The sequence below is a fragment of the Pseudomonas sp. TYF_14 genome, assembly GCF_043105275.1.
Lineage (GTDB): Bacteria > Pseudomonadota > Gammaproteobacteria > Pseudomonadales > Pseudomonadaceae > Aquipseudomonas > Aquipseudomonas alloputida.
The window spans coordinates 112,202-166,641 of record NZ_JBICLK010000016.1 but is presented as its reverse complement, the minus strand read 5'-3'; the positions used below and the strand labels follow the sequence as shown (position 1 = coordinate 166,641).

The window sequence follows — 54,440 nt, the reverse complement described above, 5'->3', positions numbered from 1 at the left end:
CTTTACACAAGAGCTTCGCAAATATCGCATATCCGAATTCGCTGGGCTGTCCATCTGGACATTCCGGCAACAGAATTTCTTGACGACCATAGAGCATTGGAACCACCTGATCCCATCCCGAACTCAGTAGTGAAACGATGCATCGCCGATGGTAGTGTGGGGTTTCCCCATGTGAGAGTAGGTCATCGTCAAGATTCATTTCGCAAAACCCCTATCTGCGCACGCAGGTAGGGGTTTTGTCTTTGTGGGCTTAAAAATCCTGGCCTTGCCAATGCTCCTCCCTGTGATTGCGATACGCGGCCTCTCCTGCAGGCCCTTTTCCTATGCAAGCCAACAGCCCATGGCTATCATGCCTGCCTTATTCCAAGTCGAGACTGGCATGCTGAAGTTGTTGAATCTCCTCAAGGACGGTCGGTTCCATTCCGGAGAAGCTCTGGGGGCAGCCCTAGGGGTGAGTCGCAGCGCAGTTTGGAAACAGCTGCAGCATCTGGAAAGTGAGCTGAACCTCACCATTCACAAAGTTCGTGGGCGCGGTTACCAGTTGGCCGCGCCACTGGCGTTGCTTGAGGCGCAGGCAATCGCCGGATTCGCCGTGGGCGAACAGTGGCCGGTATTCATCCACGAAACCATCGATTCGACCAATGCCGAAGGCTTGCGCCTTGCCAGTGAAGGGCAGGCGGCTCCATTCCTGGTTCTGGCTGAGCGCCAGAGCGCCGGACGCGGTCGGCGCGGCCGGCAGTGGGTCAGCCCATTTGCTGAAAATCTCTATTACAGCCTGGTCCTGCGCGTCGATGGAGGCATGCGTCAGCTCGAGGGGTTGAGCTTGGTAGTGGGGTTGGCGGTAATGCGCACCTTGCAGGCGTTCGGTGTAAAGGATGTCGGGCTCAAATGGCCTAACGATGTGTTGGTACGTGGGCAGAAGATCACCGGGATTCTCCTGGAATTGGTAGGCGATCCTGCAGATGTCTGTCATGTGGTGCTAGGCATTGGTATCAATGTAAACATGCAGGTGAACGAACAGGTCGATCAGCAGTGGACTTCTATGCGGCGTGAGGTTGGTGCAGCCATAGATCGCAATCACTTGGTCGCGCTGCTCAGTCAGCAGCTACAGCACGAATTGGCGCGTCATCGTCGCTACGGCTTTGCCGCATTCCAGGAGGAGTGGGAGCAGGCGCACTTGTGGCAGGGGCGCAATGTATCGCTGGTTGCTGGTAGTACACGTATTGATGGCGTGGTTCTTGGCGTCGACGGGCAGGGTGGTTTGCGCCTTGAGGTGGACGGGATGGAAAAGAGCTTCAGTGGTGGTGAGCTCAGTTTGAGGTTGCGTGATGATTCTTGAGCTCGATTGCGGTAACAGCTTCATCAAGTGGCGGGTGATCCATGTTGCCGATGCTGTGATTGAAGGTGGTGGGATCGTCGATTCCGATCAGGCGCTGGTGGCGGAAGTGGCTGCGCTCGCTTCAGTGCGTCTCACGGGTTGCCGTATTGTCAGTGTGCGCAGCGAAGAAGAGACCGATGCGCTTTGCGCGTTGATTGCTCAGGCATTTGCCGTGCAGGCGAAGGTTGCCCACCCTGTCCGTGAAATGGCAGGTGTGCGCAATGGCTATGACGACTATCAGCGCCTGGGTATGGATCGTTGGCTGGCGGCGTTGGGGGCATTTCACCTGGCCAAGGGCGCGTGCCTGGTGATTGACCTGGGTACCGCGGCAAAAGCGGACTTCGTTTCTGCAGATGGCGAGCATCTTGGGGGCTACATCTGCCCAGGTATGCCATTGATGCGTAGCCAGCTGCGCACTCACACCCGTCGGATCCGCTATGACGATGCCTCCGCGGAGCGCGCATTGAGCAGCTTGTCACCAGGTCGCTCGACTGTCGAAGCGGTAGAGCGCGGTTGCGTATTGATGCTCCAGGGCTTTGCCTACACCCAGCTTGAGCAGGCTCGTGTGCTATGGGGTGAGGAGTTCACCGTGTTCCTCACTGGCGGTGATGCGCCACTGGTGAGGGCGGCCCTGCCACAGGCGCGGGTCGTGCCTGACCTGGTTTTCGTTGGCCTGGCAATGGCTTGTCCATTGGATTGAGGTGCCTATGCGCTGGTTGTTTCTGCTGTTACTGGTGCTCAACGTCTTTTATTACGTATGGCATCAGCAGGAAGCCCCGCTGAAGGTCAAGGAAGTCGCCCCGTTGTCGCTGTACAAGGGGAATCAGCAAGAAATCCGTCTGTTGCGTGAAACAGGTGTGTCGGCACCGCCCAAGCGTCGTGATGAATGCCTGGTGGTCGGTGGCGTGAAGGGGCAGGAGCAGTTGGATGCGCTGCGTCAACGCCTGCTGAGTCTGGATATTGCCACCTTGCCGGTATCAGGACAGCTGCCGGGGGCGGATGGTCGCTGGCTCAAGGTTGCTCCGGAAAGCGAGCGTTTGCTGGACCAAACGGTGCTCTTGGCTCTTTCCAATGATTTCAAAGACTTAAAACATAAAATTATTTTCTGCCAGGGTATTGCAACTGACGAATAGCTTGATAGAATGGCGCCCGCTTCACAGGGAACACCACTCAGGTGGTAGAACTGGAAGCGGTGTCAAAGCAGCTAAGTTTCAGATTTGATTGAAAAAATTTGAAAAAACGCTTGACACTAGGACGGCAGACAAATAGAATGCCGGCCACATCTGGAGGGATTCCCGAGCGGTCAAAGGGGACGGACTGTAAATCCGTTGCGAGAGCTTCGAAGGTTCGAATCCTTCTCCCTCCACCAGTTTTAGCGAGAGCCGCAAGCTCCGCGGGTATAGTTTAGTGGTAGAACCTCAGCCTTCCAAGCTGATGATGCGGGTTCGATTCCCGCTACCCGCTCCAAGTTTGCCGGATTTTGCACAAAGTGTTTCGCTCTTGTAGCTCAGTTGGTAGAGCACACCCTTGGTAAGGGTGAGGTCAGCGGTTCAAGTCCGCTCAAGAGCTCCATATAAACAAGGCAGATATGAAAATATCTGCCTTTGTTTTATCAGTGCAAGACTATTTCTTCTGCGGAGGATTGTATCGATGGCTAAGGAAAAGTTTGATCGTTCCCTTCCCCACGTTAACGTCGGCACTATCGGCCACGTTGACCACGGTAAGACCACTCTGACCGCAGCTCTGACTCGCGTTTGCTCCGAAGTTTTCGGTTCGGCAATCGTTGAGTTCGACAAGATCGACTCGGCTCCGGAAGAAAAAGCGCGCGGTATCACCATCAACACCGCTCACGTCGAGTACAACTCGACCATTCGTCACTACGCTCACGTTGACTGCCCAGGTCACGCTGACTACGTGAAGAACATGATCACCGGTGCTGCCCAGATGGACGGCGCGATCCTGGTTTGCTCGGCCGCCGATGGTCCGATGCCACAAACCCGTGAGCACATCCTGCTGTCCCGTCAGGTAGGCGTTCCGTACATCGTGGTCTTCCTGAACAAGGCTGACCTGGTAGACGACGCTGAGCTGCTGGAACTGGTCGAGATGGAGGTTCGCGACCTGCTGTCCACCTACGACTTCCCAGGCGACGACACTCCGATCATCATCGGTTCCGCTCGTATGGCGCTGGAAGGCAAAGACGACAACGAAATGGGCACTACCGCTGTCAAGAAGCTGGTAGAAACTCTGGACAGCTACATTCCTGAGCCAGTTCGTGCTATCGACCAGCCGTTCCTGATGCCGATCGAAGACGTGTTCTCGATCTCGGGTCGTGGTACCGTTGTTACCGGTCGTATCGAGCGTGGCATCGTCCGCGTTCAGGATCCGCTGGAAATCGTTGGTCTGCGTGACACCACCACCACCACCTGCACCGGTGTTGAGATGTTCCGCAAGCTGCTGGACGAAGGTCGTGCTGGCGAGAACTGCGGCGTTCTGCTGCGTGGTACCAAGCGTGACGACGTTGAGCGTGGCCAGGTTCTGGTCAAGCCAGGTTCGGTCAAGCCGCACACCAAGTTCACCGCAGAAGTCTACGTCCTGTCGAAGGAAGAAGGCGGTCGTCACACTCCGTTCTTCAAAGGCTACCGTCCACAGTTCTACTTCCGTACCACTGACGTGACCGGTAACTGCGAACTGCCGGAAGGCGTTGAAATGGTAATGCCAGGTGACAACATTCAGATGACTGTTACCCTGATCAAGACCATCGCAATGGAAGACGGTCTGCGCTTCGCTATCCGTGAAGGCGGTCGTACCGTCGGCGCCGGCGTCGTAGCAAAAATTATTGAATAAGTAGTTGATTTACTTGATCAGGCCGGTATAATGGCCGGCCTGATACAGCGTTACAGGTCAGTAGCTCAATTGGCAGAGCGACGGTCTCCAAAACCGTAGGTTGGGGGTTCGATTCCCTCCTGACCTGCCATTTCACCTCGGTGTGATGGCTTTCTTCTTACAGGATCCTCCTCGATGACCCCCAAAACTGAAGCCCAAGAATCGCGTTTTGATCTGTTCAAGTGGCTGGCTGTAGTGGCTTTGGTGGTTGTTGGTGTTGTGGGTAATCAATATTACTCCGGCTCTCCAATCCTGTATCGCGTTCTTGTACTTCTCGTCCTTGCTGCTGTCGCGGGCTTTGTAGCTCTGCAGACTGCGAAGGGCAAGTCGTTCTTTGCGCTGGCGAAGGAAGCTCGTACCGAGATTCGTAAAGTCGTGTGGCCGACCCGCCAGGAAACCACCCAGACCACGCTGATTGTCGTGGCTGTCGTGCTGGTTATGGCACTGCTGCTGTGGGGGCTCGACTCCCTGCTCGGCTGGGCGGTCTCCTTGATCGTTGGCTAAAGGTGTCCCGTGGCTAAGCGTTGGTATGTTGTGCATGCTTACTCGGGTTACGAGAAGCATGTAATGCGCTCCCTCATCGAGCGCGTCAAGCTGGCTGGCATGGAAGACGGTTTCGGCGAGATCTTGGTCCCGACCGAAGAAGTCGTCGAAATGCGCAACGGCCAGAAGCGCAAGAGTGAGCGTAAATTCTTCCCTGGCTATGTACTGGTCCAGATGGAGATGAATGAAGGGACTTGGCACTTGGTCAAGGACACCCCTCGCGTGATGGGCTTTATTGGCGGTACTGCTGACAAGCCTGCGCCGATTACCGATAAAGAAGCTGAGGCCATCCTGCGTCGCGTTGCTGACGGTAGCGATAAGCCGAAGCCCAAGACGCTGTTCGAGCCAGGTGAAGTGGTTCGAGTCATTGATGGTCCGTTCGCTGACTTCAATGGTAGTGTCGAAGAAGTTAACTACGAAAAGAGTCGCCTGCAGGTTGCGGTGCTCATTTTCGGTCGCTCTACTCCGGTGGAGCTCGAGTTCAGCCAGGTCGAAAAGGTCTAGGCGGACGAAGCATCCCATACCCCGCAGCCCTGTGTGCTGCGGGGTTTTGTCGTCACTGGGATAAAACGCAAGTCATCCGGGGAGCCATCAGGCGTTCGTACCCGATTTTGGAGTAGCTCATGGCTAAGAAGATTCAGGCTTACATCAAGCTGCAAGTTAAGGCCGGCCAGGCCAACCCAAGCCCACCCGTTGGTCCAGCACTGGGTCAACATGGTGTGAACATCATGGAATTCTGCAAGGCCTTCAACGCCCGTACCCAGGGTCAAGAAGCCGGCCTGCCGACTCCAGTGATCATCACTGTCTACAGCGACCGTAGCTTCACCTTCGAGACCAAGAGCACCCCTGCCTCGGTTCTGCTGAAGAAAGCTGCTGGCCTGACCAGTGGTTCGGCTCGCCCGAACACCGTTAAAGTCGGTACCGTTACCCGTGCTCAGCTGGAAGACATCGCGAAAGCCAAACAGGCTGACCTGACTGCCGCTGACCTGGACGCTGCTGTACGCACCATCGCTGGCTCTGCCCGCAGCATGGGCCTGAACGTGGAGGGTGTGTAATGGCTAAGCTGACCAAGCGCCAAAAGGCAATCGCCGAGAAAATCGAAGCAGGCAAGGCCTACAACTTCGAAGAAGCGGCAACTCTGCTGGCCTCGCTGCCTGCTGCCAAGTTCGTCGAGTCCTACGACATCGCCGTTAACCTCGGTGTTGACCCGCGTAAATCCGACCAGGTCGTACGTAGCGCTACCGTGCTGCCACACGGCACTGGCAAGACCGTTCGCGTTGCTGTCTTCACCCAGGGTCCAGCAGCTGAAGCTGCTCTGGCTGCCGGCGCTGATCGCGTAGGTATGGACGATCTGGCTGCCGAAATGAAAGGCGGCGACCTGAACTATGACGTCGTTATCGCATCGCCTGATGCCATGCGCGTTGTAGGTCAGCTGGGTCAGGTTCTGGGTCCTCGCGGCCTGATGCCTAACCCGAAAGTTGGTACCGTGACCCCAGACGTAGCCACTGCCGTGAAAAACGCCAAGGCTGGTCAGGTTCGCTACCGTACCGACAAAAACGGTATCATCCACACCTCCGTTGGCAAGATCGGCTTTGAAGCTGACAAGCTGAAGGAAAACGTTGAAGCCCTGATCGCTGACCTGAAGCGTATCAAGCCAGCTTCCTCGAAAGGTATCTACGTTAAGCGCGTTACCCTGAGCACCACCATGGGCCCAGGTCTGGTCATCGATCAGAGCTCGCTGAACGTGTAAGAACATGGCGGCGCGACCAGTCGCGCCGCCAGCAAAAATTGGGGTCCCTGCCTGGCGGGGGCTATCCAAGACCGTAGGCGGCGCAAGCCTTAAAACATCAGCCCACGCAGATGGTGCTCCCGATTCGTTACCGAATCAGACACCAAAACGACATCCGGCCTCGGCCAGATGAAACGGTAAAAACCAGGAGTAAACCCGTGGCAATTAAACTCGAAGACAAGAAGGCCATCGTCGCTGAAGTCAACGAGGCTGCCAAAGTCGCTCTGTCCGCTGTCGTGGCTGATGCCCGTGGTGTGACTGTAAGCGCAATGACCGGACTCCGTAAAGAGGCCCGCGAAGCTGGCGTATACGTACGTGTAGTGCGTAATACCCTGCTCAAGCGCGCTGTTGAAGGCACCGAATTCTCGATCCTCAACGACGCGTTCAAAGGCCCGACCCTGATTGCTTTCTCCAACGAACACCCGGGCGCTGCTGCTCGTCTGTTCAAAGAGTTCGCCAAGGGTCAGGACAAGTTCGAGATCAAGGCAGCTGCGTTTGACGGCAATTTCATTGCAGCGAACCAGATCGACGTGTTGGCTACCCTGCCGACCCGCGACGAAGCTATTGCACGACTGATGAGCGTTATTCAAGGCGCCACCAGCAAGCTGGCTCGTACTCTGGCAGCCATTCGCGACCAGAAAGAAGCTACCGCCGCCTAAGGCGCGCGAATTCTTTCAAAATCATACGTTTAATTTGATGGCTGCGTAGGCTGTCACCCCAATACAGGATTTAAGTCATGTCTCTGACTAACGAACAAATCATCGAAGCAATCGGCCAGAAAACCGTTCTGGAAGTTGTTGAGCTGATCAAAGCAATGGAAGAAACCTTCGGCGTTACCGCTGCTGTTGCCGCTGCTGGCCCAGCTGCTGCTGCTGCCGTTGTTGAAGAGCAGACCGAGTTCAACGTTGTTCTGGTTGAAGCCGGCGACAAGAAAGTGAACGTGATCAAGGCCGTTCGCGAACTGACCGGTCTGGGCCTGAAAGAAGCCAAAGAGAAAGTCGATGGCGCTCCTCAGGTTGTAGCTGAAGGCGTTTCGAAAGAAGCCGCTGAAGACGCTAAGAAGAAGCTGGAAGAAGCAGGCGCTAAAGTCGAGCTGAAGTAATCTCGACCTTGCGATGCCAGCCTGAGCGTTGAGCGAAAGGCTGATGGCTGGTGGCTTATGCCACCGGCCTTTTTCCGTTATTGGTGGCCGGTCAGGCCGGTCCCGATAACGAGCTGCAAGACACCCATGTGGGTGGCGCAAACCAAGGGGTTTGCACGATTTTCTGGCTGCTCCCGCCGGGAGAAGCCAAACAAGCAGGTGACCAAGCTGGGGAACGCTGATGGCTTACTCATACACTGAGAAAAAACGTATCCGCAAGGACTTTAGCAAGTTGCCGGACGTCATGGATGTGCCTTACCTCCTGGCCATCCAGCTGGATTCGTATCGCGAATTCCTGCAAGCGGGAGCATCCAAGGATCACTTCCGCGACGTCGGCCTGCACGCGGCCTTCAAATCGGTATTCCCGATCATCAGCTACTCCGGCAATGCTGCCCTGGAGTACGTAGGCTATCGCCTGGGCGAACCCGCCTTCGATGTGAAGGAATGTGTCCTGCGTGGCGTGACCTTCGCGGTCCCACTGCGGGTCAAGGTGCGCCTGATCATCTTCGACAAGGAATCGTCGAACAAAGCGATCAAGGACATCAAAGAGCAAGAAGTCTACATGGGTGAAATCCCCCTGATGACTGAGAACGGTACCTTCGTTATCAACGGTACCGAGCGTGTGATCGTTTCCCAGCTGCACCGTTCGCCTGGTGTGTTCTTCGACCACGACCGTGGCAAGACCCACAGCTCGGGCAAGCTGCTGTACTCCGCTCGCATCATCCCTTACCGCGGTTCCTGGCTGGACTTCGAGTTCGACCCGAAGGACTGCGTGTTCGTGCGTATCGACCGTCGCCGCAAACTGCCGGCCTCGGTGCTGCTGCGCGCCCTGGGTTACAGCACTGAAGAAGTGCTGAACACCTTCTACACCACCAACGTGTTCCACATTTCCGGCGAAAAACTCAGCCTGGAACTGGTACCGCAGCGTCTGCGTGGTGAAGTTGCAGTCATGGACATCCATGACGAAACCGGCAAAGTCATCGTCGAGCAAGGCCGCCGTATTACCGCGCGCCACATCAACCAGCTCGAGAAGGCCGGCGTCAAGCAACTGGACGTTCCAATGGAATACGTCCTGGGCCGCACTACCGCCAAGGCTATCGTGCATCCGGCTACCGGCGAAATTCTCGCCGAATGCAACACCGAGATGACTACCGAGCTGCTGATCAAGGTCGCCAAGGCGCAGGTTGTCCGTATCGAGACCCTGTACACCAACGACATCGATTGCGGTCCGTTCATCTCTGACACTCTGAAGATCGACACCACCAGCAACCAACTGGAAGCGCTGGTCGAGATCTACCGCATGATGCGTCCAGGCGAGCCGCCAACCAAGGACGCAGCCGAGACCCTGTTCAACAACCTGTTCTTCAGTGCCGAGCGTTACGATCTGTCCGCCGTAGGCCGCATGAAGTTCAACCGTCGTATCGGTCGTACCGAGATCGAGGGTTCGGGCGTGCTGAGCAAGGAAGACATCGTCGAGGTTCTGAAGACCCTGGTCGATATCCGTAACGGCAAAGGCATCGTCGACGACATCGACCACCTGGGTAACCGTCGCGTACGTTGCGTCGGCGAGATGGCCGAGAACCAGTTCCGCGTTGGCCTGGTGCGTGTCGAGCGCGCGGTCAAGGAACGCCTGTCGATGGCGGAAAGCGAAGGCCTGATGCCGCAAGACCTGATCAACGCCAAGCCGGTAGCGGCAGCGGTGAAAGAGTTCTTCGGTTCCAGCCAGCTGTCCCAGTTCATGGACCAGAACAACCCTCTCTCGGAGATTACCCACAAGCGCCGTGTCTCCGCACTCGGCCCTGGCGGTCTGACCCGTGAGCGTGCCGGCTTCGAAGTCCGTGACGTACACCCGACCCACTATGGCCGTGTGTGCCCGATCGAGACCCCTGAAGGTCCGAACATCGGTCTGATCAACTCCCTGGCGGCCTATGCCCGCACCAACCAGTACGGCTTCCTGGAAAGCCCGTACCGCGTGGTGAAGGAAGGCGTTGTCAGCGACGACATCGTGTTCCTGTCGGCAATCGAAGAGGCAGATCACGTCATCGCACAGGCTTCGGCCGCGATGAACGACAAGAAGCAACTGATCGATGAGCTGGTAGCAGTTCGTCACCTGAACGAATTCACCGTCAAGGCGCCGGAAGACGTCACCCTGATGGACGTTTCGCCGAAGCAGGTTGTTTCCGTTGCAGCGTCGCTGATTCCGTTCCTCGAGCACGACGACGCCAACCGTGCGTTGATGGGTTCGAACATGCAGCGTCAGGCTGTACCGACCCTGCGTGCCGACAAGCCGCTGGTAGGTACCGGCATGGAGCGCAACGTTGCCCGTGACTCCGGTGTCTGCGTGGTTGCTCGCCGCGGTGGTGTGATCGACTCGGTCGACGCCAGCCGTATCGTTGTTCGCGTTGCCGACGACGAAGTGGAAACCGGCGAAGCGGGTGTGGATATCTACAACCTGACCAAGTACACCCGTTCGAACCAGAACACCTGCATCAACCAGCGTCCGCTGGTGAGCAAGGGTGACAAGGTTCAGCGTGGTGACATCATGGCCGACGGCCCGTCCACCGACATGGGTGAGCTGGCTCTGGGTCAGAACATGCGCATCGCGTTCATGGCGTGGAACGGCTTCAACTTCGAAGACTCCATCTGCCTGTCCGAGCGTGTTGTTCAGGAAGATCGCTTCACCACCATCCACATTCAGGAACTGACCTGTGTGGCGCGTGACACCAAGCTCGGCCCAGAGGAAATCACTGCGGACATCCCGAACGTGGGTGAAGCCGCACTGAACAAGCTGGACGAAGCCGGTATCGTTTACGTAGGTGCTGAAGTTGGCGCTGGCGACATCCTGGTTGGCAAGGTCACGCCAAAAGGCGAAACCCAGCTGACTCCGGAAGAAAAACTGCTGCGCGCAATCTTCGGTGAGAAGGCCAGCGACGTTAAGGACACCTCCCTGCGTGTGCCAACCGGCACCAAGGGTACTGTCATCGACGTACAGGTCTTCACCCGTGATGGCGTGGAGCGCGATAGCCGCGCGCTGGCCATCGAGAAGATGCAGCTCGACGAGATCCGCAAGGACCTCAACGAAGAGTTCCGCATTGTTGAAGGTGCGACCTTCGAGCGTCTGCGTTCTGCCCTGAACGGCCAGGTAGTTGATGGTGGTGCGGGCCTGAAGAAAGGCACCGTGATCACTGACGAGGTGCTGGACGGTCTGGAGCACGGCCAGTGGTTCAAACTGCGCATGGCTGAAGATGCACTGAACGAGCAGCTGGAAAAGGCTCAGCAGTACATCGTCGACCGTCGCCGTCTGCTGGACGACAAGTTCGAAGACAAGAAGCGCAAGCTGCAGCAGGGCGATGACCTGGCACCGGGCGTACTGAAGATCGTCAAGGTTTACCTTGCAATCCGCCGCCGCATCCAGCCGGGTGACAAGATGGCCGGTCGTCACGGTAACAAGGGTGTCGTCTCGGTCATCATGCCGGTTGAAGACATGCCGCACGATGCCAACGGTACTCCGGTTGACGTCGTACTGAACCCGCTGGGTGTACCTTCGCGTATGAACGTTGGTCAGATCCTTGAAACCCACCTGGGCCTCGCGGCCAAGGGTCTGGGCGAGAAGATCGACCGCATGCTCGAAGAGCAGCGTAAAGCCGCTGAGCTGCGCGTGTTCCTGACCGAGGTCTACAACGAGATCGGCGGTCGTCAGGAAAACCTCGACGAGTTCACCGACGAAGAAATCCTGGCCCTGGCTAACAACCTGAAGAAAGGCGTGCCTATGGCTACCCCGGTCTTCGATGGTGCCAAGGAGCGCGAGATCAAGGCCATGCTGAAGCTGGCCGACCTGCCAGAGAGCGGCCAGATGGTGCTGTTCGATGGCCGTACCGGCAACAAGTTCGAGCGTCCTGTGACCGTTGGTTACATGTACATGCTCAAGCTGAACCACTTGGTGGACGACAAGATGCACGCGCGTTCCACTGGTTCCTACAGCCTGGTTACCCAGCAGCCGCTGGGTGGTAAGGCGCAGTTCGGTGGTCAGCGTTTCGGGGAGATGGAAGTGTGGGCGCTGGAAGCATACGGCGCGGCATACACCCTGCAAGAAATGCTCACAGTGAAGTCGGACGACGTGAACGGCCGTACCAAGATGTACAAGAACATCGTGGATGGCGATCACCGTATGGAGCCGGGCATGCCCGAGTCCTTCAACGTGTTGATCAAAGAGATCCGTTCGCTCGGTATCGATATCGATCTGGAAACCGAATAACACGTGACGCGAAGGGGAGTGGGGCAGGTAATGCCCGCTCCCTGCTCCGCCAGGAGGAAAGGCCTTGAAAGACCTACTGAATTTGCTGAAAAACCAGGGTCAAGTCGAAGAGTTCGACGCCATCCGCATCGGTCTGGCGTCGCCTGAAATGATCCGTTCGTGGTCGTTCGGTGAAGTTAAGAAGCCGGAAACCATCAACTACCGTACGTTCAAGCCTGAGCGTGACGGCCTGTTCTGCGCCAAGATCTTTGGCCCAGTCAAGGACTACGAGTGCCTGTGCGGCAAGTACAAGCGCCTCAAGCACCGCGGCGTAATCTGCGAGAAGTGCGGCGTTGAAGTTGCCCTGGCGAAGGTTCGTCGTGAGCGCATGGCGCACATCGAGCTGGCCTCGCCGGTTGCCCACATCTGGTTCCTGAAGTCGCTGCCGTCCCGTATCGGCCTGCTGATGGACATGACCCTGCGTGATATCGAGCGCGTGCTCTACTTCGAGAGCTATGTCGTTATCGACCCGGGCATGACTACCCTGGAAAAGGGCCAGCTGCTGAACGACGAGCAGTACTTCGAAGCGCTGGAAGAGTTCGGTGACGACTTCGATGCCCGTATGGGTGCCGAGGCTGTCCGCGAGCTGCTGCACGCTATCGACCTGGAGCACGAGATCGGCCGCCTGCGCGAAGAAATTCCGCAGACCAACTCGGAAACCAAGATCAAGAAGCTTTCCAAGCGTCTGAAGCTGATGGAAGCTTTCCAGGGCTCGGGCAACCTGCCTGAGTGGATGGTCCTGACCGTCCTGCCAGTGCTGCCGCCGGACCTGCGTCCGCTGGTTCCGCTGGATGGTGGCCGTTTCGCGACTTCCGACCTGAACGACCTGTATCGCCGGGTGATCAACCGTAACAACCGTCTGAAGCGCCTGCTGGATCTGTCGGCGCCGGACATCATCGTGCGCAACGAAAAGCGCATGCTGCAGGAAGCGGTTGACGCTCTGCTGGACAACGGCCGTCGTGGTCGCGCCATCACTGGCTCGAACAAGCGTCCGCTGAAGTCCCTGGCCGACATGATCAAAGGTAAGCAAGGTCGTTTCCGTCAGAACTTGCTCGGTAAGCGTGTTGACTACTCCGGCCGTTCGGTAATTACCGTAGGTCCGACCCTGCGTCTGCACCAGTGCGGTCTGCCGAAGAAGATGGCCCTCGAGCTGTTCAAGCCGTTCATTTTCGGCAAGCTGGAAATGCGTGGTCTGGCGACCACCATCAAGGCTGCCAAGAAGATGGTCGAGCGCGAGCTGCCAGAGGTGTGGGACGTTCTCGCTGAAGTGATTCGCGAACACCCCGTACTGCTCAACCGTGCACCGACCCTTCACCGTCTGGGTATCCAGGCGTTTGAACCCGTACTGATCGAAGGTAAGGCTATTCAGCTGCACCCGCTGGTCTGTGCTGCGTACAACGCCGACTTCGACGGTGACCAGATGGCCGTTCACGTGCCGCTGACCCTGGAAGCCCAGCTCGAAGCGCGTGCGCTGATGATGTCGACCAACAACATCCTGTCGCCAGCCAACGGTGAGCCAATCATCGTTCCGTCGCAGGACGTTGTACTGGGTCTGTACTACATGACCCGGGAAGCCATCAATGCCAAGGGCGAAGGTCGCGTGTTCGCCGACCTGCAGGAAGTCGACCGCGTATTCCGCGCCGGCGAAGCCGCCCTGCACGCGAAAATCAAGGTTCGTATCAACGAAACCGTGAAAGAGCGTGATGGCTCGGTGGTCAAGAACACCCGCATCGTTGACACCACCGTCGGCCGTGCGCTGCTGTTCCAGGTTGTGCCGGCAGGTCTGCCGTATGACGTGGTCAACCAGCCGATGAAGAAAAAGGCGATCTCCAAGCTGATCAACCAGTGCTACCGCGTGGTTGGTCTGAAAGAGACCGTTATCTTCGCCGACCAACTGATGTACACCGGTTTCGCATACTCGACCATTTCCGGCGTTTCCATCGGTGTTAACGACTTCGTTATCCCGGACGAGAAAGCCCGCATCATCGGTAACGCTACCGACGAAGTGAAGGAAATCGAGAGCCAGTACGCCTCCGGCCTGGTAACCCAGGGCGAGAAGTACAACAAGGTCATCGACTTGTGGTCGAAGGCGAACGACGAAGTGTCCAAGGCGATGATGGCCAACCTCTCGAAAGAGAAGGTCATCGACCGCGAAGGCAAGGAAGTCGAGCAAGAGTCCTTCAACTCGATGTACATGATGGCTGACTCGGGTGCGCGGGGTTCCGCAGCCCAGATCCGTCAGCTGGCCGGTATGCGTGGTCTGATGGCCAAGCCGGACGGTTCCATCATCGAGACGCCGATCACCGCGAACTTCCGTGAAGGTCTGAGCGTACTTCAGTACTTCATCTCGACTCACGGTGCTCGTAAGGGTCTGGCGGATACCGCACTGAAAACCGCTAACTCCGGTTACCTGACTCGTCGTCTGGTGGACGTTGCCCAGGATCTGGTAGTGACCGAGATCGACTGCGGCACCGATCAGGGCCTGGTGATGACGCCACACATCGAAGGCGGCGACGTTGTAGAGCCACTGGGTGAGCGTGTATTGGGTCGTGTCATCGCCCGTGACGTATTCAAGCCAGGCACCGAGGACGTTATCGTTCCGGCCGGTACCTTGGTCGACGAGCAGTGGGTCGAGTTCATCGAGCTGAACAGCATCGACGAAGTGATCGTGCGTTCGCCGATCAACTGCGAAACCCGCTACGGCATTTGCGCCAAGTGCTACGGTCGTGATCTGGCTCGTGGTCACCAGGTGAACATCGGTGAGGCTGTCGGCGTTATCGCTGCCCAGTCGATCGGTGAGCCGGGTACCCAGCTGACCATGCGTACGTTCCACATCGGTGGTGCTGCAAGCCGTACCTCGGCTGCCGACAGCGTCCAGGTTAAGAATGGCGGTATGGTGCGTCTGCACAACCTGAAGCAGGTTGAGCGTGCCGACGGTAACCTGGTTGCCGTATCGCGTTCGGGTGAGTTGGCGATTGCTGACGAGTTCGGTCGTGAGCGTGAGCGCTACAAGCTGCCTTACGGTGCGGTGATTTCGGTCAAGGAAGGTGAAAAGGTCGAAGCTGGCGCCATCGTCGCCAAGTGGGACCCACACACCCACCCGATCGTTACCGAGCTGAAAGGTACCGTGACCTTCGTGGGCATGGAAGAAAACATCACCATCAAGCGTCAGACCGACGAACTGACCGGCTTGACCAACATTGAAGTACTGGACGTCAAGGATCGCCCTGCCGCAGGCAAGGAAATCCGTCCGGCAATCAAGATGGTCGATGCTGCAGGCAAGGATCTGTACCTGCCAGGTACTGACGTACCTGCCCAGTACTTCCTGCCGGCCAACGCCCTTGTCGGTGTGGCTGACGGTGCTCAGATCGGTGTTGGTGACGTTATCGCGCGTATCCCGCAAGAGACGTCGAAGACCCGTGACATTACCGGTGGTCTGCCACGCGTTGCCGACCTGTTCGAAGCGCGTCGTCCGAAAGAAGCCTCGATTCTGGCTGAAGTCAGCGGCACCATCGCATTCGGTAAAGAGACCAAGGGCAAGCGTCGCCTGGTGATCACTCCGACCGACGGTAGCGAACCGTACGAAGAGCTGATTCCGAAGTGGCGCCACCTGAACGTCTTCGAAGGTGAACAGGTAAACCGCGGTGAAGTTATCTCCGACGGCCCGAGCGATCCGCATGACATCCTGCGTCTGCTGGGTGTGAGTGCGCTGGCGAAGTACATCGTCAACGAGATCCAGGACGTTTACCGTCTGCAAGGCGTGAAGATCAACGACAAGCACATCGAGACCATTCTGCGTCAGATGCTGCGCAAGGTTGAGATCTCCGAGTCGGGCGATTCCAGCTTCATCAAGGGCGACCAGATGGAACTGACCCAGGTGCTGGTAGAGAACGAGCGTCTCGCTAGCGAGGACAAGTTCATCTCCAAGTTCACCCGAGTGCTGCTGGGTATCACCAAGGCCTCGCTGTCCACCGAGTCGTTCATCTCCGCGGCTTCCTTCCAGGAAACAACCCGCGTACTGACCGAAGCGGCGGTAACCGGCAAGCGCGACTACCTGCGCGGCCTGAAAGAGAACGTGGTCGTGGGTCGTCTGATCCCGGCCGGTACTGGTCTGGCCTACCACAGCGAGCGCAAGCGTCGCCGTGATGCCGACAAACCGCTGCGTGTAAGCGCCAGTGAAGTGGAAGCTGCACTGACCGAAGCGCTGAATTCCAGCGGTAATTAAGTACAGGGCAAGGCCCCGGCAAGCCTCGGGCGATCATCGGCGACATGAAATGTTGCCGATGATCGGGCGGGGAGGGCCGGGGCCTCGTCTTGACTGGGTGCAAGATCCTCTTTAGACTTTTGTACCCTTAAATTTGGTGAGGCTCCGTCTCGCCAATTTTTGGCTTTCTTGCAAGACAATAGAGTCGCAAGACAATCAGTGGAGCTAGTAGATGGCAACTATCAACCAGCTGGTACGTCAGCCGCGTAAGCGTTCGGTCGAGAAGTCCGACGTTCCTGCGCTGCAGAACTGCCCGCAGCGTCGTGGCGTGTGCACCCGTGTGTACACCACCACGCCGAAAAAACCTAACTCGGCACTGCGTAAAGTATGCCGTGTGCGTCTGACCAACGGTTTCGAGGTTTCCTCGTACATCGGTGGTGAAGGCCACAACCTGCAAGAGCACAGCGTCGTCCTGATTCGTGGCGGCCGTGTAAAAGACTTGCCAGGTGTTCGTTACCACACCGTTCGCGGCTCTCTGGATACTTCGGGCGTTAAAGGCCGTAACCAGGGTCGTTCGAAGTACGGTACCAAGCGTCCGAAGTAATCGGTCGTTTGCAGACATCCATTTTTTTGAGTCGATAAGAGTAAGGTCGGGCAGGGGTCGAAGACCCACGTCCCGGGCTAACCTGAAGACCGTTTGAGGGCTTATCATGCCAAGACGTCGTGTAGCAGCAAAACGTGAGATCCTTGACGATCCGAAGTACGGATCCCAGATTCTCGCGAAGTTCATGAACCACGTGATGGAAAGCGGCAAGAAGGCCGTAGCCGAGCGCATCGTTTACGGTGCCCTGGATACCGTCAAAGCACGCAAGAACAGCGACCCCCTGGAAATCTTCGAGAAAGCTCTCGACGCCATCGCTCCGCTGGTCGAAGTAAAGTCCCGTCGTGTCGGCGGTGCCACTTACCAGGTCCCGGTTGAAGTTCGTCCATCCCGTCGTAACGCTCTGGCAATGCGCTGGCTCGTAGACTACGCCCGCAAGCGCGGCGAGAAGTCGATGGCTCTGCGTCTGGCCGGCGAACTGCTGGATGCTGCCGAAGGCAAGGGTGCTGCAGTCAAGAAGCGTGAAGACGTTCACCGTATGGCTGAAGCCAACAAAGCGTTCTCGCACTACCGCTTCTAATTCAAGCATCAATCTTTTTGCGAGGGCTTTATGGCTCGTACTACAGCAATTAACCGCTACCGTAACATTGGTATCTGTGCCCACGTTGACGCGGGCAAGACCACCACTACCGAGCGGATCCTGTTCTACACAGGTCTGAGCCACAAAATGGGCGAGGTGCATGACGGCGCCGCGACCACCGACTGGATGGTGCAGGAGCAGGAGCGGGGTATCACCATTACCTCCGCTGCCGTTACCACCTTCTGGAAAGGTTCCCGTGGTCAGTATGACAACTACCGCGTAAACGTTATCGATACCCCTGGCCACGTTGACTTCACCATTGAAGTAGAGCGTTCGCTGCGTGTACTCGACGGCGCGGTCGTTGTGTTCTGTGGCACCTCCGGCGTTGAGCCGCAGTCCGAAACCGTATGGCGTCAGGCCAACAAGTACGGCGTTCCGCGTGTTGTCTACGTGAACAAGATGGACCGTGCTGGTGCAAACTTCCTGCGCGTCGTAGGTCAGATCAAGAACCGTCTGGGTCACACTCCGGTTCCTGTTCAGCTGGCCATCGGTTCGGAAGATAACTTCCAGGGTCAGGTTGACCTGATCAAGATGAAGGCTATCTACTGGAACGACGACGACAAGGGTACTACCTACCGCGAGGAAGAAATTCCTGCGGATATGGTCGAGCTGGCTAACGAATGGCGCAACAACATGGTTGAAGCCGCCGCCGAAGCCACCGAAGAGCTGATGAACAAGTACCTTGAAGAAGGTGAGCTGTCCGTCGAAGAGATCAAGGCAGGCCTGCGCGCGCGCACCCTGGCCAGCGAGATCGTTCCGGCTGTCTGCGGTTCGTCGTTCAAGAACAAGGGTGTTCCCCTGGTTCTCGACGCCGTTATCGACTTCCTGCCAGCTCCGACCGAGATCCCTGCGATCAAGGGTATCCACCCTGACCTGATCGACGTGCCTAAGGACGAAGTCAAGCCAGAGCAGTTCGACGAGCGTCATGCTGACGACGACGAGCCGTTCTCGGCCCTGGCCTTCAAGATTGCCACCGACCCGTTCGTTGGTACTCTGACCTTCGTTCGCGTTTACTCGGGCTTCCTGACCTCCGGTGACTCCGTCATCAACTCGGTCAAAGGCAAGAAAGAGCGCGTTGGTCGTATGGTCCAGATGCACGCCAACCAGCGTGAAGAGATCAAAGAAGTACGTGCAGGCGACATCGCTGCTCTGATCGGCATGAAGGACGTCACTACTGGTGATACCCTGTGCAACGCCGACAAGCCGATCATCCTTGAGCGTATGGACTTCCCTGAGCCTGTGATTTCGCTCTCTGTAGAGCCGAAAACCAAGCAGGACCAGGAGAAGATGGGTATCGCACTGGGCAAGCTGGCTCAGGAAGACCCATCGTTCCGCGTCAAGACCGATGAAGAAACCGGTCAGACCATCATCTCCGGTATGGGTGAGCTGCACCTGGACATCCTCGTTGACCGCATGAAGCGCGAATTCAACGTCGAAGCCAACATCGGCAAGCCGCAGGTTTCGTACCGCGAGAAGATCACCAAATCCAACGTCGAGATCGAAGGCAAGTTCGTTCGTCAGTCGGGTGGTCGTGGTCAGTTCGGTCACTGCTGGGTTCGCTTCTCCGAGCCGGACGTGGACGACAAGGGCAACATCACAGAAGGTCTGGTGTTCTCCAACGAAGTCGTTGGTGGTGTGATTCCTAAGGAATACATCCCTGCGATCCAGAAGGGTATCGAAGAGCAGATGAAAAACGGCGTTGTTGCCGGTTATCCTCTGATCGGCCTGAAGGCCGCGGTATTCGACGGTTCGTACCACGACGTCGACTCCAACGAAATGGCGTTCAAGATCGCTGCTTCGATGGCGACCAAGCAACTGGCCCAGAAGGGCGGTGGCGTGGTTCTCGAGCCGATCATGAAAGTCGAAGTTGTAACCCCGGAAGACTACCTGGGTGACGTGATGGGTGACCTGAACCGTCGTCGTGGTCTGGTCCAGGGTATGGATGAGTCGGTCTCTGGCCGTGTCGTCCGTGCTGAAGTACCGCTCGGAGAGATGTTCGGTTACGCAACCGACGTTCGTTCCATGTCTCAGGGTCGCGCAAGCTACTCCATGGAATTCTCCAAATACGCCGAAGCTCCGTCGAACATCGTCGAAGCACTCGTTAAAAAACAAGGCTAATCCCCTTTAGGCAAGAGGTTCACTGTCGTGGCTAAAGAAAAATTTGATCGTTCCCTTCCCCACGTTAACGTCGGCACCATCGGCCACGTTGACCACGGTAAGACCACTCTGACCGCAGCTCTGACTCGCGTCTGCTCCGAAGTTTTCGGTTCGGCAGTCGTTGAGTTCGACAAGATCGACTCGGCTCCGGAAGAAAAAGCGCGCGGTATCACCATCAACACCGCTCACGTCGAGTACAACTCGAACATTCGTCACTACGCTCACGTTGACTGCCCAGGTCACGCTGACTACGTGAAGAACATGATCACCGGTGCTGCCCAGATGGACGGCGCGATCCTGGTTTGCTCGGCCGCCGATGGTCCGATGCCGCAAACCCGTGAGCACATCCTGCTGTCCCGTCAGGTAGGCGTTCCGTACATCGTGGTCTTCCTGAACAAGGCTGACCTGGTAGACGACGCTGAGCTGCTGGAACTGGTCGAGATGGAAGTTCGCGACCTGCTTTCCACCTACGACTTCCCAGGCGACGACACTCCGATCATCATCGGTTCGGCTCGTATGGCCCTGGAAGGCAAAGACGACAACGAAATGGGCACTACCGCTGTCAAGAAGCTGGTAGAAACTCTGGATGCCTACATCCCTGAGCCAGTTCGTGCCGTCGACCAGCCGTTCCTGATGCCGATCGAAGACGTATTCTCGATCTCGGGTCGTGGTACCGTTGTTACCGGTCGTATCGAGCGTGGTATCGTCCGCGTTCAGGATCCGCTGGAAATCGTTGGTCTGCGTGACACCACCACCACCACCTGCACCGGTGTTGAGATGTTCCGCAAGCTGCTGGACGAAGGTCGTGCTGGCGAGAACTGCGGCGTTCTGCTGCGTGGTACCAAGCGTGACGACGTTGAGCGTGGCCAGGTTCTGGTCAAGCCAGGTTCGGTCAAGCCGCACACCAAGTTCACCGCAGAAGTCTACGTCCTGTCGAAGGAAGAAGGCGGCCGTCACACTCCGTTCTTCAAAGGCTACCGTCCACAGTTCTACTTCCGTACCACTGACGTGACCGGTAACTGCGAACTGCCGGAAGGCGTTGAAATGGTAATGCCAGGTGACAACATTCAGATGACTGTTACCCTGATCAAGACCATCGCAATGGAAGACGGTCTGCGCTTCGCTATCCGTGAAGGCGGTCGTACCGTCGGCGCCGGCGTTGTGGCCAAAATCATCGAGTAATCACTCGACCGATTGAAAAAACCCCCGCTCAGCGGGGGTTTTTTTTATTGGGTTGACACTAATTGGGGGCGTCTATAGAATCACGCCTCCTTTTAGCGGGCGTAGTGCGTCCGTTGGGAACAGCCTGGAGTCTGAAATCCAATGCAAAATCAGCAAATCCGTATCAGGTTGAAGGCTTTCGACCATCGCCTGATCGACCAATCCACCCAGGAAATCGTGGAAACCGCGAAACGTACTGGTGCACAAGTGCGTGGTCCAATTCCACTGCCTACCCGCAAAGAGCGTTTCACCGTTCTGGTCTCCCCGCACGTCAACAAAGACGCGCGTGACCAGTACGAGATTCGCACTCATAAGCGTGTTCTGGACATCGTCCAGCCAACGGATAAAACCGTTGACGCGCTGATGAAGCTTGATCTGGCGGCAGGTGTGGAAGTACAGATCAGCCTCGGCTAAGACTTCGGTCTAGTCGTGTAACGCTCTGAAATGGGCGGCCATAGCGGGTGAAAGCCCCGTACACTCATGAGGTTTACAACATGACTATTGGTGTAATCGGTCGCAAGTGCGGTATGACCCGCATTTTCACCGAAGAAGGTGTCTCCATTCCGGTCACGGTCATTGAGATCGAGCCGAATCGCGTCACCCAGTTCAAAACTGAAGAAACCGATGGCTACCGTGCAGTGCAAGTCACTGTCGGCGAGCGTCGTGCTTCGCGTGTGACTGCCGCTCAGGCAGGCCACTTCGCCAAGGCCAACGTTGCCGCTGGTCGCGGTGTTTGGGAGTTCCGTCTTGAAGAAGGCGATTTCCAGGCTGGCGATCTGATCAAAGCTGAACTCTTCACTGCAGGCCAGCTGGTAGACGTTACTGGTCAGTCCAAAGGTAAAGGCTTCGCCGGTACCATCAAGCGCTGGAACTTCCGTGGTCAGGACAACACCCACGGTAACTCCGTGTCGCACCGTGTTCCTGGTTCCATCGGCCAGTGCCAGACTCCTGGTCGTGTGTTCAAGGGCAAGAAAATGTCCGGTCACATGGGCGCCGAGCGCGTGACTGTTCAGTCCCTGGAAGTAGTTCGCGTAGACGCTGAACGCAACCTGCTGCTGATCAAGGGTGCCGTACCTGGCGCTACTGGCGGCGACGTGGTTGTACGTCCAGCTGTCAAGGCTCGCGGTTAAGGGGAAACTGACATGCAACTTAATGTAAATGACGCTCAGGCGATCGAAGTTTCCGAACTGACTTTCGGTGGCGAATTCAACGAGACGCTGGTTCACCAAGCAGTCGTGGCCTACATGGCCGGCGGCCGTCAGGGCACCAAGCAGCAGAAGACCCGTTCCGACGTGGCTGGTGGCGGTAAGCGCCCATGGCGTCAGAAGGGTACTGGCCGTGCTCGTGCTGGTACCACTCGTGGTCCGATCTGGCGTGGCGGTGGTGTAACCTTCGCAGCTCGCCCTCAAGATCACTCGCAAAAGCTCAACAAGAAGATGTATCGCGCAGCTCTGCGCTCCATCCTCGCTGAGCTGGTGCGTAGCGACCGTCTGGTCGTGGTTCAGGACTTCGCTGTTGAAGCACCGAAAACCAAAGATCTGCTGAACAAGCTGAACGGCATGGGTCTGAGCGATGTACTGATCGTTTCCGACGCTGTTGATCAGAACCTGTACCTGGCTGCTCGTAACCTGCCGCACGTCGACGTACGTGACGTACAAGGTTCCGACCCGGTCAGTCTGATCGCATACGAGAAAGTGTTGATCACTGTCTCGGCCGTGAAGAAATTCGAGGAGCTGCTGGGATGAACCAGGAACGCGTATTCAAAGTCCTCCTTGGCCCGCACGTTTCCGAGAAGGCTACCGTTCTGGCTGAGAAAAAAGGCCAGTTCGTATTCAAGGTTGCTACTGATGCAACCAAGCTGGAAATCAAGAAAGCTGTCGAAGGCCTGTTCAACGTAAAAGTTGAAAACGTGTCGACTGTTAACGTTCTGGGTAAAACCAAGCGTACCGCACGTGGTCTGGGCAAGCGTAATGACTGGAAGAAGGCGATCGTCTCCCTTCAGCCAGGCCAAGATCTCGATTTCAGCAGCAGTGCTGAGTAAGGAAGGGGTGCATCATGGCAATCGTTAAATGCAAACCGACTTCCCCTGGCCGCCGTTTCGTGGTCAAGGTGGTCAACAAGGAGCTGCACAAAGGCGCTCCTCACGCACCGCTGATCGAGAAAAAATCGAAGTCTGGTGGTCGTAACAACAATGGCCGCATTACCACTCGTCACGTTGGTGGTGGTCACAAGCAGCATTACCGTCTGGTCGACTTCCGTCGCAACGACAAAGATGGCATTCCAGCCACTGTCGAGCGTATCGAATACGATCCAAACCGTACTGCTCACATCGCCCTGCTGTGCTACGCAGACGGTGAGCGTCGCTACATCATCGCGCCTAAAGGCGTGAGCGCTGGCGACCAGCTGATCGCAGGTGCCCTGGCCCCAATCAAGGCCGGTAACTCCCTGCAGCTGCGCAACATTCCAGTAGGTAGCACCATTCACGGCATCGAACTGAAGCCGGGTAAAGGTGCTCAGATCGCTCGTTCCGCTGGTGCTTCGGCTCAGCTGATCGCTCGCGAAGGTGTCTACGTGACCCTGCGTCTGCGCTCTGGTGAAATGCGTAAAGTCCTGGCTGAGTGCCGTGCGACCCTGGGCGAAGTCTCGAACTCCGAGCACAGCCTGCGTTCGCTGGGTAAAGCTGGTGCCAAACGCTGGCGCGGCGTTCGCCCAACCGTTCGTGGTGTTGCCATGAACCCGGTTGACCACCCACACGGTGGTGGTGAAGGTCGTACCTCCGGTGGTCGTCATCCGGTATCGCCATGGGGCTTCCCAACCAAGGGTGCTAAAACCCGTGGTAATAAGCGTACCGACAACATGATCGTCCGTCGTCGCAAGTAACTAGAGGGATACGACAGTGCCACGTTCTCTGAAAAAAGGTCCTTTTATCGATCTTCACCTGTTGAAGAAGGTCGAAGTGGCGGTGGAGAAGAACGATCGCAAGCCAGTTAAAACCTGGTCGCGCCGTTCGATGATCCTGCCACAAATGGTCGGTCTGACCATCGCGGTTCACAACGGTCGCCAGCATGTTCCAGTTCTCGTGAACGAAGACATGGTCGGCCACAAACTGGGCGAGTTCGCCGGTACCCGCACCTATCGCGGGCACGTGGCTGACAAGAAAGCCAAGCGTTAAGGGGTAAGGAAATGGAAGTAGCCGCTAAGTTGTCGGGCGCTCGCATCTCCGCCCAGAAAGCCCGCTTGGTCGCCGACCAGATCCGCGGGAAGAAGGTGGGCGAAGCGCTCAACCTGTTGGCCTTCAGCAGCAAAAAAGCCGCTGAAATCATGAAGAAAGTCCTCGAGTCGGCCGTAGCCAACGCCGAACACAACGAAGGCGCAGACGTTGATGACCTGAAGGTCTCCACCGTCTTCGTCAACGAAGGGCGTTCGCTGAAGCGCATCATGCCACGTGCCAAAGGCCGTGCTGATCGCATCGTCAAGCGGTCTTGCCATATCACTGTCAAGGTTGCGGACAAGTAACGGAGTCGATCAGATGGGTCAGAAAGTACATCCCACTGGCATTCGCCTGGGAATCGTCAAGGAGCACACCTCCGTCTGGTACGCAGACGGTGCTACTTACGCAGATTACCTGTTGAAGGATCTGAAAACGCGTGAGTACCTCCAAGACAAACTAAAAAGCGCGTCCGTAAGCCGTATCGATATTCATCGTCCGGCTCAAACTGCACGCATCACCATCCACACCGCTCGTCCCGGTATCGTTATCGGTAAGAAAGGTGAAGATGTCGAGAAGCTGCGTCAGGACCTGACCAAGCAGATGGGTGTGCCTGTGCACATCAACATCGAAGAGATCCGCAAGCCGGAACTCGACGCTATGCTGGTTGCGCAGAGCGTAGCTCAGCAGCTGGAACGCCGTGTAATGTTCCGTCGCGCCATGAAGCGCGCGGTACAGAACGCCATGCGTATTGGTGCCAAGGGCATCAAGATCCAGGTGAGCGGTCGTCTCGGCGGTGCTGAGATTGCTCGTACCGAGTGGTATCGCGAAGGTCGTGTGCCTCTGCACACCCTGCGTGCCGATATCGACTACAACACCTACGAAGCTCACACCACTTACGGTGTGATCGGTGTGAAGGTTTGGATCTTCAAAGGCGAAGTTATTGGTGGTCGCCAAGAAGAACTGAAACCACAAGCACCAGCGCCTCGTAAAAAAGCTGCTAAGTAAGGGGTACGCCAAATGTTGCAACCAAAGCGTACAAAATTCCGCAAGCAGATGACTGGCCACAACCGTGGTCTGGCACTGCGCGGTAGCAAAGTCAGCTTCGGCGAATTCGCCCTGAAAGCTGTTGCTCGCGGTCGCCTCACCGCTCGCCAGATCGAGTCCGCACGTCGTGCGCTGACCCGTCACGTTAAGCGTGGCGGTAAGATCTGGATCCGTGTGTTCCCGGACAAGCCGATCTCCAAAAAACCTCTTGAGGTTCGTATGGGTAAAGGTAAGGGCTCCGTGGAATACTGGGTTGCCCAGATTCAGCCAGGCAAAGTCCTGTACGAGATCGAGGGTGTTTCTGAAGAGCTGGCGCGCGAAGCTTTCGCCCTGGCTGCTGCAAAGCTGCCTCTCGCCACCTCCTTTGTTAAGCGGACGGTGATGTGATGAAAGCGAATGAACTTCGTGAAAAATCGGCACAGCAACTGAACGAGCAACTGCTCGGCTTGCTGCGCGACCAGTTCAATCTGCGTATGCAGAAAGCAACTGGCCAGTTGGGGCAGTCGCACCTGCTCTCGCAAGTTAAGCGTGACATCGCTCGCGTGAAAACTGTGCTCAACCAGCAGGCAGGTAAGTGATCATGGCTGAAGCTGAAAAAACCGTCCGTACGCTGACTGGCCGTGTCGTCAGCGACAAAATGGACAAGACCATCACCGTTCTGATCGAGCGTCGCGTAAAGCACCCGATCTACGGTAAATACGTTAAGCGTTCGACTAAGCTGCACGCGCACGACGAAGCCAACCAGTGCAAGATCGGCGACAAGGTTTCCATCCGTGAAACCCGTCCGCTGGCCAAGACCAAGTCCTGGGCACTGGTTGAAGTCCTCGAACGCGCTGTTGAAGTCTAAGGGCTAAGGGTCGGAGAAATTTTATGATTCAGACTCAATCCATGCTCGATGTGGCCGATAACAGCGGCGCTCGTCGCGTCATGTGCATCAAGGTACTCGGCGGTTCGCACCGCCGTTACGCCGGTATCGGTGACATCATCAAAGTAACCGTCAAGGAAGCAATTCCGCGCGGTAAGGTCAAAAAAGGCCAAGTGATGACCGCTGTCGTCGTACGTACCCGTCACGGTGTTCGTCGCGCTGACGGTTCCATCATTCGTTTCGACGGCAACGCTGCTGTTCTGCTGAACAACAAGCAAGAGCCGATCGGCACTCGCATCTTCGGGCCAGTGACCCGTGAACTTCGTACTGAGAAGTTCATGAAGATCGTCTCGCTCGCCCCTGAAGTGCTGTAAGGAGATCCGACATGCAAAAGATTCGTCGTGACGACGAGATCATCGTGATCGCCGGCAAAGACAAAGGTAAGCGCGGTAAGGTGCTGAAGGTTCTGGCTGATGACCGTCTGGTTATCGGTGGCGTGAACCTGGTCAAGCGTCATACCAAGCCTAACCCGATGGCGGGCGTACAGGGCGGTATCGTCGAGAAAGAAGCGCCTCTGCACGCTTCCAACGTTGCCATCTTCAACGGTGAAACCAACAAGGCTGACCGCGTTGGTTTCAAAGTAGAAGACGGTAAAAAAATTCGTGTCTTCAAGTCGACCCAAAAAGCGGTTGATGCTTGAACACTGCTAGGTAGAAGACCATGGCACGACTGAAAGAGATTTACCGGAACGAAATCGCTCCTAAGCTTAAGGAAGAACTTAAGCTGTCGAACGTGATGGAAGTTCCGCGCGTTACCAAGATCACCCTGAACATGGGTCTGGGCGAAGCGATCGGCGACAAGAAAGTCATCGAGCACGCTGTTGCTGACCTGGAAAAGATCACCGGTCAAAAGCCGGTCGTGACTTTCGCTCGCAAATCCATCGCTGGCTTCAAAGTCCGCGAAGGCTGGCCGATCGGCGTCAAGGTGACCCTGCGTAGCGACAAGATGTACGAATTCCTGGACCGCCTGCTGGCGATCTCCCTGCCTCGGGTTCGCGACTTCCGCGGCCTGAATGCCAAGTCCTTCGATGGTCGTGGCAACTACAGCATGGGCGTGAAAGAGCAGATCATCTTCCCGGAAATCGACTACGACAAGATCGATGCTCTGCGCGGTTTGGACATCACCCTGACCACCACTGCTCGTTCGGACGACGAAGGCCGCGCTCTGCTGCGTGCTTTCAAGTTCCCGTTCCGCAACTGATTGGAGTAGGAAAATGGCCAAGAAGAGCATGAAAAACCGCGAGCTGAAGCGTCAGCTCACGGTAGCAAAGTTCGCTAAGAAGCGTGCTGAGCTGAAAGCGACCATCGTCAACCTGAACGCCTCTCCAGAAGAGCGTTTCGCTGCCGTTGTCGCTCTGCAGAAGCAGCCACGCGACGCTAGCGCCTCGCGCCTGCGCAACCGTTGCCGCCTGACCGGTCGTCCTCACGGTGTATACCGTAAGTTCGGCCTGGGCCGTAACATGCTGCGTCAAGCTGCAATGCGCGGTGACGTACCAGGTCTGGTCAAGGCCTCCTGGTAATCGCTGCAGGCAAGGCGCGGGTGGAAGGGGAGCAATCTTCCGACCGCCGGTGACCTTGCCAACAAACAAGCCCCTATATGGGGCTTGTTTCGTTTCTGCCTTGTGTCTAGAATGACCGGCTCACCTGAGCCTGGGTTTTTGCCCAAACGGTTCGGGTGGTTGTCATAGCCGCAAGGCTAATAATTCTTGTATCAGGAGCATCTAGCCCATGAGTATGCAGGACCCGTTAGCGGACATGCTAACTCGCATCCGTAATGCCCAGATGGCTGAAAAGTCCGTCGTAAGCATGCCTTCCTCTACCCTGAAGGTCGCGGTTGCCAAAGTTCTGAAGGACGAAGGTTACATCGCTGGCTACCAGGTAACTGGTGAGGTCAAGCCTTCCCTGTCGATCGAACTGAAGTACTTCGAAGGCCGTCCGGTCATCGAGGAACTGAAGCGCTCCAGCCGTCCAGGCCTGCGCCAGTACAAGGCCGTCACCGATCTGCCGAAAGTACGTGGCGGTCTGGGCGTGTCTATCGTCTCCACCAACAAAGGTGTGATGACTGATCGCGCTGCGCGCGCTGCCGGTGTCGGCGGCGAAGTTCTGTGCACAGTGTTCTAAGGGGGGATAGACATGTCTCGCGTCGCTAAGAACCCCGTTAAGCTGCCATCCGGTGTCGAAGTCAAATTCGCCGGTCAGCAGCTTTCGGTGAAGGGTGCCAAAGGTACTCTCGAACTGAACGTTCACTCGTCTGTTGAAGTTACCGAAGAGTCTGGTGAGCTGCGTTTCGTCGCTCGCAATGGTGACCAGCAAGCTCGTGCCATGGCCGGTACCACCCGCGCTCTGGTCAACAACATGGTCCAAGGCGTAAGCCAAGGCTTCGAGCGCAAGCTCCAGCTGGTCGGTGTTGGTTACAAGGCACAGGCTAAAGGCACCGTCCTGAACCTGGCCCTGGGCTTCTCTCACCCAGTGGACTACGAACTGCCAGCCGGTATCACCGCTGAAACACCTAGCCAGACCGACATCCTGATCAAGGGTATCGACAAGCAGCTGGTAGGTCAGGTGGCCGCTGAAATCCGCGACTTCCGTCCGCCAGAGCCTTACAAAGGTAAAGGTGTGCGTTACGCGGACGAAGTAGTCCGTCGTAAAGAAGCCAAGAAGAAGTAGGGCCTAGTAAATGACCGACAAAAAAGTTATTCGACTGCGTCGCGCTCGCAAAGCACGTCTCAAGATGCACGAACTCGAAGTCGTGCGCCTGTGCGTGTTCCGCTCCTCGCAGCACATCTACGCCCAGGTCATTTCGGCCGACGGCAGCAAGGTTCTGGCAAGCGCCTCGACCTTGGACAAAGACCTGCGTGATGGCGCCACTGGCAACATCGACGCGGCCACTAAGGTTGGCAAGCTGGTAGCTGAGCGTGCGAAAGCCGCCGGTGTATCTCAAGTTGCCTTTGACCGTTCCGGCTTCAAGTACCATGGCCGCGTCAAAGCGCTGGCTGATGCTGCTCGTGAAGGCGGGCTGGAGTTCTAAGTTATGGCAAATAACGATCAAAAGCGCGACGAAGGCTACATCGAGAAGCTGGTTCAAGTTAACCGCGTTGCCAAAACCGTAAAAGGCGGCCGTATCTTCACCTTCACCGCGCTGACCGTGGTTGGTGATGGTAAAGGTCGTGTTGGCTTCGGCCGTGGCAAGTCGCGCGAAGTACCAGCCGCGATCCAGAAAGCCATGGAAGCTGCTCGCCGCAACATGATCCAGGTTGACCTGAAGGGCACCACCCTGCAGTACGCCACCAAGGCTGCCCACGGCGCCTCGAAGGTTTACATGCAGCCTGCCTCGGAAGGTACCGGTATCATCGCCGGTGGCGCAATGCGTGCTGTCCTGGAAGTTGCTGGTGTTCAGAACGTTCTGGCCAAGTGCTACGGTTCGACCAACCCAGTGAACGTGGTTTACGCCACCTTCAAGGGTCTGAAAGCCATGCAATCTCCTGAATCCATTGCCGCCAAGCGTGGCAAGAGCGTCGAGGAGATCTTCTGATCATGGCAACCGTAAAAGTAACGCTGATCAAGAGCGTCTCGGGCCGTCTGCCTAACCACAAGCTGTGTGTTAAAGGCCTGGGTCTGCGTCGCATCGGTCACACTGTAGAAGTCCAGGATACTCCCGAGAACCGCGGGATGATCAACAAGGCTTACTACATGCTGAAGGTCGAGGGCTAATCGATGAAACTCAATGATCTGAGTCCAGCGCCGGGTTCCCGTCGCGAGAAGCATCGTCCAGGTCGTGGTATCGGTAGCGGTCTGGGTAAGACCGGCGGCCGTGGCCACAAAGGTCAGACTTCCCGTTCGGGTGGTTCGATCGCTCCTGGCTTCGAAGGCGGTCAACAGCCGCTGCACCGTCGCCTGCCGAAGTTCGGCTTCGTTTCCCTGAAAGCCATGGACCGCGCTGAAGTGCGTCTGTCCGAGCTGGCCAAAGTGGAAGGCGACGTGATCTCCGTGCAATCCCTGAAGGATGCCAACGTGATCAACCAGCACATTCAGCGTGTGAAAATCATGCTGTCTGGCGAAGTTACTCGCGCAGTCACCATCAAGGGTATCGCAGCCACCAAGGGTGCGCGTGCGGCTATCGAAGCAGCTGGCGGCAAATTCGAGGAATAAATGGCTAAGCAAGGTGCTCTCTCTTCGCTCGGTAAGGGCGGGATGTCGGAACTCTGGGCTCGTCTGCGCTTTCTGTTCATGGCGATCATCGTCTATCGGATAGGTGCGCATATCCCGGTTCCCGGCATCAATCCGGACCGTCTGGCGGATCTGTTTCGGCAGAATGAGGGGACCATTCTTAGCTTGTTCAACATGTTTTCCGGTGGCGCGCTCGAGCGCATGAGCATCTTTGCACTGGGGATCATGCCGTACATTTCGGCATCGATCATCATGCAGTTGATGACGGCGGTCAGCCCGCAACTGGAGCAGTTGAAGAAGGAAGGTGAAGCTGGCCGTCGCAAGATCAGCCAGTACACCCGCTACGGCACCGTTATCCTGGCACTGGTCCAAGCCATTGGCATGTCCATTGGCCTGGCCAACCAGGGCGTGGCGTTTTCTGTAGGCCTGGGCTTCCATATCGTCGCTGTTTCCACTTTCGTGGCAGGCGCGATGTTCATGATGTGGCTGGGCGAGCAGATCACCGAGCGCGGTGTGGGCAACGGTATCTCGATGTTGATTTTCGCGGGTATCGTTGCCGGTCTTCCGAGAGCAATCGGGCAGTCTTTCGAGTCTGCACGCACAGGCGATATCAACATTTTCGCCCTGGTCGCCATCGGTCTGCTGGCAGTAGCGATTATCGGTTTTGTGGTGTTCATTGAGCGTGGTCAGCGTCGTATCGCCGTTCATTACGCCAAGCGTCAGCAGGGCCGTAAGGTCTTCGCTGCGCAGACTAGCCACTTGCCGCTGAAAGTGAACATGGCGGGGGTTATCCCGGCTATTTTCGCGAGCAGCATTCTGCTGTTCCCGGCTTCGCTGGGTGCCTGGTTTGGTCAGTCCGAAGGTATGGGCTGGCTGCAGGACATCTCGCAGTCGATCGCTCCTGGTCAGCCGTTGAACATTCTGCTGTTTAGTGCAGGGATCATTTTCTTCTGCTTCTTCTACACAGCGTTGATGTTCAACCCGAAAGACGTAGCGGAAAACCTGAAGAAGTCCGGTGCCTTTATTCCGGGTATCCGTCCTGGTGAGCAGTCGGCACGCTACATTGATGGCGTTCTGACCCGTTTGACCATGTTCGGTGCTCTTTACATGATGGCCGTCTGCCTTCTGCCCCAGTTCCTGGTGGTGGCAGCAAATGTGCCGTTCTACCTTGGCGGGACCTCGTTGCTGATTGTGGTAGTGGTTGTGATGGACTTCATGTCCCAAGTACAATCGCACCTCGTTTCGCACCAGTACGAATCCCTGATGAAGAAAGCCAACCTGAAAGGCTACGGTGGCAGCGGTTTGCTGCGCTGATACGCCCCTAAGGTTCGAGGAGTCGGTAATGAAAGTTCGTGCATCGGTGAAAAAGCTGTGCCGTAACTGCAAGATCATCCGTCGCGAAGGCGTCGTACGAGTGATCTGCAGCGCGGAACCGCGTCACAAACAGCGCCAAGGCTGATTGTGATCTGCGCTTCAAACCCAGCAGCTAGTGTGCTGCTGGGTTGATTATTCGTTTCTACAGCGATATTATCTCGCGCCCTATTTCTTGGCTTCCGGGGCGTAGGTAGCTGTCAATTGGAGTCCCACTGAATGGCCCGTATTGCAGGCGTCAACATTCCAGATAACAAGCATACTGTTATCTCGCTGACCTACATCTATGGTGTCGGTCGCACAACTGCACAGAAGATTTGTGCAGACGCTGGTGTAAACCCAGCCGCTAAGATCAAGGATCTGAGCGACGAGCAAATCGAAACCCTGCGTGGCGAAGTCGCGAAGTTCACCACCGAAGGTGACCTGCGTCGTGACATCAACATGAAGATCAAGCGCTTGATGGACCTGGGTTGCTACCGCGGCCTGCGTCATCGTAAAGGTCTGCCGGTTCGCGGTCAGCGCACCAAGACCAACGCACGCACCCGTAAGGGCCCGCGTAAGCCGATCCGCAAGTAATCGCCCAGGAATATAGACATGGCAAAACCTGCTGCTCGTCCTCGTAAGAAAGTCAAAAAGACAGTGGTTGATGGCATCGCCCACATCCATGCTTCTTTCAACAACACCATCGTGACCATCACCGACCGTCAGGGCAATGCTTTGTCCTGGGCGACCTCCGGTGGTTCGGGTTTCCGTGGTTCGCGCAAATCCACCCCGTTCGCAGCTCAGATCGCTGCTGAGCGTGCTGGTCAAGCTGCGCTGGAATACGGTCTGAAGAACCTCGACGTTAACGTCAAGGGTCCAGGTCCAGGTCGTGAGTCCGCCGTTCGTGCATTGAACAGCTGCGGCTACAAGATCGCCAGCATCACCGACGTGACGCCAATCCCGCACAACGGGTGCCGTCCGCCGAAGAAGCGTCGCGTGTAATCAGGAGACAGAAGAATGGCACGTTACATTGGTCCAAAATGCAAACTGTCTCGTCGTGAAGGCACTGATCTTTTCCTGAAGAGCGGCGTTCGCGCTCTGGAATCGAAGTGCAATATCGAAGCAGCCCCAGGTATCCACGGCCAGCGCCGTGGCCGTCAGTCCGACTACGGCACCCAGCTGCGTGAGAAACAAAAAGTCCGTCGTATCTACGGTGTTCTGGAGCGTCAGTTCCGCGGTTACTACCAAGCTGCTGCCTCGAAAAAAGGCGCAACCGGTGAGAACCTGCTGCAACTGCTCGAGTGCCGTCTGGATAACGTCGTTTACCGTATGGGCTTCGGCTCGACTCGTTCCGAGTCCCGTCAGCTGGTTTCGCACAAAGCGATCAGCGTCAACGGTAAGACTGTAAACATTCCATCCTACCAAGTTCGTCCGGGTGACGTGGTCGCAGTCCGCGAGAAATCGCTGGGCCAGTTGCGCATTGTTCAAGCCCTTGAACTGTGCGCCCAGCGTGGCCGCGTTGAGTGGGTTGACGTGGATGCTGCTAAAAAGTCGGGCGTTTTCAAGAACGTTCCTGCTCGCAGCGACCTGTCTGCCGACATCAACGAAAACCTGATTGTCGAGCTCTACTCCAAGTAAGGGCTAGAAAATAGGTGCATCCATGCAGATTTCGGTAAATGAGTTCCTGACTCCCCGCCACATTGATGTGCAGGTAGTCAGTCCGACCCGCGCCAAAATTACGCTCGAGCCTCTCGAGCGTGGTTTCGGCCATACCCTGGGCAACGCGCTGCGCCGCATCCTGTTGTCCTCCATGCCTGGCTGTGCAGTAGTCGAGGCCGAGATCGATGGCGTACTCCATGAGTACTCCGCGATCGAAGGTGTTCAGGAAGACGTAATTGAAATCCTGTTGAACCTGAAAGGTCTCGCTATCAAACTGCATGGTCGTGACGAAGTTACGCTGACCTTGTCGAAAAAGGGTTCGGGGGTGGTTACCGCTGCCGATATTCAGCTGGATCACGATGTCGAGATCGTCAACCCCGATCACGTAATCGCGAACCTGGCGTCGAACGGCGCTCTGAACATGAAGCTCACTGTAGCTCGTGGTCGTGGTTACGAGCCGGCCGACTCCCGTCAAACCGACGAAGACGAAAGCCGTAGCATTGGCCGTCTGCAGTTGGACGCCTCCTTCAGCCCGGTGCGTCGTATCGCCTATGTGGTCGAGAACGCCCGTGTTGAACAGCGTACCAACCTGGACAAACTGGTCATTGATCTGGAAACCAACGGCACCCTGGATCCTGAAGAGGCTATCCGCCGCGCTGCGACCATTCTGCAACAGCAGTTGGCCGCGTTCGTCGACCTCAAAGGTGACAGCGAGCCTGTCGTAGTCGAGCAGGAAGACGAGATCGATCCGATCCTGCTGCGTCCGGTTGACGACCTGGAACTGACTGTACGTTCGGCCAACTGCCTCAAGGCGGAGAACATCTACTACATCGGCGACCTGATTCAGCGTACCGAAGTAGAGCTGTTGAAGACTCCTAACCTGGGTAAGAAGTCCCTGACTGAAATCAAGGACGTTCTGGCCTCTCGTGGTCTGTCTCTCGGCATGCGCCTCGACAACTGGCCGCCTGCAAGTCTTAAGAAAGACGACAAGGCGACCGCCTGATCGTCGTAATCACCGAACGTAGTGTTTGGTAAGGAATGAATCATGCGTCATCGTAAAAGTGGACGTCACCTGAGCCGTACCAGCTCTCACCGCAAGGCTATGTTCCAGAACATGGCAGTGTCGCTGATCGAGCACGAGCTGATCAAAACCACCCTGCCGAAAGCCAAGGAACTGCGCCGCGTTGCCGAGCCGCTGATCACCCTGGCCAAGGAAGACAGCGTTGCTAACCGTCGTCTGGCCTTCGACCGTACCCGTTCGAAGTCCGCTGTTGGCAAACTGTTCAACGACCTGGGCAAGCGTTACGCCACCCGTCAGGGCGGCTACCTGCGCATCCTGAAGTGCGGTTTCCGCGCTGGCGACAACGCGCCTATGGCGTATGTCGAGCTGGTTGATCGTCCGGTCGGCGGTGCTGTAGAAGCTGCTGAGTAAGACGTTCTGTCTGCTACAGAAAACCGGGCCTAGTGCCCGGTTTTTTGTTTATACATCTATTGTTTATTTCTATTGATGTAAGTCATGTAATGAATTTGTCCCTGTAATCTTGCTCGTCAATACTCTCTCTACAGCCGATTAGCCGGCCCTTGAAGACCGAAATGGAGAGCCCATGAGCAAGATTCTCACCACCGCTAGCGGTGCACCTGTAGCCGACAACCAGAACTCCCGCTCCGCCGGCCCGCGCGGTCCGCTGCTGCTCGACGACTTCCACCTGATCGAGAAGCTCGCCCATTTCAACCGCGAGAACATTCCTGAGCGCCGCGTCCATGCCAAAGGGTCGGGCGCCTACGGTACCTTTACCGTTACTCACGATATCACCGGCTATACCAGCGCCAAGCTGTTCGAAGAGGTCGGTAAACAAACCGAGACTTTCTTACGCTTCTCCACCGTTGGTGGTGAGCGCGGTTCGGCTGATACCGAGCGTGACCCGCGCGGCTTCGCGGTGAAGTTCTACACCGAGGAAGGCAACTGGGACATTGTCGGTAACAACACTCCAGTATTCTTCATTCGCGACCCACTTAAGTTCCCGGACTTTATCCACACCCAGAAGCGCCACCCGCAGTCCAACCTGAAGAATGCTCAGATGATGTGGGACTTCTGGTCGCACTCTCCAGAAGCGCTGCATCAGGTCACCATCCTGTTTTCCGATCGTGGCATTCCGGACGGCTACCGTCACATGCATGGCTTTGGCAGCCACACCTACAGCCTGATCAATGCAAAGGGTGAGCGCACTTGGGTCAAGTGGCACTTCAAGACCCAGCAAGGCATCAAGAACCTCACCCCGGCAGACGCTGCACGCCTGGCAGGTACCGACCCGGACTACGCTCAGCGCGACCTCTTCGAGGCCATCGAGCGTGGCGACTACCCGCGCTGGACTGTCTGCATTCAGGTGATGAGCGAAGCCGAGGCTGCCAGCCGCGACGAGAACCCATTCGACGTGACCAAGACCTGGTCGCAGAAGGATTATCCACTCATCGAGGTGGGTGTGCTGGAGCTCAACCGTAACCCGCTCAACTATTTTGCGGAGGTCGAGCAGGCCGCGTTCGGGCCGAGCAATATGGTGCCCGGCGTCGGTCTTTCGCCGGACCGCATGCTGCAAGGCCGTGTATTCGCCTACGCCGACGCGCACCGCTATCGCGTGGGGACCAACCACCAGCAATTGCCAGTCAACGCGCCACGCTGCCCGGTGAACAGCTACCAGCGTGATGGCTCGATGGCCACCGGCAGTTACGGTAGTGCACCGAACTACGAGCCAAACAGCTACAGCGATGCCCCGAAACAGTCGCCACGTCATGCTGAGCCAGCATTGGCCATGAATGGTTCGGCTGATCGCTACGATCACCGCGAGGATACCGACTACTTCAGCCATGCCGGCGCTTTGTTCCGTTTGATGAACGATGAGCAGAAGGCCCTGCTGATCATTAACATCGCCGGTACCATGGCGGGCGTCAGCGAAGATGTCATTCAGCGTCAGCTACAGTACTTCTTCAAGGCGGATCCGGCTTACGGCGAAGGGATTGCAAAGGCTTTGGGCATCAATCTCGCCTAAGTCGAAGTGATAAGAAGAACCGCCCTCATTTGGGCGGTTTTTCAATGAATATCACTACTGTTTAACCGATTTTTTGCGTCTGATTGCGCGTTTTTCAGTGACCATAGACAAAAGCTGGTTCACACTATGTGGCATAGACGTTTTCACATGGAGAATCAGGGCGATGCAAGGCCACCCGGATGTAATCAACTATCTCGTCACGCTGCTGAAGGGCGAACTGGCGGCACGCGACCAGTACTTCATTCATTCGCGCATGTACGAAGACTGGGGCCTGTCCAAGCTCTACGAGCGCATCAACCACGAGATGGAGGAAGAGACGCAGCACGCCGATGCCCTGATGCGTCGTATCCTCATGCTCGAAGGCACCCCTGACATGCGTGCGGATGACCTGGAGGTTGGTAGCACCGTGCCGGAAATGATCGAGGCAGACCTCAAGCTCGAATACAAGGTGCGCGGTGCGCTTTGCAAAGGCATCGAGCTGTGCGAACTGCACAAGGACTACGTCAGTCGTGACATCCTGCGTGCGCAGCTGGCCGACACCGAAGAAGATCACACCTACTGGCTTGAGAAGCAGCAGGGCCTGATCAAGGCCATCGGGCTGGAAAACTACCTGCAGTCGCAGATGTAAGTTATCCACAGACTCAAGTAAAAGCCCCTGGCACCATCGGTACCAGGGGCTTTTTCATTGCGCCGGCAATACTCAGGCCCTATCCCGCTCCAGCAATGGTTTCAGGTAATGGCCGGTATATGACTGCTTCATCTCGCTCAGCTCTTCTGGTGTACCGCAGGCAATGATCTGCCCACCCTTGGAACCGCCCTCAGGCCCCAGGTCAACCAGCCAGTCGGCAGTCTTGATCACATCCAGGTTATGCTCGATCACCACCACGGTATTGCCGTGGTCGCGCAGGCGATGCAATACGTCCAGCAGTTGCTGGATATCGGCAAAGTGCAGGCCGGTGGTAGGTTCGTCGAGGATGTACAAGGTCTTGCCGGTATCGCGCTTGGACAGTTCGCGCGACAGCTTTACCCGCTGCGCCTCACCGCCGGACAACGTGGTCGCTGATTGCCCCAGTTTGATGTACGACAGGCCCACATCCATCAATGTTTGCAGCTTGCGCGCCAGCGCCGGCACCGCATCGAAGAACTCGCGGGCATCCTCGATGGTCATTTCCAGCACCTCGTGGATGTTCTTGCCCTTGTACTTGATCTCCAGGGTTTCGCGGTTGTAGCGCTTGCTCTTGCACACGTCACACGGCACGTAGATGTCCGGTAGGAAGTGCATTTCCACCTTGATCAGGCCATCGCCCTGGCAGGCCTCGCAACGGCCACCCTTGACGTTGAACGAGAAACGCCCCGGGCCATAACCACGCGAGCGTGACTCCGGGACACCGGAGAACAGCTCGCGGATCGGCGTGAAGATGCCGGTGTAGGTGGCCGGGTTGGAGCGTGGTGTGCGGCCGATCGGGCTCTGGTCGATATCCACCACCTTGTCCAGGTGCTGCAGGCCGTCCATGCTGCTGTGCGGTGCGGCTTCCAGGCTGCTTGCGCCATTGAGGGCGGTGGCGGCCAAGGGGTAAAGGGTATTGTTGATCAGCGTCGATTTACCCGAGCCGGATACACCAGTCACGCAGGTCAGCAGGCCGATCGGTACTTCCAGGTCGACGTTCTGCAGGTTGTTGCCACGTGCGCCCTTGAGCTTGAGCTGCAGCTTCTTGTTGCGCGGCGTGCGCTTGGCCGGCACGACGATCTTCTTGCGCCCGGACAGGTACTTGCCAGTCAGCGAATCGGGATGGTCCATGACCTCCTGGGGCGAGCCCTCGGCGACAATCTGCCCACCGTGAACACCGGCGCCCGGGCCGATATCGACCACGTAGTCGGCCAGCCGAATGGCGTCCTCGTCGTGTTCCACCACGATCACCGTGTTGCCCAGGTCGCGCAAATGGTTGAGGGTGGCCAACAGGCGGTCGTTGTCGCGTTGATGAAGGCCGATGGACGGTTCATCGAGGATGTACATCACCCCCACCAGACCAGCGCCGATCTGGCTGGCGAGTCGGATACGTTGCGCTTCACCGCCGGACAGGGTGTCGGCGCTACGATCCAGGGTCAGGTAGTCGAGACCGACATTGACCAGGAACTGAAGTCGTTCGCAGATTTCCTTGAGGATTTTTGCCGCGATTTCGCCACGCCGGCCAGTAAGGGTCAGTTGACCAAAGTAGTTGCTGGCTTCACCGATCGGCAAATTGGTTACCGCCGGCAGGGTTTTCTCGCCCACCCACACATGGCGCGCCTCGCGGCGCAGGCGCGTACCCCGGCAATCCGGGCACGGTTGCGTGCCAAGGAATTTGGCCAGTTCTTCACGCACGGTGGCCGATTCGGTTTCGCGGTAGCGGCGCTCAAGGTTCGGCACAATGCCTTCGAACGGGTGCGATCGCTTGACGATGTCGCCTCGGTCGTTGAGGTACTTGAAATCGACACTCTGCTTGCCGCTGCCCTGCAGGATCACTTTCTGGTGTTCGGCTGACAGCTCGCCGAAAGGCTCCTCCAGGCTGAAGCCGTAGTGCGCAGCCAACGAACCGAGCATCTGGAAGTAGTACACGTTACGCCGGTCCCAGCCGCGGATCGCGCCTTCGGCCAAGGTCAGTTCGGTGTTGACCAGGCGTTTGGTGTCGAAGAACTGCTTGACCCCCAGGCCGTCGCAGGTCGGGCAGGCGCCAGCCGGGTTGTTGAAGGAAAACAGCTTCGGTTCCAGCTCGCTGATCGCGTGGCCGCACACCGGACAGGCGAAGCGCGCGGAGAAGATCGTCTCTTCGCCTTGTTCGTCGTCCATCGGTGCCACCAGGGCAATACCGTCGGCCAGCTTCAACGCGGTCTCGAACGATTCGGCCAAGCGTTGTTGCAGGTCGGCGCGGACTTTGAAGCGGTCCACCACCACATCGATGCTGTGCTTCTTCTGTTTGTCCAGCTTGGGCAACTCATCGAGTTCGTAGAGCTTGCCGTTGACCCTGGCCCGCACGAAGCCCTGGGCGCGAAGCTCGTCAAACACCGCCAGGTGCTCGCCCTTGCGCTCGCGCACCACTGGCGCGAGCAGCATCAGCTTGCTGCCTTCCGGGCGCTCCAGCACCAGGTCGACCATCTGGCTGATCGTTTGCGCCTCCAGCGGGATATCGTGGTCCGGGCAGCGTGGAGTACCGACGCGGGCGTACAGCAGGCGCAGATAGTCGTAGATTTCGGTGATGGTGCCGACCGTGGAGCGCGGGTTGTGCGAGGTCGACTTCTGCTCGATCGAAATCGCCGGCGACAGGCCTTCGATGGTGTCGACGTCGGGCTTTTCCATCATCGACAGGAACTGCCGGGCGTAGGCCGACAGCGATTCCACATAGCGGCGCTGGCCTTCGGCGTACAAGGTATCGAACGCCAGGGACGACTTGCCGGAACCGGACAGGCCGGTGATCACGATCAACTTGTCCCGGGGCAGGGTCAGGTCGATGTTCTTCAGGTTGTGGGTACGTGCCCCACGAATCAGGATCTTGTCCACTGCGGCCTCGCTTGGCGGGCATAAACAAGGAAGTATACGGCGCGCCAGTATGACGCGGCAAAGCGTCGCGTAGATGCCGTCAAGCTGTCGGACTGATAGAATCGCCGCCGGTTCACACGAGGTTAATCCATGCACGACACCCACAACGAGCGCATGAGTGGCGGCGAAACCCGCGCCGCTGGCGGCCTTGCCTTGGTCTTTGCCTTTCGTATGCTGGGCATGTTCATGGTCTTGCCGGTACTGGCCACCTACGGCATGGACCTGGCTGGCGCCACGCCTGCCCTGATCGGCCTGGCCATTGGTGCCTATGGCCTGACCCAGGCGGTATTGCAGATCCCGTTCGGGATGATTTCCGACCGCATCGGTCGCCGGCCGGTGATTTATCTAGGGCTGGTGATCTTCGCCCTGGGCAGTGTACTGGCGGCCCAGGCCGACTCTATCTGGGGCGTGATTGCCGGGCGCATCCTGCAGGGCGCGGGGGCAATTTCTGCTGCGGTCATGGCACTGCTGTCGGACCTCACCCGCGAACAACACCGGACCAAGGCCATGGCCATGATCGGCATGAGCATCGGCCTGTCGTTTGCTGTCGCCATGGTCGTCGGTCCATTGCTGACAAGTGCCTTTGGTTTGTCAGGTTTGTTCCTGGTCACGGCTGGGCTTGCCCTGGTCGGCATGCTGTTGATCGCGTTTGTCGTGCCCAGCACCCACAGCATTTTGCAGCACCGCGAGTCGGGTGTGGCGCGCCAGGCCATCGGCCCGACCCTGCGCCATCCGGACCTTCTGCGCCTGGACGTCAGCATTTTCATCCTGCACGCCGTCCTCATGGCCAGCTTCGTTGCGCTGCCGCTGGCGTTCGTCGAGCGTGGCGGCCTGCCCAAGGAGCAGCATTGGTGGGTGTACCTGACCGCGCTGTTCATCTCATTTTTTGCAATGGTCCCGTTCATCATCTATGGCGAAAAAAAGCGCAAGATGAAACGTGTGTTGGCCGGCGCGGTCAGTGTCCTGCTGCTGACGGAGATATACTTCTGGGAGTGGGCTGACGGTTTGCGCGGACTGGTGATTGGCACCGTGGTATTCTTTACCGCATTCAACCTGCTGGAGGCTTCGCTGCCTTCTCTGGTGAGCAAGGTGTCGCCTGCCGGTGGCAAGGGGACGGCAATGGGGGTGTATTCCACCAGCCAGTTCCTCGGTGCAGCGTTAGGCGGGATTCTTGGCGGCTGGCTGTTCCAGCACGGCGGGCTGAACACGGTGTTCCTCGGTAGCGCGGTGCTGTGTGCTATCTGGCTGATCGTCGCCTTGCGCATGAACGAGCCGCCATATGTGACCAGCCTGCGCATGCCCTTGACGCCTGAGGCGGTCCGGGAAGCCGGCCTGACCGAGCGCCTGATGGCCGTGCCGGGTGTGACCGACGCTGTGGTGGTGGAAGAAGAAGCCGCCATCTATATCAAACTGGATACGAAAATTTTGGACCGTGCGACCCTCGAGCGACTGGTGAATCCAGCCTCTTCGGCGTGCGAAGCCTAGGAGAACGTTATGGCCCGTGGGGTTAACAAAGTCATTCTGGTCGGTACCTGTGGCCAGGATCCCGAAGTCCGCTACCTGCCCAACGGTAACGCCGTGACCAACCTGAGCCTGGCCACCAGCGAGCAGTGGACTGACAAGCAGTCGGGCCAGAAGGTCGAGCGTACCGAGTGGCACCGTGTGTCGCTGTTCGGCAAGGTTGCCGAAATCGCTGGCGAATACCTGCGCAAGGGTTCGCAGTGCTACATCGAAGGCAAGCTGCAGACCCGCGAGTGGGAAAAAGACGGCATCAAGCGCTACACCACCGAGATCATCGTCGATATCAACGGCACCATGCAGCTGCTCGGCGGTCGTCCGCAGGGCCAGCAGCAGGGCGGCGACCCGTACAACCAAGGTGGCGGCAATTATGGTGGTGGCCAGCAGCAACAGTACAACCAGGCACCGCCACGCCAGCAGGCCCAGCGCCCGCAACAGGCCCCTCAGCGCCCAGCGCCGCAACAGCCTGCGCCGCAGCCGGCGGCTGACTTCGACAGCTTCGATGACGATATTCCGTTCTGATCAGAGCGGTAGGGCGTTCAGCAAGACCAGAAACCCAGGGCAGTTGCCCTGGGTTTTTTTATGGGCAGCACCGCGTATCAGGCATCGCTTTCAGTAGAACAACCGGGGCTCCGGCGAATCCAGCAGGCTTGCCAGCTTGGTCAGGGCAAAGCCCAGTTCTTGGCGGCTGGGTGCCATCAGGGCGATGCGCACACCGCTGGTGGCGTGGCTGCGTTCAGGCAGGAACTGGCTGCCGCTGACCACCGTTACGCCGTTGTCACGCGCCAGGTTGGCAAACTCGTCGCTGGTCCACGGTTCTGGCAGCTCCAGCCAGATATGGAAGCTGTGGGGCTGACTGCGGATCTTGTATTGGCCAAGAATCTCCCGGGCCATGTGCTGGCGCGCGGCCGCCTCCTGCTGCTGCATACGCACCAACTGGTCGGCCTTGCCGCTGTTGATCAGGTTACTGGCCAATTGCGCCATCAGAGGCGATGGCATCCACACGCTGCTGCGTACCATCGATGATAACCGCGACAGGGTTTGCGGCGGGGCGTACAGGTAGCCGATGCGCAGCGCCGGCAGCACGCTTTTGGACAGGCTGGTGAGGTATACCGAGCGTTCAGGCGCATACGCTGCAAGCGGCTTGTAGTCCGGGCTGGGCTCGAGAAAACCGTAGATATCGTCATCCACGATGAACAGGTCGAACTCACGGGCGATCTCGGCGATAGCCTGGCGCCTTGCTGGGGGCATGATCGAGTTGGTCGGGTTCTGGTGCGTGGTGACGCACACCAGCAGGGAAGGGCGGTGTTCCAGGCAGGCCGCGCGCAATGCCTCCGGGATGAGCCCGTGTTCGTCCATGGCGACGCCGCGCAGGCGCCGGCCCAGGCTGTGGGCCAGGGATATGATGCCCGGGTAGCAGAGCGACTCGCACAGCACCACATCGTCACTCTTCGACAGGCTGCTGATGGCCACCAGCAGCCCATGTTGGGCGCCAGCGGTCAGTACTACCTGCTGCCAGCGAGCATCAGGCAGCCAGCGCTGTATCCAGGTCGCACCGGCTTGTTTGTGGGACGTGTGACCACCCTCTGTCACATAGTCGAGTACCTGCCCCAAGTCCGATGAGGCGGCCAGTTCGCTGATAGCCGTGCCTAGCCACTCGCTCATGTGAGCGTCGTTGGGCTTGATGATCGAGAGGTCGATCTGGCTACTCTCGCCGGCAACGGGTGTGGGCACCGACGGGGCGGGTAATGGCTGCCGCAGCTGCCTGACAAATGTACCTCGGCCTACCTCGCCAGCCACCAGACCACGCTTGGCTGCTTCGTCGTAGGCCCTGCCAACCGTGCCGGGGGTTACATTCAGCGCCTCGGCCAGGTCCTTGAGCGTGGGTAAGCGATCGCCTTCTGCAAGCCGACCACTTTCGATGTCCTGTTCAAGGGCATCAGCGATCATCAGGTAAACCGGCTGTGTTTGATGGCTGTATTGGGGGACCCACATGGAGATGGCACCAGGTTCTGCAAGAGCGCGAAAGCCTAGCATGAAAGCTCGGATGCAGGTAATGATGGTAATTGGTTAAATTGAGTTGAATTTATTTTAGATTGAATCGATTCAATTTTTGAAATTACAATCATCGCACCGATCAGGCCGGCCGCACTCGGGCTGCGCCTGGCATAACGCTCCACTGGATGGACATCGCTATGGAAATGTTGGGTTCTTACTGGGCGGAGCACTGGTTGCTGGCAGTCCTCATACTTGGCGCGATCGCCTTCGTTGCGGGCTTCGTCGACAGCATTGCCGGTGGTGGAGGTTTGTTTCTGGTGCCGGGTTTTCTGCTGGTGGGCATGCCGCCCCAGGTGGCACTGGGCCAGGAAAAACTGGTCAGTACCCTCGGCACGCTGGCGGCTATCCGCAACTTCCTGGCCAACAGCAAGATGGTCTGGCAGGTAGCGTTGGTTGGGGTGCCGTTTTCGCTGCTAGGCGCCTACCTGGGGGCTCACCTGATCGTGTCGATCTCGCAGGAAACTGTGGGCAAGATCATCCTGGCACTGATCCCGCTCGGTATTCTTATTTTCCTTACCCCCAAGGACCGCCCGGTCGAGGAGCGCGAACTGTCATCGCGCATGCTGTTCACCGTGGTCCCGCTGACCTGCCTGGCCATTGGCTTCTATGACGGCTTCTTCGGCCCCGGTACCGGCAGCATGTTCATCATCGCTTTCCATTACCTGCTGCGCATGGACCTGGTCTCCAGTTCGGCCAACTCCAAAACCTTCAACTTCGCTTCCAACATCGGTGCTTTGGTGGCGTTCGTCAGCGCAGGCAAGGTCGTCTACCTGCTGGCATTGCCACTTGTGGCCTGCAACATCCTCGGTAACCACCTGGGCAGTTCCCTGGCCTTGCGTAAAGGCAACGACGTGGTGCGCAAGGCGTTGGTGTTCTCGATGCTCTGTCTGTTCATCAGCCTGGGCGTGAAGTACCTGACCTGACCCATTGATAGGAGATAACCAATGAAAACCGCATTTGTAACCGGTGCTTCCTCAGGCTTTGGCCGCGCCATCTGCTGCACCCTGATCGGCAAAGGCTACCGGGTGATCGGTGGCGCCAGGCGCATGGACAAACTGAAAGCACTTGAGGCCGAACTGGGCGTCAATTTCATTCCGCTGGCGCTGGATGTCACTGACCCCGTATCGCTTGAGAAGGCGGTCGAGCAGATGCGTGAGGCGTCGCTGCAGATCGATCTGCTGGTCAATAACGCGGGGCTGGCGCTGGGCGTGGACCGTGCCCAAACCAGCAGTGCCGCAAACTGGCAGCAGATGATCGACACCAACATCACCGGCCTGGCCATGGTCACCCACAAGATCCTGCCGCAAATGGTGGAAGCCGATAGCGGCATGATCATCAACATCGGCTCGATCGCCGGCACTTACCCCTACCCGGGCGGTAACGTGTATGGCGCCAGCAAGGCGTTCGTCCGCCAGTTCAGCCTCAACCTACGTGCCGACCTGGCTGGCACCCGCGTGCGGGTGAGCAATATCGAGCCGGGGCTGTGCTCAGGCACTGACTTCTCGGTGGTGCGCCTCAATGGCGACATGGACGCCGTGCAGGCCTTGTATCGGGATGTAGAGGCCCTTCTGCCGGAGGACATCGCAGCAACGGTAGCCTGGGTTGCCGAGCAGCCGGCGCACGTGAATATCAATACCATCGAGATCATGCCTGTGGCGCAGAGCAGTGCGGCGCTGAATGTGGTGCGCAACCTGCCACGTGCCTGATCGGGGCCGCACCACTGACCCAGGTCATCGCACCTTCTGGATTCTTGACTAGTCTTAACCTTTGGCGGCCATCAATTGGCCGCCACCGTGACTACCAAGAGGCGCCGGCAATGTTCCGCGCGTCCACCACCTGATCAGGAGTGCACGATGGACCTGAACCGTCGGCAGTTCTTCAAGGTCGCCGCCATCGGCCTTGGAGGCTCGAGCCTTGCGGCGTTGGGCATGGCCCCAACGCCGGCATTCGCCGAGCAGGTGCGTCACTTCAAGCTGGCGCATACCAAAGAAACCCGTAACACCTGCCCCTACTGTTCGGTCGGCTGCGGCCTGATCCTGTACAGCCAGGGCGATGCGGGGAAGAACGTCAAACAGAACATCATCCATATCGAAGGGGACGCCGACCACCCGGTCAACCGCGGCACACTTTGCCCGAAAGGCGCCGGCTTGCTGGACTTTATCCACAGCCCGAGCCGCCTGCAGTACCCCGAGGTTCGTAAGCCGGGCAGCAAAGAGTGGGTGCGGGTCAGCTGGGACGAGGCGCTGGACCGCGTCGCCGACCTGATGAAGCAGGACCGCGATGCTAACTTCATAGAGAAGAACGCCCAAGGCCAAACGGTCAACCGCTGGCTCACCACCGGTTTTCTTGCCGCCTCCGCCGCTTCCAGCGAGGCTGGCTACCTGACCCACAAGGTCATCCGCGCAACAGGCATGCTGGGGTTCGATAACCAGGCACGTGTCTGACATGGCCCGACGGTGGCAAGTCTTGCCCCGACGTACGGCCGTGGCGCCATGACCAACCACTGGTCCGATATCGCCAACGCGAATCTGGTCCTGGTGATGGGTGGCAACGCAGCAGAAGCGCATCCGTGCGGCTTCAAGTGGGTGACCGAGGCCAAAGCGCACAACAAGGCGCGGCTGATTGTGGTCGACCCGCGGTTTACCCGTACCGCTTCGGTGGCGGATTACTACGCACCGATCCGTACCGGCACCGACATCGCCTTCATGGGCGGGCTGATCAACTACCTGCTCAGCAACGACAAGATCCAGCACGAGTACGTGCGCAACTACACTGACGTGTCGTTCATCGTCAAAGAGAACTATGGCTTCGAGGATGGGCTGTTCAGCGGCTACGACGAAGCCAAGCGTGTGTACGCCGACAAGTCCGGCTGGGGTTACGAGCTGGGTGAGGACGGCTACGCCAAGGTCGACCCGACACTGCAACACCCTCGCTGCGTGTTCCAGCTGATGAAGCAGCATTACAGCCGCTATACCCCGGAACTGGCGAGCATGACCTGTGGCATGCCACAGGACGCCATGATGAAGGTTTGGGAAGAGATCGCCTCATGCTCGGTTCCGGGCAAGACCATGACGATCCTTTATGCGCTAGGTTGGACGCAGCATTCGATCGGTGCGCAGATTATCCGCAGTGCGGCCATGGTCCAGTTGCTGCTCGGCAACGTCGGCATGCCCGGAGGCGGGGTCAACGCCCTGCGCGGGCACTCCAACATCCAGGGCCTGACCGACCTCGGCCTGCTGTCCAACTCGCTGCCGGGCTACCTGACCCTGGCCGGTGACGCCGAGCAGGACTACGCCGCCTACATCGACAAGCGCGCTTCCAAGCCGCTGCGGCCTGGGCAGTTGTCGTACTGGCAGAACTACGGCAAGTTCCACGTCAGCCTGATGAAGGCCTGGTACGGCGCCAACGCCACGGCGGAAAACAACTGGGGTTATGACTGGCTGCCCAAACTCGATGTACCGGCCTACGACGTGCTGCGCATGTTCGAGATGATGGGCCAGGGCAAAGTCAATGGTTATATGTGCCAGGGCTTCAACCCGATCGCCGCGCTGCCGGACAAAAACCGCGTCACTGCAGCACTGGGCAAGCTCAAGTGGCTGGTGATCATGGACCCCTTGGCCACCGAGACCTCGGAATTCTGGCGCAACGCCGGGCCGTTCAACGATGTCGACACGGCCTCTATCCAGACCGAAGTGATCCGCTTGCCCACGACCTGCTTCGCCGAGGAAGACGGCTCGCTGGTCAACAGCAGCCGCTGGCTGCAATGGCACTGGAAGGGCGCAGACGGCCCGGGCGAGACGCGTACCGACGTGCAGATCATGAGCGAGCTGTTCCTGCGCCTGCGCCAACGTTACCAGGCCGAAGGGGGGGCCTATCCTGACGCGATAATGAATATCAGCTGGCCGTACAAGATCCCTGAGGAGCCCTCCCCGGAGGAGCTGGCCAAGGAGATGAACGGCTGGGCGGTGGCCGATGTCACCGACCCGACTGGCGCGGTGATCAAGGCGGGCCAGCAACTGGCGGGCTTCGGCCAGCTCAAGGACGATGGCAGCACCGCGTCTGGCTGCTGGATCTTTGCCGGTAGCTGGACCGAACAAGGCAACCAGATGGCTCGCCGCGACAACAGCGACCCGTATGGCATGCACCAGGTGCAGAACTGGGCCTGGGCCTGGCCGGCCAACCGTCGCATCCTTTACAACCGTGCCTCCAGCGACCCGCAAGGCAAGCCGTGGGACCCGGAGAAAAAGCGCCTGGTATGGTGGAACGGCAAGGCCTGGACCGGCACCGACGTGCCGGACTTCAAGGTCGACTCGCCGCCCGAGGCGGGGATGAACCCCTTCATCATGAACCCCGAAGGCGTGGCGCGTTTCTTCGCCATCGACAAGATGGCCGAAGGCCCGTTCCCCGAGCACTACGAGCCCTTCGAAACACCGATCGGCATCAACCCGCTGCACCCGCAGAACAAGAAGGCCACCAGCAACCCGGCCGGGCGCATCTTCGATTCTGTGTGGGACACCCTCGGCACGCACGGCGAGTTCCCTTATGCGGCGACCACCTACCGGCTGACCGAGCACTTCCACTTCTGGAGCAAGCATTGCCGGCTCAACGCCATTGCCCAGCCCGAGCAGTTCGTCGAAATAGGCGAGGTGCTGGCCAACGAGAAAGGCATCAAGGCCGGCGACCGGGTACGGGTGTCGAGCAAGCGTGGGCATATCGATGCGGTGGCGGTGGTGACCAAGCGGATTCGCCCGCTGCAGGTCAACAATCAGACCGTGCACCAGATCGGCATTCCGCTGCACTGGGGCTTCACCGGCGCTACCCGGCATGGCTACCTGACCAATACCTTGGTGCCGTTCCTCGGTGACGGCAACACGCAGACGCCAGAGTCCAAGTCGTTCCTCGTGAAAGTGGAGAAACTCTGATGGCCAGCCAAGACATCATCGCCCGCTCGGCCACCACTACCGTGCCGCCCTCGGTGCGTCAGCAGGAGGAGGTCGCCAAGCTGATCGACACTACCAAGTGCATCGGCTGCAAGGCCTGCCAGGTGGCGTGCTCGGAGTGGAATGAACTGCGTGACGAGGTTGGCCACAACCACGGCACCTACGACAACCCCCAGGACCTCACTGCCGAGACCTGGACACTGATGCGCTTTACCGAGCATGAGCGCGACGACGGCAACCTGGAGTGGCTGATCCGCAAGGACGGTTGCATGCACTGTGCCGACCCAGGTTGCCTGAAGGCATGCCCGAGCCCGGGCGCGATCATCAAGCACGCCAACGGTATCGTCGACTTCAACCAGGACCACTGCATCGGCTGCGGCTACTGCATCACCGGCTGCCCGTTCAACATCCCGCGTATCTCGCAGAAAGACCACAAGGCGTACAAGTGCACCCTGTGTTCCGATCGCGTGAGCGTGGGGCTGGAGCCGGCATGCGTGAAAACCTGCCCGACCGGGGCGATCGTGTTCGGCAGCAAGGACGAGATGAAAGTGCATGCGGCCGAGCGCATCGTCGATCTGAAGTCGCGGGGCTACGACAAGGCCGGGCTGTACGACCCGGACGGCGTCGGTGGTACCCACGTGATGTACGTGCTGCACCATGCCGACACGCCGAAGCTGTATGCCGGCCTGCCGGACCAGCCAGTGATCAGCCCGTTGGTAGGGTTGTGGAAGGGCTTCACCAAGCCGCTGGCGCTGTTGGCCATGGGCGCGGCGGTGCTGGCGGGGTTCTTCCACTATGTGCGGATCGGCCCACAGCGTGTCGAGGAGGATGAACACCCGACACCGCCGGACGAAAGCGTGCATCAAGTGGACCCGTCGGTCCATGTCTATGATCCGAAGCAGCCCGGTGGGCAAGGGGAGCAGCGGCCATGAACGACAACAAACCCATCCTGCGCTACAACGCCAACGAGCGTAGCAACCACTGGGCGGTGGCGATCCTGTTCATCCTGGCTGGGCTGTCGGGGCTTGCGCTGTTCCATCCGGCGCTATTCTGGCTCAGCAACCTGTTCGGCGGCGGGCCGTGGACGCGCATTCTGCATCCCTTCATCGGGGTGGCGATGTTCGTGTTTTTCCTCGGCCTGGTATTACGCTTCTGGCGGGCCAACTTCATCACCGCCAATGACCGCCTGTGGCTGCGCCGGGTGGACCGGGTAATGCGCAACGAGGAGGAGGGCGTACCGCCGATCGGCAAGTACAATGCCGGGCAGAAGCTGCTGTTCTGGACCCTGCTGGTGTGCATGCTGGTGCTGCTGGTCAGTGGCGTGGTGATCTGGCGCGCATACTTCAGCCATTGGTTTGGCATCGATGCCATTCGCTTGTCTGCGCTGCTGCATGCGCTGGCGGCCTTCGTGCTGATTCTCAGCATCATCGTGCACATCTACGCCGGCATCTGGATCAAGGGCTCGATCGGCGCCATGCTGCATGGCTGGGTCAGCCGCGCCTGGGCCCGCAAGCATCATGAGTTGTGGTACCGCGAAGTGACCGGCGACAAGACGCCGGGTGATCACGGACGAAAAGAAGGATGAGCGCTTGAGCATCATACTTGAACCCGGGCAGATCGAAGCGTCGGCAGTCACGCCGCCATTTCTGCACCTGCCCGCCGCCAACCTGTTTGAACTGCGTGCCGCGCGCCTGGAGCAACTGGCAGAGGGCAACGCGCTTGGCGACTACCTGAGGTTGATTGCGCGGTTATGCCGCATCCAGCAGCAGCTTGTGGATAACCCGCCCGGCGGCATGCCGGTGGCCGAGGCGCGTCAGCGCCTGTGCATGGATCATGGTTTGCCGCCGCTGGCGGCTGACAGCCTGGTGCGTGAAGGGCCATGGCTGGTCTGGTTGCAGGCACTGCTAGAGCACCTCAGCGGCGAAACCCGTGGCCCGATGGGTGAGGCCCTGCAGGTGCTACGAGGCAGTGATGACAATCAGCGCAAGGGCTGGGGCATTGCTTTGCTGGCAGGCCAGTACGATGGTGTGCCTGCAGCACTGGTGCCGTTTCTCGGGGCCGCGTTGCAGGCGGCCTGGTCCAGCTGGTTGCTGGCGCTGCCCGCACACCAGCTCAAGCCTGCCGGTAGCCTGGCCCAATGTCCGGCTTGTGGTTCGCCGGCGATGGCCGGGGTGGTGCGCAACCGTGGAAAGCACAACGGCTTGCGTTACCTGGCCTGTTCGTTGTGTGCCTGTGAGTGGCATGTGGTGCGGGTCAAGTGTGTGTACTGCGAGTCGAGCAAGGATTTGCGTTACACCAGCCTTGAGGATGATCGCCATGCGCCAGGCAAAGCGCCGCTGCGCGCGGAATGCTGCCCCGGGTGCGACAGCTACCTGAAGCAGAACTACCTGGAGAACGATGCGGCGGCCGAGCCGCTGGCCGATGACCTGGCCAGCCTGGCCCTGGATATACGTCTGGACGGGGAGGGCTTCCATCGCCTGGCGCCCAACCTGATGCTCGCGCCCGGTGGCGGGTGAGTGTCTACACTGAAAGATCGACTTGCCTTCTTCGCGGTCAAACCCCTGCCTACAGGTAATTGCGCCAACCCGCTGTACTTGTAGGAGCGGGTTCACCCGCGAATGGGCCAGCACAGACAACGGATCAGTCCAAGGTAGTACCGCATGTCCAACAGCCTTGCCAGCGACACCCCACGCCTGCCGTCCATCGATACCCTCCTTCGCCACCCGGCTTGCCTCCCTCTGATCGATCGCCACGGCCGTGACGCCGTGCTGAATACCCTGCGCCAGCTGCTCGACGACCTGCGCGAGCCCGCCCGTAATGGCGAACTCGGCAGCGCCGAACTGGCTCCGGAAATCCTCCTTGGCCGCAGCGGCGAACGCCTCGCCCTCCAGCAACGCAGCCAGGTTCGCCGCGTGTTCAATCTCACTGGCACCGTGCTGCACACCAACCTGGGCCGCGCCTTGCTGCCGGATGAAGCCATCGAGGCCATGCAGACCGCCGCTCGTTACCCGCTCAACCTGGAGTTCGACCTGGCCACCGGCAAACGTGGCGACCGTGATGACCTGATCGAAGGCCTGATCCGCGAGCTGACCGGTGCCGAAGCCGTCACCGTGGTCAACAACAATGCCGCCGCCGTGCTGCTAGCGCTCAACAGCCTGGGCGCGCGCAAGGAAGGCATCATCTCTCGCGGCGAGCTGATCGAGATCGGTGGTGCGTTCCGTATTCCCGACATCATGGCCCGTGCCGGCGTCAAGCTGCACGAGGTTGGCACCACCAACCGTACTCACGCCCGCGACTACGAGGCCGCCATCGGCCCGCGCACTGGCCTGCTGATGCGGGTGCATTGCAGCAATTACAGCATCCAGGGCTTCACCACCCAAGTGCCTACTGCCGAGCTGGCACGTATCGCCCACCAACATGAATTACCACTGCTTGAAGACCTGGGCAGCGGCAGCCTGCTCGACCTTACCCGCTGGGGCCTGCCCGCCGAACCCACGGTACGCCAGGCCCTGGCCGATGGTGCCGATATCGTCACCTTCAGTGGCGACAAACTGCTGGGGGGGCCGCAAGCCGGGATCATCGTCGGCCACAAGGACTTGATCACCAGGATCAAGAAAAATCCGCTCAAGCGTGCGTTGCGCGTCGACAAGATCACCCTTGCTGCACTCGAAGCGGTGCTGGCGCTGTACCGCAACCCCGATCGCCTGGCCGAGCGCCTGCCCAGCCTGCGCCTGCTGACCCGCAGCCAGGCCGAGATCCAGGCCCAGGCCGAGCGCCTGGCGCCTGAGCTCCAGGCGCGTCTCGGTGAGCAATGGGCAATCAGCGTAGAGCCCGCGTTGGGCATGATCGGCAGTGGCAGCCAGCCGGTTGCGCGCTTGCCCAGTGCCGCTCTGTGCCTGCGCCCGCAAGTGTCGAAGAAGTTGCGCGGGCGCAGCCTGCATGTGTTGGAGCGCGCCCTGCGCGACCTGCCGGTGCCGGTGCTGGGCCGCATTGACGACGATGCCCTGTGGCTGGACCTGCGCCAGCTGGATGACGAAGCCCAGTGGCTGGCCCAGTTGCCAGCCCTGCAGCTGGGGCCGGTGCAGTGATCGTTGGTACCGCTGGCCACATCGACCACGGCAAGACCGCACTGCTGCTGGCGCTGACCGGCCAGGCCGGCGACCAGCGGCAAGAAGAGCGCGCCCGCGGCATGACCATCGACCTTGGCTACCGCTATGCGGCGCTGAGCGAAGGCGCGCCGCTGACCGGCTTCATCGATGTGCCGGGCCACGAGCGTTTTATCCACAACATGCTGGCCGGCGCCCATGGCATCGACCTGGTGCTGTTGGTAGTGGCGGCCGACGACGGGGTCATGCCGCAGACCCGTGAGCACCTGGCGATCATCGAGCTGCTGGGCATTCCCCAGGCCTTGGTGGCGATCAGCAAATGCGACCGGGTCGAGCCGTCGCGTCTGGCCGAGGTGCAGATGCAAGTCAGTGAATTGCTGGCGCCTGGGCCCTATGCCGGTGCGCGGCAGTTTCCGCTGTCGAGCATCAGCGGGGAGGGCGTGGACGCGTTGCGTCAGGCCCTGCTGGAGGCCGAAGCAGGTACACGGCAGCGTAGTGTCGTCGGTGGTTTTCGCCTGGCCGTCGACCGTGCGTTTGCGGTTACCGGCGCCGGTGTGGTGGTCACCGGCACGGCACTGGCCGGGCGGGTCAGTGCGGGTGATACGTTGTTGCTGGGCAAGGCCGGCAAGGTGGTGCGCGTGCGTGGCCTGCATGCACAGAACCAGGCTGCGTTGGTGGCAGAAGCAGGCCAACGGGTGGCGCTGAACATCGCCGCTGAGCGCCTGGCCGTGGAGCAGGTGCACCGGGGCGACTGGCTGGTGCCCGAATGGTTGCATGCGCCCAGTGTTCGGGTGGATATCGAGCTGTACCTGTTACCGGGCGAGAAGCGTACTTTCGAACATTTCAGCGCCGTGCATGTGCACCTCGGCACCCAGGATGTAACGGCCCGGGTCGCCTTGCTCGAAGGCGAAAGCCTGGCTGCCGGCCAACGCATGTTTGCCCAGTTGTTGCTCAACGCGCCGTTACAGGCCGTGCACGGCGACCGCCTGGTGCTGCGCGATCAGCGCGCCCAACGCACACTGGGCGGCGGCAAGGTGCTCGACCCGTTCGCCCCAAGCCGCCAACGCCGCAGCGATGCCCGTCTGCAGCAGTTGCAGGTGCTGCGCGATGCAGCGGATCTGGAGCAGGCACTGCCAGCACTGCTCGCCAGTGCACCTGGCGGCATTAGCCCGCAGCGACTCGAGCGGCAGTTCAACCGCCTGCGGGAAACCTGGCAGTTACCGGATGATGTGCGGGTGGTGGCCACCCGGCAGGGCCAACTGCTGTTCGCCAACGCTCAATGGCAGGCGCTCAAGCAGCAGGTTCTGGAGCAGTTGGCGCGCTTTCACGAGCAAGAGCCCGACCAGCTTGGCCCTGACCGTGATCGCTTGCGGCGCTTTGTAGCCTTGCCTCTGGAACGGCCGGCATTCGTCAGTTTGCTGGATGAACTGCTCGACGACAGCGCCATCGCCAGCAGCGGGCCATGGCTGCATCTGCCCGATCACAAGGTACAGTTGAGCGAAGCCGACAGTGCATTGTGGGCACGTCTGCAGCCGAAGTTGATCGCAGGGCAATTTGACCCACCCTGGGTCAGGACGCTGGCGAGTGAGGAGAACTGTGCCGAAGCCGATGTGCGCCTGTTACTGCGCAAGTTGGCCCGGCTGGGCCTGGTGCATCAGGTGGTGCGCGACTTGTTCTACCCCGAGGCGACGCTGCAGCGCATGGCAGCGTTGATGCTGGGGCAGGCCAGCGAAACGCAGATAGTGCAGGTTGCCGCGTTTCGCGATATGTTGGGCATCGGTCGCAAGCGCAGTGTGCAGATTCTGGAATACTTCGACCGCATCGGCCTGACCCGGAGGGTGGCCGACCAGCGTCACATCCGCGCCGACAGCGCCCTGGCTCAACAGCACGCCAGGCACTGAGTTCAAGGAAGGCAATCGCGCCCGGTGGCGCGGCCGGGCTTCAAACCCGGTTGGGGACGGCAGCCGTTCCCGGGCAGGTTCGACTCCCGC

Annotated in this window: 58 protein-coding genes, 5 tRNA genes and 1 rRNA gene (1 of these 64 cut by a window edge); 62 read left to right on the top strand and 2 right to left on the bottom strand. The window is 58.7% G+C overall.

What is annotated here, in order from left to right:
• Nucleotides 1–78: 78 nt before the first annotated feature.
• The 51 genes from rrf (at nucleotide 79) to bfr (ending at nucleotide 36,881) form a co-directional block, all read left to right on the top strand.
• Nucleotides 79–194 (top strand): 5S ribosomal RNA (gene rrf, locus ACF8O8_RS05235).
• 185 nt (nucleotides 195–379) lie between these two features.
• Nucleotides 380–1,339 (top strand): bifunctional biotin--[acetyl-CoA-carboxylase] ligase/biotin operon repressor BirA, encoded by a 960-nt coding sequence (gene birA / locus ACF8O8_RS05230; protein WP_010951770.1) that lies wholly within the window; start codon nucleotides 380–382, stop codon nucleotides 1,337–1,339.
• On the top strand, nucleotides 1,329–2,078 hold the full coding sequence (locus ACF8O8_RS05225) for a pantothenate kinase (protein WP_010951771.1): 750 nt from the start codon (nucleotides 1,329–1,331) through the stop codon (nucleotides 2,076–2,078). The genes birA and ACF8O8_RS05225 overlap by 11 nt, the downstream gene beginning before the upstream one ends.
• A 7-nt stretch (nucleotides 2,079–2,085) precedes the next feature.
• On the top strand, nucleotides 2,086–2,511 hold the full coding sequence (locus ACF8O8_RS05220) for a hypothetical protein (RefSeq protein WP_014589472.1): 426 nt from the start codon (nucleotides 2,086–2,088) through the stop codon (nucleotides 2,509–2,511).
• 152 nt (nucleotides 2,512–2,663) lie between these two features.
• Nucleotides 2,664–2,747, top strand: a tRNA-Tyr gene (locus ACF8O8_RS05215).
• Between the two features lie 24 nt (nucleotides 2,748–2,771).
• A tRNA-Gly gene (locus ACF8O8_RS05210) sits at nucleotides 2,772–2,845 on the top strand.
• A 29-nt stretch (nucleotides 2,846–2,874) separates the two neighbouring features.
• A tRNA-Thr gene (locus tag ACF8O8_RS05205) sits at nucleotides 2,875–2,950 on the top strand.
• 78 nt (nucleotides 2,951–3,028) lie between these two features.
• A complete protein-coding gene (tuf, locus tag ACF8O8_RS05200) occupies nucleotides 3,029–4,222 on the top strand; it encodes an elongation factor Tu (protein ID WP_003255489.1) in 1,194 nt (397 codons plus the stop codon).
• 54 nt (nucleotides 4,223–4,276) lie between these two features.
• Nucleotides 4,277–4,352: transfer RNA gene (locus ACF8O8_RS05195), tRNA-Trp, on the top strand.
• A 44-nt stretch (nucleotides 4,353–4,396) separates the two neighbouring features.
• Nucleotides 4,397–4,765: a preprotein translocase subunit SecE gene (secE, locus tag ACF8O8_RS05190; RefSeq protein ID WP_010951773.1), complete on the top strand. Its 369-nt coding sequence runs from the start codon at nucleotides 4,397–4,399 to the stop codon at nucleotides 4,763–4,765.
• A 9-nt stretch (nucleotides 4,766–4,774) separates the two neighbouring features.
• Nucleotides 4,775–5,308 (top strand): transcription termination/antitermination protein NusG, encoded by a 534-nt coding sequence (gene nusG, locus ACF8O8_RS05185; RefSeq protein WP_003255501.1) that lies wholly within the window; start codon nucleotides 4,775–4,777, stop codon nucleotides 5,306–5,308.
• Nucleotides 5,309–5,427: 119 nt separating this feature from the next.
• Nucleotides 5,428–5,859, top strand: a complete 432-nt coding sequence (gene rplK / locus ACF8O8_RS05180) for a 50S ribosomal protein L11 (RefSeq protein ID WP_003255500.1) — start codon at nucleotides 5,428–5,430, stop codon at nucleotides 5,857–5,859.
• The gene (gene rplA / locus ACF8O8_RS05175) at nucleotides 5,859–6,554 is read left to right on the top strand and encodes a 50S ribosomal protein L1 (RefSeq protein ID WP_003255499.1); all 696 of its coding nucleotides are present in this window, start codon (nucleotides 5,859–5,861) and stop codon (nucleotides 6,552–6,554) included. The genes rplK and rplA overlap by 1 nt, the downstream gene beginning before the upstream one ends.
• Nucleotides 6,555–6,751: 197 nt before the next feature.
• A complete protein-coding gene (gene rplJ, locus ACF8O8_RS05170) occupies nucleotides 6,752–7,252 on the top strand; it encodes a 50S ribosomal protein L10 (RefSeq protein ID WP_003255497.1) in 501 nt (166 codons plus the stop codon).
• Between the two features lie 77 nt (nucleotides 7,253–7,329).
• Nucleotides 7,330–7,695: a 50S ribosomal protein L7/L12 gene (gene rplL, locus ACF8O8_RS05165; RefSeq protein ID WP_003255496.1), complete on the top strand. Its 366-nt coding sequence runs from the start codon at nucleotides 7,330–7,332 to the stop codon at nucleotides 7,693–7,695.
• Between the two features lie 220 nt (nucleotides 7,696–7,915).
• Complete coding sequence (gene rpoB, locus ACF8O8_RS05160) at nucleotides 7,916–11,989, top strand: DNA-directed RNA polymerase subunit beta (RefSeq protein ID WP_003255495.1); 4,074 nt, start codon at nucleotides 7,916–7,918, stop codon at nucleotides 11,987–11,989.
• Between the two features lie 64 nt (nucleotides 11,990–12,053).
• Complete coding sequence (gene rpoC, locus ACF8O8_RS05155) at nucleotides 12,054–16,253, top strand: DNA-directed RNA polymerase subunit beta' (protein WP_010951774.1); 4,200 nt, start codon at nucleotides 12,054–12,056, stop codon at nucleotides 16,251–16,253.
• A gap of 211 nt (nucleotides 16,254–16,464) precedes the next feature.
• Entirely contained in the window at nucleotides 16,465–16,836 is a 372-nt protein-coding gene (gene rpsL / locus ACF8O8_RS05150) for a 30S ribosomal protein S12 (protein ID WP_003255492.1), read from the top strand.
• A gap of 106 nt (nucleotides 16,837–16,942) precedes the next feature.
• Nucleotides 16,943–17,413 (top strand): 30S ribosomal protein S7, encoded by a 471-nt coding sequence (gene rpsG, locus ACF8O8_RS05145; protein ID WP_003246741.1) that lies wholly within the window; start codon nucleotides 16,943–16,945, stop codon nucleotides 17,411–17,413.
• A gap of 30 nt (nucleotides 17,414–17,443) precedes the next feature.
• Nucleotides 17,444–19,591 carry an elongation factor G gene (fusA, locus tag ACF8O8_RS05140; protein ID WP_003255490.1) on the top strand — a complete coding sequence of 716 codons (2,148 nt, stop codon included), beginning with the start codon at nucleotides 17,444–17,446 and terminating at the stop codon, nucleotides 19,589–19,591.
• Nucleotides 19,592–19,618: 27 nt separating this feature from the next.
• Nucleotides 19,619–20,812, top strand: coding sequence for an elongation factor Tu (gene tuf, locus ACF8O8_RS05135; RefSeq protein ID WP_013970626.1), 1,194 nt, complete (start codon nucleotides 19,619–19,621; stop codon nucleotides 20,810–20,812).
• Between the two features lie 141 nt (nucleotides 20,813–20,953).
• The gene (rpsJ, locus tag ACF8O8_RS05130) at nucleotides 20,954–21,265 is read left to right on the top strand and encodes a 30S ribosomal protein S10 (protein ID WP_003186070.1); all 312 of its coding nucleotides are present in this window, start codon (nucleotides 20,954–20,956) and stop codon (nucleotides 21,263–21,265) included.
• Between the two features lie 80 nt (nucleotides 21,266–21,345).
• The gene (gene rplC, locus ACF8O8_RS05125; protein WP_003255486.1) at nucleotides 21,346–21,981 is read left to right on the top strand and encodes a 50S ribosomal protein L3; all 636 of its coding nucleotides are present in this window, start codon (nucleotides 21,346–21,348) and stop codon (nucleotides 21,979–21,981) included.
• Nucleotides 21,982–21,993: 12 nt separating this feature from the next.
• Complete coding sequence (rplD, locus tag ACF8O8_RS05120; RefSeq protein ID WP_003255485.1) at nucleotides 21,994–22,596, top strand: 50S ribosomal protein L4; 603 nt, start codon at nucleotides 21,994–21,996, stop codon at nucleotides 22,594–22,596.
• The gene (gene rplW, locus ACF8O8_RS05115; protein WP_003255484.1) at nucleotides 22,593–22,892 is read left to right on the top strand and encodes a 50S ribosomal protein L23; all 300 of its coding nucleotides are present in this window, start codon (nucleotides 22,593–22,595) and stop codon (nucleotides 22,890–22,892) included. Before rplD ends, rplW begins: the two co-directional genes overlap by 4 nt.
• A gap of 14 nt (nucleotides 22,893–22,906) precedes the next feature.
• A complete protein-coding gene (rplB, locus tag ACF8O8_RS05110; protein ID WP_003255483.1) occupies nucleotides 22,907–23,731 on the top strand; it encodes a 50S ribosomal protein L2 in 825 nt (274 codons plus the stop codon).
• Between the two features lie 16 nt (nucleotides 23,732–23,747).
• Entirely contained in the window at nucleotides 23,748–24,023 is a 276-nt protein-coding gene (rpsS, locus tag ACF8O8_RS05105; RefSeq protein ID WP_003255482.1) for a 30S ribosomal protein S19, read from the top strand.
• 11 nt (nucleotides 24,024–24,034) lie between these two features.
• Nucleotides 24,035–24,367, top strand: coding sequence for a 50S ribosomal protein L22 (rplV, locus tag ACF8O8_RS05100; RefSeq protein ID WP_003103908.1), 333 nt, complete (start codon nucleotides 24,035–24,037; stop codon nucleotides 24,365–24,367).
• Between the two features lie 13 nt (nucleotides 24,368–24,380).
• Nucleotides 24,381–25,067, top strand: a complete 687-nt coding sequence (gene rpsC, locus ACF8O8_RS05095; RefSeq protein ID WP_003255481.1) for a 30S ribosomal protein S3 — start codon at nucleotides 24,381–24,383, stop codon at nucleotides 25,065–25,067.
• Nucleotides 25,068–25,079: 12 nt separating this feature from the next.
• Nucleotides 25,080–25,493 carry a 50S ribosomal protein L16 gene (rplP, locus tag ACF8O8_RS05090; protein WP_003255479.1) on the top strand — a complete coding sequence of 138 codons (414 nt, stop codon included), beginning with the start codon at nucleotides 25,080–25,082 and terminating at the stop codon, nucleotides 25,491–25,493.
• A complete protein-coding gene (gene rpmC / locus ACF8O8_RS05085; protein ID WP_002555481.1) occupies nucleotides 25,493–25,684 on the top strand; it encodes a 50S ribosomal protein L29 in 192 nt (63 codons plus the stop codon). The genes rplP and rpmC overlap by 1 nt, the downstream gene beginning before the upstream one ends.
• A gap of 2 nt (nucleotides 25,685–25,686) precedes the next feature.
• Nucleotides 25,687–25,953: a 30S ribosomal protein S17 gene (rpsQ, locus tag ACF8O8_RS05080; protein WP_003255478.1), complete on the top strand. Its 267-nt coding sequence runs from the start codon at nucleotides 25,687–25,689 to the stop codon at nucleotides 25,951–25,953.
• A gap of 23 nt (nucleotides 25,954–25,976) precedes the next feature.
• Complete coding sequence (rplN, locus tag ACF8O8_RS05075) at nucleotides 25,977–26,345, top strand: 50S ribosomal protein L14 (RefSeq protein WP_002555479.1); 369 nt, start codon at nucleotides 25,977–25,979, stop codon at nucleotides 26,343–26,345.
• An 11-nt stretch (nucleotides 26,346–26,356) separates the two neighbouring features.
• A complete protein-coding gene (gene rplX, locus ACF8O8_RS05070; protein WP_003255476.1) occupies nucleotides 26,357–26,671 on the top strand; it encodes a 50S ribosomal protein L24 in 315 nt (104 codons plus the stop codon).
• Nucleotides 26,672–26,691: 20 nt separating this feature from the next.
• A complete protein-coding gene (gene rplE / locus ACF8O8_RS05065; RefSeq protein WP_003255474.1) occupies nucleotides 26,692–27,231 on the top strand; it encodes a 50S ribosomal protein L5 in 540 nt (179 codons plus the stop codon).
• A 13-nt stretch (nucleotides 27,232–27,244) separates the two neighbouring features.
• Nucleotides 27,245–27,550 (top strand): 30S ribosomal protein S14, encoded by a 306-nt coding sequence (rpsN, locus tag ACF8O8_RS05060; RefSeq protein ID WP_003255472.1) that lies wholly within the window; start codon nucleotides 27,245–27,247, stop codon nucleotides 27,548–27,550.
• Nucleotides 27,551–27,758: 208 nt separating this feature from the next.
• Nucleotides 27,759–28,151: a 30S ribosomal protein S8 gene (rpsH, locus tag ACF8O8_RS05055; RefSeq protein ID WP_350298349.1), complete on the top strand. Its 393-nt coding sequence runs from the start codon at nucleotides 27,759–27,761 to the stop codon at nucleotides 28,149–28,151.
• Nucleotides 28,152–28,163: 12 nt separating this feature from the next.
• Nucleotides 28,164–28,697 carry a 50S ribosomal protein L6 gene (gene rplF, locus ACF8O8_RS05050; protein ID WP_003255469.1) on the top strand — a complete coding sequence of 178 codons (534 nt, stop codon included), beginning with the start codon at nucleotides 28,164–28,166 and terminating at the stop codon, nucleotides 28,695–28,697.
• Between the two features lie 10 nt (nucleotides 28,698–28,707).
• A complete protein-coding gene (gene rplR / locus ACF8O8_RS05045; protein ID WP_003255467.1) occupies nucleotides 28,708–29,058 on the top strand; it encodes a 50S ribosomal protein L18 in 351 nt (116 codons plus the stop codon).
• Nucleotides 29,059–29,061: 3 nt separating this feature from the next.
• Entirely contained in the window at nucleotides 29,062–29,562 is a 501-nt protein-coding gene (gene rpsE / locus ACF8O8_RS05040; RefSeq protein WP_003255465.1) for a 30S ribosomal protein S5, read from the top strand.
• A gap of 2 nt (nucleotides 29,563–29,564) precedes the next feature.
• Nucleotides 29,565–29,741, top strand: a complete 177-nt coding sequence (rpmD, locus tag ACF8O8_RS05035) for a 50S ribosomal protein L30 (protein ID WP_003255463.1) — start codon at nucleotides 29,565–29,567, stop codon at nucleotides 29,739–29,741.
• A 3-nt stretch (nucleotides 29,742–29,744) separates the two neighbouring features.
• Nucleotides 29,745–30,179, top strand: coding sequence for a 50S ribosomal protein L15 (gene rplO, locus ACF8O8_RS05030; protein WP_003255461.1), 435 nt, complete (start codon nucleotides 29,745–29,747; stop codon nucleotides 30,177–30,179).
• A complete protein-coding gene (gene secY, locus ACF8O8_RS05025) occupies nucleotides 30,180–31,511 on the top strand; it encodes a preprotein translocase subunit SecY (protein WP_010951776.1) in 1,332 nt (443 codons plus the stop codon). It begins immediately after the preceding gene.
• Nucleotides 31,512–31,539: 28 nt separating this feature from the next.
• On the top strand, nucleotides 31,540–31,656 hold the full coding sequence (rpmJ, locus tag ACF8O8_RS05020) for a 50S ribosomal protein L36 (RefSeq protein ID WP_002555468.1): 117 nt from the start codon (nucleotides 31,540–31,542) through the stop codon (nucleotides 31,654–31,656).
• Between the two features lie 131 nt (nucleotides 31,657–31,787).
• Nucleotides 31,788–32,144 (top strand): 30S ribosomal protein S13, encoded by a 357-nt coding sequence (gene rpsM / locus ACF8O8_RS05015; protein ID WP_003255457.1) that lies wholly within the window; start codon nucleotides 31,788–31,790, stop codon nucleotides 32,142–32,144.
• Between the two features lie 18 nt (nucleotides 32,145–32,162).
• On the top strand, nucleotides 32,163–32,552 hold the full coding sequence (rpsK, locus tag ACF8O8_RS05010) for a 30S ribosomal protein S11 (RefSeq protein ID WP_003255454.1): 390 nt from the start codon (nucleotides 32,163–32,165) through the stop codon (nucleotides 32,550–32,552).
• A 15-nt stretch (nucleotides 32,553–32,567) separates the two neighbouring features.
• Nucleotides 32,568–33,188: a 30S ribosomal protein S4 gene (gene rpsD, locus ACF8O8_RS05005; protein WP_003255453.1), complete on the top strand. Its 621-nt coding sequence runs from the start codon at nucleotides 32,568–32,570 to the stop codon at nucleotides 33,186–33,188.
• A gap of 22 nt (nucleotides 33,189–33,210) precedes the next feature.
• Nucleotides 33,211–34,212: a DNA-directed RNA polymerase subunit alpha gene (locus ACF8O8_RS05000; RefSeq protein ID WP_003255452.1), complete on the top strand. Its 1,002-nt coding sequence runs from the start codon at nucleotides 33,211–33,213 to the stop codon at nucleotides 34,210–34,212.
• A gap of 42 nt (nucleotides 34,213–34,254) precedes the next feature.
• Nucleotides 34,255–34,641, top strand: coding sequence for a 50S ribosomal protein L17 (gene rplQ, locus ACF8O8_RS04995; protein ID WP_003255451.1), 387 nt, complete (start codon nucleotides 34,255–34,257; stop codon nucleotides 34,639–34,641).
• A 172-nt stretch (nucleotides 34,642–34,813) separates the two neighbouring features.
• A complete protein-coding gene (locus ACF8O8_RS04990) occupies nucleotides 34,814–36,253 on the top strand; it encodes a catalase (protein WP_350298348.1) in 1,440 nt (479 codons plus the stop codon).
• 163 nt (nucleotides 36,254–36,416) lie between these two features.
• A complete protein-coding gene (gene bfr, locus ACF8O8_RS04985; protein WP_003255449.1) occupies nucleotides 36,417–36,881 on the top strand; it encodes a bacterioferritin in 465 nt (154 codons plus the stop codon).
• Between the two features lie 72 nt (nucleotides 36,882–36,953).
• Here the strand turns inward: bfr and uvrA are convergent, their stop codons facing one another.
• Nucleotides 36,954–39,788 carry an excinuclease ABC subunit UvrA gene (gene uvrA / locus ACF8O8_RS04980; protein WP_010951778.1) on the bottom strand — a complete coding sequence of 945 codons (2,835 nt, stop codon included), beginning with the start codon at nucleotides 39,786–39,788 and terminating at the stop codon, nucleotides 36,954–36,956.
• Between the two features lie 129 nt (nucleotides 39,789–39,917).
• Here uvrA and ACF8O8_RS04975 point away from each other — a divergent pair, with 129 nt between their 5' ends.
• Both ACF8O8_RS04975 and ACF8O8_RS04970 read left to right on the top strand, forming a co-directional pair.
• Nucleotides 39,918–41,312: an MFS transporter gene (locus ACF8O8_RS04975; RefSeq protein WP_104960690.1), complete on the top strand. Its 1,395-nt coding sequence runs from the start codon at nucleotides 39,918–39,920 to the stop codon at nucleotides 41,310–41,312.
• A gap of 9 nt (nucleotides 41,313–41,321) precedes the next feature.
• Nucleotides 41,322–41,867, top strand: a complete 546-nt coding sequence (locus ACF8O8_RS04970) for a single-stranded DNA-binding protein (protein ID WP_003255446.1) — start codon at nucleotides 41,322–41,324, stop codon at nucleotides 41,865–41,867.
• 90 nt (nucleotides 41,868–41,957) lie between these two features.
• Here ACF8O8_RS04970 and ACF8O8_RS04965 read toward each other — a convergent pair whose 3' ends face one another.
• Entirely contained in the window at nucleotides 41,958–43,340 is a 1,383-nt protein-coding gene (locus ACF8O8_RS04965; RefSeq protein ID WP_020192246.1) for a PLP-dependent aminotransferase family protein, read from the bottom strand.
• 200 nt (nucleotides 43,341–43,540) lie between these two features.
• Between ACF8O8_RS04965 and ACF8O8_RS04960 the strand changes: the two genes are divergently transcribed.
• From ACF8O8_RS04960 to ACF8O8_RS04920, 9 genes are all read left to right on the top strand, one after another.
• The gene (locus ACF8O8_RS04960; protein WP_350298347.1) at nucleotides 43,541–44,326 is read left to right on the top strand and encodes a TSUP family transporter; all 786 of its coding nucleotides are present in this window, start codon (nucleotides 43,541–43,543) and stop codon (nucleotides 44,324–44,326) included.
• Nucleotides 44,327–44,347: 21 nt separating this feature from the next.
• Complete coding sequence (locus tag ACF8O8_RS04955; protein ID WP_019750297.1) at nucleotides 44,348–45,109, top strand: SDR family NAD(P)-dependent oxidoreductase; 762 nt, start codon at nucleotides 44,348–44,350, stop codon at nucleotides 45,107–45,109.
• A gap of 147 nt (nucleotides 45,110–45,256) precedes the next feature.
• Nucleotides 45,257–48,325 (top strand): formate dehydrogenase-N subunit alpha, encoded by a 3,069-nt coding sequence (gene fdnG, locus ACF8O8_RS04950; protein WP_392509327.1) that lies wholly within the window; start codon nucleotides 45,257–45,259, stop codon nucleotides 48,323–48,325.
• Nucleotides 48,325–49,275, top strand: coding sequence for a formate dehydrogenase subunit beta (fdxH, locus tag ACF8O8_RS04945; protein WP_003255436.1), 951 nt, complete (start codon nucleotides 48,325–48,327; stop codon nucleotides 49,273–49,275). Before fdnG ends, fdxH begins: the two co-directional genes overlap by 1 nt.
• Nucleotides 49,272–49,928 carry a formate dehydrogenase subunit gamma gene (locus ACF8O8_RS04940; protein ID WP_010951783.1) on the top strand — a complete coding sequence of 219 codons (657 nt, stop codon included), beginning with the start codon at nucleotides 49,272–49,274 and terminating at the stop codon, nucleotides 49,926–49,928. Before fdxH ends, ACF8O8_RS04940 begins: the two co-directional genes overlap by 4 nt.
• 4 nt (nucleotides 49,929–49,932) lie before the next feature.
• Nucleotides 49,933–50,859: a formate dehydrogenase accessory protein FdhE gene (gene fdhE, locus ACF8O8_RS04935; protein ID WP_047605320.1), complete on the top strand. Its 927-nt coding sequence runs from the start codon at nucleotides 49,933–49,935 to the stop codon at nucleotides 50,857–50,859.
• A gap of 144 nt (nucleotides 50,860–51,003) precedes the next feature.
• Nucleotides 51,004–52,431 carry an L-seryl-tRNA(Sec) selenium transferase gene (selA, locus tag ACF8O8_RS04930; RefSeq protein ID WP_010951785.1) on the top strand — a complete coding sequence of 476 codons (1,428 nt, stop codon included), beginning with the start codon at nucleotides 51,004–51,006 and terminating at the stop codon, nucleotides 52,429–52,431.
• Nucleotides 52,428–54,350 (top strand): selenocysteine-specific translation elongation factor, encoded by a 1,923-nt coding sequence (gene selB / locus ACF8O8_RS04925; RefSeq protein WP_392509326.1) that lies wholly within the window; start codon nucleotides 52,428–52,430, stop codon nucleotides 54,348–54,350. The genes selA and selB overlap by 4 nt, the downstream gene beginning before the upstream one ends.
• A 6-nt stretch (nucleotides 54,351–54,356) precedes the next feature.
• A tRNA-Sec gene (locus tag ACF8O8_RS04920) sits at nucleotides 54,357–54,440 on the top strand (it continues 12 nt past the right edge of the window).

Coding starts and splice junctions, on each gene's coding strand:
- rplX (WP_003255476.1), top strand. CDS start 26,357: ATGCAAAAGATTCGTCGTGACGACGAGATCATCGTGATCGCCGGCAAA.
- rpsJ (WP_003186070.1), top strand. CDS start 20,954: ATGCAAAATCAGCAAATCCGTATCAGGTTGAAGGCTTTCGACCATCGC.
- rplQ (WP_003255451.1), top strand. CDS start 34,255: ATGCGTCATCGTAAAAGTGGACGTCACCTGAGCCGTACCAGCTCTCAC.
- rpsQ (WP_003255478.1), top strand. CDS start 25,687: ATGGCTGAAGCTGAAAAAACCGTCCGTACGCTGACTGGCCGTGTCGTC.
- ACF8O8_RS04940 (WP_010951783.1), top strand. CDS start 49,272: ATGAACGACAACAAACCCATCCTGCGCTACAACGCCAACGAGCGTAGC.
- ACF8O8_RS04970 (WP_003255446.1), top strand. CDS start 41,322: ATGGCCCGTGGGGTTAACAAAGTCATTCTGGTCGGTACCTGTGGCCAG.
- fusA (WP_003255490.1), top strand. CDS start 17,444: ATGGCTCGTACTACAGCAATTAACCGCTACCGTAACATTGGTATCTGT.
- rplV (WP_003103908.1), top strand. CDS start 24,035: ATGGAAGTAGCCGCTAAGTTGTCGGGCGCTCGCATCTCCGCCCAGAAA.
- rplA (WP_003255499.1), top strand. CDS start 5,859: ATGGCTAAGCTGACCAAGCGCCAAAAGGCAATCGCCGAGAAAATCGAA.
- ACF8O8_RS04990 (WP_350298348.1), top strand. CDS start 34,814: ATGAGCAAGATTCTCACCACCGCTAGCGGTGCACCTGTAGCCGACAAC.
- rplL (WP_003255496.1), top strand. CDS start 7,330: ATGTCTCTGACTAACGAACAAATCATCGAAGCAATCGGCCAGAAAACC.
- rpsG (WP_003246741.1), top strand. CDS start 16,943: ATGCCAAGACGTCGTGTAGCAGCAAAACGTGAGATCCTTGACGATCCG.
- ACF8O8_RS04975 (WP_104960690.1), top strand. CDS start 39,918: ATGCACGACACCCACAACGAGCGCATGAGTGGCGGCGAAACCCGCGCC.
- rplD (WP_003255485.1), top strand. CDS start 21,994: ATGCAACTTAATGTAAATGACGCTCAGGCGATCGAAGTTTCCGAACTG.
- rplO (WP_003255461.1), top strand. CDS start 29,745: ATGAAACTCAATGATCTGAGTCCAGCGCCGGGTTCCCGTCGCGAGAAG.
- rplP (WP_003255479.1), top strand. CDS start 25,080: ATGTTGCAACCAAAGCGTACAAAATTCCGCAAGCAGATGACTGGCCAC.
- ACF8O8_RS05225 (WP_010951771.1), top strand. CDS start 1,329: ATGATTCTTGAGCTCGATTGCGGTAACAGCTTCATCAAGTGGCGGGTG.
- rpsN (WP_003255472.1), top strand. CDS start 27,245: ATGGCCAAGAAGAGCATGAAAAACCGCGAGCTGAAGCGTCAGCTCACG.
- fdxH (WP_003255436.1), top strand. CDS start 48,325: ATGGCCAGCCAAGACATCATCGCCCGCTCGGCCACCACTACCGTGCCG.
- rpsE (WP_003255465.1), top strand. CDS start 29,062: ATGGCAAATAACGATCAAAAGCGCGACGAAGGCTACATCGAGAAGCTG.
- rpsM (WP_003255457.1), top strand. CDS start 31,788: ATGGCCCGTATTGCAGGCGTCAACATTCCAGATAACAAGCATACTGTT.
- rpmC (WP_002555481.1), top strand. CDS start 25,493: ATGAAAGCGAATGAACTTCGTGAAAAATCGGCACAGCAACTGAACGAG.
- rplN (WP_002555479.1), top strand. CDS start 25,977: ATGATTCAGACTCAATCCATGCTCGATGTGGCCGATAACAGCGGCGCT.
- rplB (WP_003255483.1), top strand. CDS start 22,907: ATGGCAATCGTTAAATGCAAACCGACTTCCCCTGGCCGCCGTTTCGTG.
- rplK (WP_003255500.1), top strand. CDS start 5,428: ATGGCTAAGAAGATTCAGGCTTACATCAAGCTGCAAGTTAAGGCCGGC.
- ACF8O8_RS04965 (WP_020192246.1), bottom strand. CDS start 43,340: ATGTGGGTCCCCCAATACAGCCATCAAACACAGCCGGTTTACCTGATG.
- rpsD (WP_003255453.1), top strand. CDS start 32,568: ATGGCACGTTACATTGGTCCAAAATGCAAACTGTCTCGTCGTGAAGGC.
- rpoB (WP_003255495.1), top strand. CDS start 7,916: ATGGCTTACTCATACACTGAGAAAAAACGTATCCGCAAGGACTTTAGC.
- rplW (WP_003255484.1), top strand. CDS start 22,593: ATGAACCAGGAACGCGTATTCAAAGTCCTCCTTGGCCCGCACGTTTCC.
- rplC (WP_003255486.1), top strand. CDS start 21,346: ATGACTATTGGTGTAATCGGTCGCAAGTGCGGTATGACCCGCATTTTC.
- tuf (WP_003255489.1), top strand. CDS start 3,029: ATGGCTAAGGAAAAGTTTGATCGTTCCCTTCCCCACGTTAACGTCGGC.
- rpsC (WP_003255481.1), top strand. CDS start 24,381: ATGGGTCAGAAAGTACATCCCACTGGCATTCGCCTGGGAATCGTCAAG.
- rplR (WP_003255467.1), top strand. CDS start 28,708: ATGACCGACAAAAAAGTTATTCGACTGCGTCGCGCTCGCAAAGCACGT.
- ACF8O8_RS05220 (WP_014589472.1), top strand. CDS start 2,086: ATGCGCTGGTTGTTTCTGCTGTTACTGGTGCTCAACGTCTTTTATTAC.
- ACF8O8_RS05000 (WP_003255452.1), top strand. CDS start 33,211: ATGCAGATTTCGGTAAATGAGTTCCTGACTCCCCGCCACATTGATGTG.
- rplF (WP_003255469.1), top strand. CDS start 28,164: ATGTCTCGCGTCGCTAAGAACCCCGTTAAGCTGCCATCCGGTGTCGAA.
- rplE (WP_003255474.1), top strand. CDS start 26,692: ATGGCACGACTGAAAGAGATTTACCGGAACGAAATCGCTCCTAAGCTT.
- birA (WP_010951770.1), top strand. CDS start 380: ATGCTGAAGTTGTTGAATCTCCTCAAGGACGGTCGGTTCCATTCCGGA.
- rpmJ (WP_002555468.1), top strand. CDS start 31,540: ATGAAAGTTCGTGCATCGGTGAAAAAGCTGTGCCGTAACTGCAAGATC.
- rpsK (WP_003255454.1), top strand. CDS start 32,163: ATGGCAAAACCTGCTGCTCGTCCTCGTAAGAAAGTCAAAAAGACAGTG.
- selA (WP_010951785.1), top strand. CDS start 51,004: ATGTCCAACAGCCTTGCCAGCGACACCCCACGCCTGCCGTCCATCGAT.
- ACF8O8_RS04955 (WP_019750297.1), top strand. CDS start 44,348: ATGAAAACCGCATTTGTAACCGGTGCTTCCTCAGGCTTTGGCCGCGCC.
- rpsH (WP_350298349.1), top strand. CDS start 27,759: ATGAGTATGCAGGACCCGTTAGCGGACATGCTAACTCGCATCCGTAAT.
- rpsL (WP_003255492.1), top strand. CDS start 16,465: ATGGCAACTATCAACCAGCTGGTACGTCAGCCGCGTAAGCGTTCGGTC.
- secE (WP_010951773.1), top strand. CDS start 4,397: ATGACCCCCAAAACTGAAGCCCAAGAATCGCGTTTTGATCTGTTCAAG.
- bfr (WP_003255449.1), top strand. CDS start 36,417: ATGCAAGGCCACCCGGATGTAATCAACTATCTCGTCACGCTGCTGAAG.
- rpmD (WP_003255463.1), top strand. CDS start 29,565: ATGGCAACCGTAAAAGTAACGCTGATCAAGAGCGTCTCGGGCCGTCTG.
- secY (WP_010951776.1), top strand. CDS start 30,180: ATGGCTAAGCAAGGTGCTCTCTCTTCGCTCGGTAAGGGCGGGATGTCG.
- ACF8O8_RS04960 (WP_350298347.1), top strand. CDS start 43,541: ATGGAAATGTTGGGTTCTTACTGGGCGGAGCACTGGTTGCTGGCAGTC.